The sequence below is a fragment of the Enterocloster sp. genome (assembly GCF_057861365.1).
Genome location: NZ_DBMACH010000011.1, coordinates 1 through 57671 on the forward strand (window position 1 = coordinate 1; position 57671 = coordinate 57671).

Sequence of the window (57671 nt, forward strand, 5' to 3'; positions counted from 1 at the left end):
CGCTACCAGCATGATCAGCTGCATTTCGCTTTCTATATTTTCCTTTAAGGATTTGTTCTGCACGGCCATCCCGGTATAGCAGCCCTTTTCCCCTAAAAGATTCCGGATCTCATCCACAGCACGGGAAGTTCTCTTGGCCGTATCTCCTTCATCAAAAGTAATATCCATTACTGCGCAGCGATCCTTATAGTAATCCTCTATGTCATCCATGGAGATAAAGTCCTCTCCTGCATAAATATTAACGGCAGCATCACACCAGAGTACCTGATCCACTCCGTCCACAGCCTCTATCTGATCCTTATACTGCTTCGCCTCATAAAGACTTACATCCTTTACCATCACCCGTGCGGTTCCCGGATATCCGAACGTCTCCTCCATACGGTCCAATCCAATACGGGATGCCGCCTCCCTTGGCAGATATTCAGTCAGATCGTAATTCACATTTACAAACAGCATTGCAATAAAGGAAAAAACACATCCTGCCACAAATATGCTTTCAATCCATTTCTGCCTTCTTAAAATAAAGCGGGCAAGGCGAACAGACAACCGTTCCGTCAAGCCATTCTCTGTCTGCTTCTCTTTCTTTTTATGTACGAATTTCAATTTCTCCTTCATTTGATCCTGCTCCTAACATCCCGGGGTTCATTTCATTCAGCGCTTCAGTACCACCATAAACCAGTGACGTCCGTCCGCCTCATAATGGGCCATACCCAAATACCGATAATAATCCAGCGTATCCTGATAAGCTTCTCCTCTGCTGTACTGTTTTTCCAGCACATCCATGATTTTATCAAAAGCAGCTTCCCCATCCTCACAATTTCGTATATAAAGCTCCTTATAAGTGCTGTTTTTCCCATCTGCATACCCATTTTCCATGGCCTCCTTAAGGCGGGCAGCCGCAATCCGGTTCAGCTTTACATCCATTTTTAAGCCCGCATACCGGTCATAGGACGTATGCATATCCCCGTCATACTCATGTTCCCGATCCGGTCTGGCGTCAAAATACTGATCCCGCTTTTCATCGCATAAATACTCAAACAAAATCTGCTCCTGCGTATCATAGCAGCCTGCAAAATAGGCTCCTCCTCCCGTATTTTCCTTCCATGAGGCTCCGGTAAGAGCACCTTCTGCCGAAAAGGTATATACCGCATTATCAAGCTCCAGATCTCCCAGATTCATTCCACCGTCCTCATGGAAATAATACCACTCATTTCCTACCTTTTGAAATCCGGTCGCCATGACCCCGTCCTCCCTCAGATAGTAAGTTCTTCCTCCAGCTGAAAGCCAGCCTGTGGCTGCTGTCATATCCGCTTTCTGCCAATACCACTTTCCATCCAGACAGATCCATCCCGGATCAGAACCTCCCGGCTCTGCCGCCAGCGCATCCATATTTTCCATTTGAAGCAGAACCGCCCCGATCAGGCACATCAACCTGATACTCTTCCATTTTTTCATACAACCGATCTCCTGATTCTTTGCTGGTCATGTTTATTTTCTCAACTCTGTGAACGATAATTGACATATGTTCATTACTTAACTATAATAGATTATACTAATGAATGTTTAAAATAACAATGATTGATTTCACATTCAATGTACGTTAATCAACATATTTGATTTTTATGTTCATTATTATACAAAATCCCATACATAAGGAGGTTATGAAAATGGGAACAGAACTGATCGACCGAAGAATCCGCAAAACGCGGAAACAATTAAAAGACTGTCTTATTTCTCTGTTAAAAACAAAGCGTATACAGGATATCACCGTCCGGGAGCTGACGGAAATGGCAGACTTAAACCGCGGAACCTTTTATCTTCATTATAAAGATGTGTTTGATCTTCTGGAACAGACAGAAACTGAGCTCCTTGGAAAATTAAACTCTGTGATCCAAAAGCACCGGGCTGAAGAGCTTTTAGACCGCCCCTTTAATATTTTCCATGAGGTGTATACGCTGGTATATGAAAATGCGTCTCTGGTAGAAATTCTCCTGGGAGAAAATGGAGATTTGAACTTTCTCAACCGGATGAAACAGATCATGCGTGATAAATGTCTTCACGACTGGATGGAAGTGGTTCGTACCGAAAGTACCGCAGTATTTGACGCCTACTTCGCCTTCATCGTTTCCGGCTGCCTGGGGCTGGTGCAGCACTGGCTGAAGACCGGTCTTAAGGAAACGCCGGTTCAGATGGCGCGGCTGACCGAAAAAATCATTACTGACCAGCTTCATGTGCTTTCCCAGAATCCTCTGGAATAAAGCATCCCCATTAAAATCCGCAGTTTCAGTCAAAATCTCTGTAGCGCCTCTGAGTAATCTGTGGTATAAAAGAAGATATTCCTATGGAAGAAAGCTAAAGGAGAGTCCTATATGACAAAAGATGAATTATACAGAGAAACCGCCTGCGTACGGATCAAAAAGGGAGCCGGGCGTTCCTTAAAGGCTGGCGGAGCATGGATCTATGACAATGAGATCGACACCATTTCCGGTGAATATAAGGACGGAGATCTGGTAACAGCCGAGGACTTTGACGGCTATCCTCTGGGCCATGGCTTTATCAACACACATTCCAAACTGACCGTTCGGATGTTATCCAGAAAAAGGGATGCTGTCATTAATGATGAATTTATCGAAATGCGGGTAAGAAATGCCTGGGAATACAGGAAGGCCACCGTAGATACCTCCAGCTGCCGTGTCATCTTTGGAGAAGCCGATTTCCTGCCGGGTATTGTGATCGATAAATTTTCCGATGTTCTGGTAGTAGAATCCCTGGCTCTGGGAATTGACCGTTTAAAGCCGGTAATCCTGGAAAAGCTGCTTAAGGTACTCAAAGAGGAGGATATCCATATTCGGGGTATCTACGAGCGCAGCGACGCCAAGGTACGTCTGCAGGAGGGGATGGATCGCTATAAGGGCTTTATCGGCGAAGCCTTTGATACCAAGGTGGAAATTCTGGAAAACGGGGTCCGCTATCTGGTGGATGTAGAGGATGGACAGAAAACCGGCTTTTTCCTGGATCAGAAATACAACCGGCTGGCTGTACAGAATCTGTGTAAAAAAACGCAGCCGGAACGGGTGCTGGACTGCTTTACCCATACCGGCTCCTTTGCCTTAAATGCGGGAATCGCCGGTTCCGGCCATGTTCTGGGAGTAGACGCCTCGGAGCTTGCAGTGGAACAGGCCCGTGAGAATGCCCGCCTTAACGGCTTAGAGGATCGGGTTCATTTCCAGTGCGCCGATGTATTTGACCTTCTCCCGCAGTTAGAGCAAAGAGGAGAACGCTTTGATGTGGTAGTTCTGGATCCTCCCGCCTTTACCAAATCCAGAAGTTCCATCAAAAATGCAGTAAAAGGCTATCGTGAAATCAATATCCGAGGCATGAAGCTGGTAAAAGACGGAGGATACCTTGCCACCTGCTCCTGCTCCCATTTTATGGATCCGGAGCTTTTCACAAAAACCATCCGTGAAGCAGCTGCCAATGTCCACAAACGGCTGCGCCAGATCGAATACAGAACCCAGGCCGCCGATCATCCGATCTTGTGGGCGGCAGACGAATCCTATTATCTCAAATTCATCATCTTCCAGGTCTGTGATGAAAAATAATTTTGGAAACTATTGTAATTTCTGATTTTTTATTCTATAATACAGCCATAGAAAAAATTCATTTGATAGGAACAAGTAATCCTCAGAGGATTTTTCAGAGAGACAGCGGCTGGTGTGAGCTGTCATTGAACCTGACGGATGAAATCATCCTGGAGAAGCAAACTGAAGTTTAGTAGGAGCGCCGGAGCAGAGCCACGTTACAGGTGATACGCATTAGAGGATGCGGAGATGAGCTGGATTTCATTCAGGAATTAAGGTGGTACCACGGTTTTTAATCGTCCTTTTTATAAGGGCGATTTTTTTATTTTAAAGGAGGCTTTTTATTATGAAACTACACAAGAAACAAATCCTGCTGGTGAGCTTTATGCTCTTTTCCCTGTTTTTCGGGGCAGGCAACCTGATATTCCCGCCATTTTTAGGACAGAATGCAGGCAGCCAGACCCCATTTGCCATTGCAGCCTTTCTGATCACAGCTGTAGCCCTTCCCGTTTTGGGCGTGATCGTTGTGGCGAAGTTTGACGGCCTGGAAAAGCTTGCTAGAAGGGTTAATCCGAAATTTGCCATCGTATTTACCATTCTTATCTACCTTTCCATCGGCCCCGGACTTGGTATCCCCAGAGCAGCCTCCCTTCCCTTTGAAATGGCAGTGGCTCCCTATCTTCCTGAGGAAGCGAATTTGTCCTTATTCATGCTTGGATTTTCCCTTGTGTTTTTCCTCATTGCAGGATGGCTGGCTCTTACCCCAAACAAGCTGGTAGAGAGGATCGGAAAATTTTTAACACCAAGCCTGTTATTTTTACTGCTTTTTGTATTTTTTAACTTTCTTTTAAAGGGAAATGTCCATGTGGCAGAGCCGCAGGAAAGCTATGCTTCCAATCCTCTTGTGAAGGGATTTCTGGAAGGCTATCTGACTATGGACACGATTGCAGCCTTAAATTTCGGCCTTGTAATTGCTACCACCATCACAGGACTGGGGATCAGCCGTAAATCGGACGTGATGAAATATACGGTTATGACCGGTATTTTCGCGGGGCTTATCCTAGCCGGCGTTTATCTGATCCTGGCTTATATGGGCATGAGTTCTTCCGGTGTATTCCCGATTCAGGAAAACGGCGCGTGGACTCTGCGCTGCATCGTGCATCAGCTCTTCGGAGATACGGGCGCCGTCCTTCTGGCAGCTATCTTTACGCTGGCCTGCCTGACAACCTGCGTGGGACTGATCACCTCTATTTCCCAGTATTTTTCAACCCTTACCTCCCGGCTGTCCTACCGCCAGCTGGTTCTTCTGATCGCAGGTTTTTCCTTTGTGGTCTGCAATCAGGGGCTCAATGTGATCTTAAGCATTTCCGTACCTGTACTGGATGCGATTTATCCCATTTCCATCATGCTGATCGTGCTCGGACTGTGTGATGCAAAGCTGGGACACATTCCCTTTATCTATCCCTGCACCATCGGCTCTGTAGGATTCATAAGCGTTATCTATGCAGCTGAAAACATCGGCCTGGATCTTGGAGTTTTAAGCCCTATCTTCCACTCCCTTCCGCTGTATTCCGCCGGCCTGGGATGGACCGTCATCGCTGTCCTTGTCATGGTTGTGTGTATTCTCACCTTCCGCTTTTTGCCGGCCCGCTCTGAAATCCAGTCATAATAAAACGAAGCTCCCTGTATACTGAACTAACCGTATACAGGGAGCTGTTTGTTATTATGAAAAATGATGGATCCTGGGATTTTTCATTCTGGGGAATCATACTCACAGGAGTATTGTTTTTGATGGCCTACGGAGCCGGCCAGTGGACTGCCAGACAGGCAGAAGCGGGATTTTTCGGCCCTTCGGATCATCTGGAAGCGTCTGCAGACGGAAACTGGGGTCTGGGTTTTCCTGAAAAAGGAAAAACACCCGTTGGGAATGCCTCTGCCGAATATTTAAAACAGTATCATGCCTGGTATGCCGGAAATCCGGATGAAAAGGTAATCTATCTCACCTTTGATGCAGGCTATGAAAACGGAAACACCGAACCAATCCTGGATGCACTGAAAAAGCATCATGCACCGGCGGCCTTCTTTTTAGTAGGAAACTATCTGGAAACAAGCCCCGAACTGGTAAAACGGATGGTATCGGAAGGCCACATTGTAGGGAATCACACCTATCACCATCCCGATATGTCAAAAATTTCCAGCAAAGAAGCCTTCCAGAAGGAGCTGTCCGATCTGGAAACCCTCTATGAACAGACCACTGGACAGAAAATGAAGCGATACTACCGCCCCCCTCAGGGAAAATACAGTGAAAGCAATCTGCAGATGGCAAAGGATATGGGATATCAGACCTTTTTCTGGAGCCTGGCCTATGTGGACTGGTATGAAAACAAACAGCCCTCGAAGGAAGAGGCCTTTGAAAAGCTTTTAGGCCGCATCCATCCGGGGGCTGTGGTTCTCCTTCACAGTACATCAAAAACCAATGGACAGATTCTGGATGAACTGCTGACAAAATGGGAAGAAATGGGATATCGTTTTGAATCCCTGGATCATCTTACAGCTCAGTCTGCCAGATGATCCTCCCACTCCTTTTCCCGAAAACCCGGGAAGGCCCACTGGTCTGTAACTGCCAGAGGGCGTTTTACAAGCATACCATCAGATGCAAGAAGCTCCAGCTGCTCCTCCTCTGTCATCTGGGGCAGCTTGTCCTTAAGGCCCAGCTCCTTATACAGATTCCCGCTGGTATTGAAAAAGCGCTTTAAGGGAAGGCCGCTTTTCTTATGCCAGACGGCCAGTTCCTCCTTTGAGGGATTCTGTTCCTTAATGGGTCTTTTTTCATAGGAAATCCCCTTTTCATCCAGCCAGTTTAAGGCTTTTTTACAGGTACTGCATTTGTCATAGCACAATATCGTCAGCTTCATTCTTCTGATTCCTCCATTTCCAAACTTCCTGAAAAGTGACGGTCGTCCAATGTATGGGCCCTGATCCCTGTTCCCTTTCCATTCAGACACTGAATCTGTATCTCCCCGCCTGCAAGCTCTACGGTATCCTCATAAAGAGCCGTTTCCTCTCCGGTAAATACCAGTTTCCCCCCTTCGATCCGCAGGGCAGAGGGTTCATCCTGATTAAGCGTTTCCTCCTTCCACTCCCCCTCCAGGGCCGTTTCTCCCTGAAGCCTTAAGCTTCCTTCTCCGCGTATGGTAAGAGTACCTGCCCCCTTTTTCAGGGCGGCGTCTGTACTTAAAAGTTCGCTCTCTGTCCCCTTTTTCAAAACCAGGGTAAGATCTCCCTGGATTTCAAGAGCCGGAGTCTTTCTTTCCAGGCTGCCTGCCTTTAGTCCGTCCAGAGTCAGTGTGTATTGGCCTTTGGAATTTCTCAGCACCCATCCTTTTCCCTCCGTAACCTTTCCCTGCAGGGGAATGGGTATTTCTTCTCCGTCAATCGCCACATGGCTTAAAGGAACCTGAACCCTGGAGGTGGTAAGCCCCAGCTTTGACGCTGCAAAAAGCCCCAGAAATACAACGGCCGGACAGAAGAACATCACAAGGCCGATAAACAGAAGGGTCTTCACAATTCCCCCTGTAAATTCCTTCATATTTTCTCTCATCCCTGTTTTATCCTTTCCTGCACGTACATGGTGTTTTTAAGTTCCAAATCCTTTTTTGCCTGTTCTAACCGCCTGTAAAATTCCTCATAAAACCCTTTTGTTTCTCCATACGGCTCCATGTAAAACCGGTTCAGCACATAAAGACAGATTTTTTTTGATTTCTCCTGCCCTTCTGCTCCCAAAGAACGGATCCTTTCTCCCAATTCCTTTGTCATGTAGTGCCAGTCACTGATAAACTGCTCATAGGCCGCAAAATCAAGCGTATCCAGCCATTTGCGTACCCGTACCTTTGTCCGATTTTCCTTCCTGCACTCATGGATCTGGAGAAAATACCGGAAGCTTCCGTTTTCATAAAGACGGCCCAGAGGAAAGAGACGGCAGAAGCCTGGCCGGAATGTATGAATGGAACACCGGCCTTCTGAGTTTAAAAAGGAACAGGCCTCTTTCTCCCCCGTCATCTTTAAATACGGAAGGATCAGTCCGTCTGCCATTTTAAGACCCACAGCCTCCTTCATCAGCTCCTCAAAGCTTTTTCCAAGCCCCTCTGACAGGCGGCAGATATCATAAGGATCCAGCAGAATGGAATCCCCCATGCCCTGACAGCAGGCAGAGCAGCCCTCACAGTCTCCGCAGTCCGCCTTTACCATATCCTCTGCCCCGTAAAGCTTTCCATCGGAAATTTCCGCCAGATCAATCCTTCGTTCCATATTGTTCCCTCTTTCTTTTCCTTCCGGACATGTTACGGATCCACCTTAAGCCCTGCAAGCGCCGCGGCAAACGCATTGTTTAATGGTTCCGTTTCTTCTTTTTTCTGCTGGTTTAAGTAGCGGGCCACATCCTTTTTGGATACGCCGGCTCCTTCTTTCTTTCTCCGGTCCTTAAAAGCAGACAGCTTCTCCTTGTGACCGCAGCTGCATACGAAAATCTGTCCCTCTCCCTTTCCCCGCAGCTCCATTTTTTTATGGCATACAGGGCAGCGGGCATTGGAGGTTCGGGAGACAGTCTCTCTGTGACCGCAGGCCCGGTCCTGGCAAACCAGCATCTGGCTGTTTTTTCCCTTTACAGAAAGCATCCGTTTTCCGCAGACCGGACATTTGGTATTGGTCAGGTTATCATGGCGAAACTGCCCTTCTCCTGTTTTAATCTGCCCCAGAAGTTCCTTACAGTAGTCACGGATTTCTTCCATAAATGCATCCCGCTTTAAGTCTCCCTTTGCAATGGCTGAAAGCTTCATCTCCCACTGGGCGGTAAGCTCCGGTTTTTTTAAGTCCTCCGGCACCAGCTCTAAGAGCTGTTTTGCCTTGGAGGTGAGGAAAATATCCTTTCCCCGCTTTTCAAGTAAAAAACTGGAAAAAAGCTTTTCGATGATATCTGCACGGGTCGCTACCGTGCCAAGTCCCCCTGTCTCTCCCAGCGTTTTTGCCATAGCCTTATCCTTTGACTCCATATAAGCAGCCGGATTTTCCATGGCAGACAGAAGGCTGGCCTCATTAAAGGGCGCAGGGGGCTTTGTCTTCCCCTCCGTCATGGCAAGAACTACTCCCTTCAGGACATCTCCTTCCTTCAGGCTCAAAAGTTTCTGGCTGTCTGCGCTGCTTTCTGCTGCCTCCGTGCTCTCATCTTCCTCCCATGAGCCGCTCTGTCCCTCATACGCTGTCTTCCAGCCCGTCTGGGTAACCACATTGGCCCTGGCTGTAAAGCGCTCGCTGCCGATCCGTACCGTTACCTCTGTCTGCTCATACTCGCAGGGCGGATACAGCACCGCCAGAAAGCGGCGGACAACCAGATCGTAGATCCGTCGCTCATCTACGGTCATGTGATCCAGCTGGACAAACTGTTCTGTGGGAATGATGGCATGGTGATCTGAAACCTTTGAGTTATCCACAAAAGCCATCTTCTGGGCAAGAGGACGGTTGATCATAGTCCCTGCGATCTTTCGGTATGGCCCTACAGAGCAGGCTTTTAAGCACTCCTTTATCGTTGGGACAATGTCCTGGCTCAAATATCTGGAATCCGTTCTGGGGTACGTCAGTACCTTATGATTCTCATACAGCCGCTGCATGATGTTTAATGTTTCCTTGGCTGTATAATTATACTGTTTATTGGCGTCTCTCTGAAGCTCTGTCAGATCATATAAAAGCGGCGGCTGCTTCTTTTTGGGCGTTCTTTTGATCTGCTCTGCCTGGGCAGACTCATTTTTAAGAGAGGACAAAAGTCCCTCTATCCGCGCCCGGTCAAAGGAACTGCTGCTGGATGCAGCCTTATCCTGCCAGGTAAAGGAAATCCCCTGAACCCTGGCTTTCATTCCATAATAAGGTTTCGGCACAAAGGCTCTGATCCGCTCCTCTCTGGCTGCAATCATGGCTAATGTAGGCGTCTGCACCCGTCCGCAGGATAACTGAGCATTATATTTGCAGGTCAATGCCCTGGTGCTGTTGATCCCAACCAGCCAGTCTGCCTCGGCTCTGCACAATGCGGCGTCCCGGAGGGATTCATACTCTTTTCCGTCTTTTAAGGAGGCAAATCCCTCTTTAATCGCCTTATCCGTAACGGATGAGATCCAAAGCCGCTTAATCGGCTGACGGCTTCCCGCCTTTTTAAGAATCAGCCTCGCTACCAGCTCTCCTTCCCGTCCCGCATCTGTGGCAATGATCACCTGGGAAATATCCTTCCGGTGAAGCTGGGATTTTACTGCCTGATACTGCTTTCCGGTCTGTTTGATCACTTCCAGCTTAAAAGGATCGGGAATCATGGGAAGATCCTCCATCCTCCACTCCTTATAGCGGGCGTCGTAGCTCTCCGGATCCGCCAGTTCCACCAGATGGCCCAGCCCCCAGGTTACTACGTAGCGTTCTCCCTCAATGGCTCCATTTATATTTTTTCCGCATTTCAGCACGCGGGCAATGTCACGGGCCACAGAAGGCTTTTCAGCAATTACCAGCGCTTTCATGCTTCCATTCCTCTTAAACAGGTTTCAATATTATCCAGTACCTTTTTGCTTAAAAGGCCAAAGGCCTGTCTGGTTCTTCCAGCAGAAACTCCTGCGCAGATAACGTTTGGATGATCCTTTAAAATGCCTTCTGTATCTCCAAGGGCTCCTGCGGTGTCGCAGATAAAATAACCGCCCTCATGATCCAGCCATTCTGCCAGCGCCTCCACCTCATGAGCCGGCCCAATGGATGTGTTAAAGAGAAGCTTTCCCTTTCCCAAAGCGTCAAATTCCTCTTTGTGAAGCAGGATCACATTTTTATTCAGACAGGCAAATACCACCTGGCTTTCTGCCAAAAGCTCCTTTAACGGACGGTAGGCAAAGCCTGCTGCCTCCTTTTCCGGCTTGCGGGTACGGCTGAAATAGGAAACCTCCGCTCCCATAAACTGCAGCGCCTCTGCAATCATGGTTCCGGAAACACCAAGGCCGATGATACCAGCCTTTAAACCGGTAATCTCCGTAGGGATGTCATAGAGCATGGGGCGGTCAAACCCGTGAAGGAACCGCACCAGCTCGCTTAAAACGAATTCTACCACGCCCCGGTCTCCGTAATCCCGGATGCCCAGTACACGGATTCCTCTCTCTCTGGCGCAGGCAATATCTACATTGGCGCTCTCCTCTGAATAAAGGCTGCAGCACATACCGATATAACGGATCTGTGGACATGCCTCAATCACATTCCGTCCAATCCTTGTGGTATAGCTTACTAAAACCGCATCTGAATCACCGATGCGCCGGATGATCTCCTCATCATTTTCAGGGATATCTCTGTATAATACAACTTCTTCTGCATAGGTATGAAGCTTTTCCTCCGCCCAGTCCTCCAGGCTGACCGGTTCAATGGCAGTCAGTTTACGAAACATTTCTATCTCCTTTCTTATAATCCATTTTCGGATATTATCATTTTAAATATAAAGTCGGTTAAAATACAACAGGTGACAGGATATTTCTCAGCACGGCTACGGTGCTCCATCCTGCAATGGCGCTGGTACGGGAATAGATATCTACTACTGCCTCTACCTCATCCGGACCGCCGATCTTTGCCGTAATTTTGTGGTCGTCTCCTGCCATACCGGGAACACTGGTGATATCCACTGTAGTTTCATCCGGGCCTGCTGTAGCAAGAGAGGAAGCGACCGCCACATTTACCTTGGTCGGCAGAAGACCGATAGCCTCCTTCGCGCTGCCGGAAAAAGCAGCCGCTTCTTCTGGATCTGTCATGAAATAATCTTTAAAGACCGGTGTTCCCATCAGGGATGCCGGCCCTTTTCTGGTAGAAATTCCGGCTGTAAGATAACCGTCCAGACTTCCGGCCTCAGAAGCAGACAGCCCCTCTGCCTTCATCTTCTGTGCCAGGGCCATCAAAGATGTGGTGCGAAGCACATCAAAGCCGCCTACCGCTCCGGATGCCAGATAAATCCTGGTGCCGTGCTCCATAGCACAGTTTTTTGCCTGCTCATAAAATTCCTGGTCTGCAAATGCTCCGATGGAAAGAACGACCAGGCTGGCTCCCTGACAGAGAATGGTTTTGGCATAGTCTTTAATGGATTTTACAGACGCAGCTTCTGCCACATAATCCGGCTTGTCCTCCATCAGCTCTTCAATGGTGCTGCAGGCTCTGCAGCCTGCCTTTGCAGCCAGCGCCTCTGTTTTCTCCTTTGTCCGTCCCAGGATGCCGGTAAGTTTATAGCCCTCAAGCAGTCCCATATTATACGCCTCGACTACAATCCCGGACAGATATCCATTTCCCAGTAATGCCAGTTTCTTCTTTGTTTGATCCATCTTAAATTACCCCTTTTTCTTTTATGATTCTCCGCTCACCTGGACTGTGCTTCCCACACCGCCTGTTTTGCGGTTTTTAGTTACAGTAATCCTTCGGCTGATTCTCTCTTTTAATTCAGATACATGGGAAATAATCCCCACCATCCGCTGCCCTTCTGCCAGACTGTAGAGAGCCTTCATAGCCTGGTTTAGAGCTTCCTCATCCAGAGAGCCAAAGCCCTCATCCACGAACATAGCGTCCAGGCGGATTCCTCCGGCATTTGACTGTATCTCATCTGCCAGCCCCAAAGCCAGGGACAAAGATGCCTGGAAAGTTTCTCCGCCGGAGAGTGTTTTCACACTGCGTTCACTTCCATTATAATGGTCAATGACATTTAATTCCAGTCCTGCCTTTTCTTTTTTATTTTCTCCTGCCGCCTGACGCTTTAATTCATACTGACCGCTGCTCATAGTCATCAGGCGGAGATTCGCCCTTCGCAGGATACGGTCAAAAAACGCGGTCTGGACATAGGTTTCAAATTCGATTTTCGGCTTTCCGCTTAATGTTCCTCCCGCTGTATCGGCCAGAGCCTTCATCCACACATACTCCTGTTCCGCAGCTGCCATCTTCGCTTCCTTCCCCTGAACTGCATTAAAAATACGGCGGTTATTCTCCATTTCCGCATACAGCTGGCTCCGCTGTGCGGCTTTTTTCTCTTTTTTTTCAGAAAGTACGGCTTTACAGGCCAGAATTTCCGGCTCAGAAAGCAGCTCTGCTTCCTTATTTTGCTCTCTCAGCGTGGAAACGGCAGACTGTAAGGCTGTAAACCTGGTATTACATTCCCGAAATGCTTCGGCTGCCTGCTCATAGGACTTTTCCAGTCCGGACTTTTCCCTGCGCCAGCTTTCAATCTGTACAGAGAGCGTCTCTTCTTTCCAGTCTTCCAGATGCTCGTTCTTCTCTTTTTCCTGCTCCCTCAGAGAATCCATTTTGGCTTTCAGGGAGGCTTCTTCCGCTCTCAGCCGGCTGATCCTTTCCCTGCAGGCTGAAAGCGCCTGTTCCTTCTGCAAAAGGATCTGCCTGAGAGAAATAAATTCCTGAACAAGCGCCTGATTGGAGGCTGTTTTCTCTTTCAGTCCTTTGAGTTCTGCTTCCAGGCTCTGGACAGCCTGTTTCAAAGCCGTAAGAATATAAGCCTCCTCTTCTTCCCGTCCCAGAGCTGTTTGGATATCCTGTAAGGCCTGTTCCTTCTGCGTCCGTATTACCTCCATTCGGCGCAGACGGTTCTGATACTGTTCCTGGCTTTCCTTCCACCTTCTTTGTTCCTGTTCCTGCAGCCTCCCAAGTTTTTTTCGCAGGACAATTTCCTCTGAAATCTGAGCGATCTGTCCGGAAAGCGCTGCAATACGAAGTTTCAGGATCTGCCCCGCCTGCTCCGGTCTTATATCCGTCTCCTCCGTTCCCAGACCAGACCGGATGCTCTTGCCAAGCTCTGCACATTCCCGGTTCCCATGCTCTGCCTCTGCGCAAAACGCCCGAACCCGATCCTCAGCCTGGCTCAGCCTGGCTTTTTTCTGCTCCAATTCTGTCTTTTCCGGAACCCGTTCAGGCCTTATGGCAGGCGCCGGATGATGAAGAGAGCCGCAGACCGGACATCTTTCCCCTTCTTTTAAATGATCTGCCAAAATCCCCGCCTGTGCATCCAAAAAGAGCTGCTCAAACTGGTCATACTCCTGTCTGAGACGGGATTTTTCCACACTTGCCAGACGGTACTGCTCCTGAATCTTTAAAAGCGTTTCCTCTTTTTCCTTCCAGCGGCCACAGACCTGATCTAACTGCTTTAATCCTCTTGCTTCCTCTGTTTTTTTCACTAAAAGCACATCCCGGTCCATCAGGCTGTCGATTTTTTCCTGTCCCTTTGCAAGAGCTGCTTCCTGTTCCTTTAATGCCTCCTCATCCAGACGGATTGCCTCCCGCTCCTGCTTCCCGGCCTCCAACAGCTGGAAATACCGCTTCCCGCAGCTTACCAGTTCTGTTTTTCTGGCCGTCGTTCGCTCTGTTTCGTAGGCTAACTGCTCCCGCCTTGCTTCTGCTCCCGCAAGCGCTTCCTGCCTGTTTTTCCCTTTTTGGATTTCTTCTTCCAAAAGCTCTTCCTGCTTCCTGCAAAGCCCATACTCTTCCTGGATCTTTTGCAGACTGCTTTCCTTATCCTTAAGTTCCTTCTTCAGACCAGAAAGCGCCGTAAACTGCTCTAACTGCCCCATTCCCTTCCGTATCTTTTCATCAAGCGCTTTGCAGTAAACTGTCCTTTCTTCTGCTTCCTTAAGCTGCACGGCACGTTCCTCCAGAACCGGAGCCAGTTCCCTTTCTTCTGTTTCCCTAAGCTTTAACTCCTGTACCAGCCTGCGCCTCTGTTCTGCTTTTCCCAGAAGCTGATCCTGTTCCTGGATTTCTTCCTCCAGTCCTCTGATCTCCTTATCCAGCTGAAACAGGCTGTTCTTATCCATCTCCAGAAGCCGGCTCAAAAGTTCCATGCCGCGGACGGCTTTTCCGTCAAAATGTTCTTTTTTCAGAGTCTTAAATTCTGCGTCAATTTCCGGCGCACATCCGCACTGTACTCCGTCCAGATACTGACTGATACTGCGCCGCATCTCATCATAGTCCTTCCAGCGTTCTTTTACTGCATATTTCAAACGATTTTGAAGTTCCTGACAAGGCTCTGTATGAAAAATACGCCTGAAAATCTCTGACCGCTCTGCGGTTCCGGCTAAGAGAAGCTTTTGAAAATCTCCCTGGGCGATCATGGCAATCTGAGTGAACTGGCGGTAGTCCAGCCCCAAAAATTCTGTAACAGCCTTTGTGACCTCCTTATTCTTTACGATTGGCGGACGGCCGTCAAAAAAGATCAGTTCCGCATCACTTTTCTGAACAGTAAAGCCGGTCCCTCTCCCTTTTGGACGCAGATACTCCGGATTACGTCGGACACGGTATCTCTTTTCCTGAATAGAAAAAGTCAGCTCTGCAAATGTGGGCGTCTGCTCTGATGCATATTTGCTTCGAAACATTCCCGCTTCTCTGATCTCTCCGCTGGCTTCTCCGTACAAGGCAAAGGAAATGGCATCGAAAATCGTCGTTTTCCCGGCCCCCGTATCTCCTGTGATCAAAAACAGGCCCCTGTCTCCCAGCTTTTCAAAATCAATTTCAATTTCCTCCGCATAAGGCCCAAAGGCGCTTATGATCAGCTTTTCCGGTTTCATCCTCTATTCCTTTATCTCTTCCATAATATGTTTGACAAACGCTTCCTGCTCTGGGCTCATGGGCTGATTGTTCTGCTGCTCATAAAACCGCGAAAACAACTCCAGCTCCGAAAGCTCTTCCTGCTTTTCCCATTCTCTTATCTCTGCGTCTTTTCTGGTACGGCGGTTATCGTATTCCAGGCGCATAATATTAGGGTAAATGGTACGCAGCTTCTGGAGACCATCCGGTATATCCTCCTCATCTGTAAGAGTCACCTGGATATAATCCTGCTGATCGGTTCCCTCATAAAAAGCCCGATCCGTTACCTCCATATACGTACCGCGTATCTTTCTCATATCACGCAGCGGTATGAGAGGAAGAGTTTTTATCTGCACATTTCCTTTTTCTTCCAATTCAACCACGGTAATGGATTTCTCCTGGGATACTTCAGAAAAGGAATACTTAAGAGGCGTACCGCAGTAGCGCACCTCTTTGCGCCCCACACTCTGAGGGCTGTGGATATGGCCTAAGGCCACATAGTCAAACGCATCAAAGAGGGAGGCGTCCCCATTGTCCAGCCCCCCTACAGTCACTTCTTCTGATTCACAGCTCATAGCCCCTGTGATAAACTGATGAGCTGCAAGCACATTCCGTTCTCCTTCTAGCAGCTCCATATGCTCCACTGCAGTCCTTAAAGCTGTCTGATAATCAACGATCCCTTCCGCCTCCTTGGGAAATGCATGGCGTACCGATAAAGGACGCACAAAGGGCAGAAGGTGGATCCGGATCCTTCCAAAGGAATCCTTAAAGTCAACCGTCTCCACCTTCCCCTCATAAACCGGGGACAGAAAAATGTTTCTGGCATTCATAAGCCTGGCGCCGAATGCCAGCCGCTCTGCCGAATCGTGGTTTCCGCTTACAATACACACCGGACACGCTCTGTCTGCAAGCTCTGTAAGAAACCAGTCAAACAGGCTGACCGCCTCTGCAGACGGTACTGCTTTGTCGTAGATATCACCCGCCAGGATCAGTACATCCGGCTTCTCCTTATGAACCCATTCCAGAATACGGCTCAAAATATACTGCTGATCCTCCAGCATGGAAAACTCATTTACCCGTTTTCCAAGATGAAGATCTGAAAGATGAAACAGTTTCATTCTTCTCTGCTCCTTCTGCCTTTACGTTTCTTTTTCTCTTCATACATCCGTTCATCCGAAATATGCATCAGCACATGGTAATCCGTTCCGTCCTCCGGATAAAACGCATATCCAACGGAAAATTCTACAGTTCCCAAAATATGTTTCATCTCGGGATCCATAAAAACCTCGCCGCGATGAGCCTCAAAGTCCCGGAGAACCTTCTCTGCCTCCTCCTTTGAAGCGTAACCATAAAGAAATGCCGAAAATTCATCGCCTCCCATTCTGGCGCTGATAAAACGTTTCTCTCCCGAAAATTCAATCTGACGGCCAATTTGACGTAAATAAACATCTCCCATATGATGTCCGTACATGTCATTGATCCCCTTTAGTCCATCTGCATCCAGCATGATCATCACTCCGCTTCCAATAGCTCCGGGATCGGCAAACAGAGCCTCCAGCCGTTCCGTAAAGCCCCGGCGGTTATAAAGCAGCGTCAGGCTGTCTCTGCTGCTCTGTTCTCTTAAGCGATTGATCTCATTCCACCACTGGGAAACGTCCGTAACGCACCAGGTCGTACTCTGTTCATCTGTAAATTTTTCAATTCTGGCAAAAACCGTTTCCCCGTTTCTGTCATATTCATAAAGAGATTTTCCTGCATCCACAGGATGGTTCTCCGCTTCTTCCAGCTTTTTCCTTATCCTGTTGCTCAAAGCATCATTATTTTCATCTGCATCAGAAATCCCAAGAATTTTCAGAATACGGTTGTTCATAAAGGTTTTTTTATAAAAATGGTTATATTCAAATACTCCCACCGGAACACGGCTGTTTTCAATCACATGATCCATCTTATCCCAGTTTAAACGGATACTCTTTAAAAGAGCATTGATATACTGAACCAGCTCGTCAAATTCTAAAATTCCCGTGTGGATGGTAAGATTGGTCAGATCTCCCCCTTCTATTTTTTTCAATTCACCTACAATCGCAGTCAGATTCCCTGCAAGTTTTACTTTCATGTACCACATGATAATCCACAGAACGGCCACAGACGCCCCCAGTATATAGAGAAATACAAGCAGAGTAGACTGCACCGCGCTGCGCAGCGGATAAGCTGACACAAAAGAACGCACCAGGAGATATTGACCGTAATATTTTGTATAGACACAGAATTTCCGGCCGTTATACCGATAGTGGCCGGAAGCAGGAGCTTTTATTTTATCTTCCGTTTTAAGTTCTTCATGAATATCCAGCCCATTCATTCCAGGGACAGTCGAAGCTTCGATCTTCCCTGTGTTTGTATTGATTATATGCAGATATCCCATAAGACCGGAAGGTATCTCAGAAACCACCTTTTTCAGGCTTTTTTCCTCCATCTGCTTTAAAAGGCGTTTGGGTTCCATCCCGATCTGGACAATTCCGCTTTTATCTTCCATCCATACTGCCGCATACTCCATCATCTTTCCTTCTGCAGTATTGGGAGTGATCTCCCGACACAACTCCAGAGAAGTATCTTCCAGCATGGAAAGAAAAAACTGCATCTGTTCTCCATCCCGGAATGTAAAACCATAATACCTGGGATGGGTACCCGCATAAATCTCCCCCTGAGGATCAATAAAATGGATCTCATCTACATCCAGCTTTTCAGCCAGCTCCTTCGTATGCTCCAGATCTGTAATATACCCCGGATTATGTTCCACAAAGTAGGCAGCCATTTTAGCTGACTGAATACATTTTTGAGAAAAGTCCCTTTTCTCCCGCTCCAGATCATATATATTGTTCCGTATAAGCTGTTCCAGCTGCCAGAATATCTCTTCTGAATTCTGCTTCTGGTTCTGATGCTGTATATATAACTGTAATGCCACATTCGTCGGAAGGATCAAAATAATTAAAATCAGTATCATAAACCTTGCCATTCCGGGCAAAGTCTTTTTTATACTGTTACCTGTCATACTCCTCTCTCCACTGCTCAAATTCCCCAACAGGCAGAGGCTTAGAATAGACATAACCCTGAATCAAGTCGCAGCCCATCTTCCTCAGCATTTCCACCTGTTCCTTTGCTTCAATTCCTTCAGCTACCACATCCATATCCAGGCTGTGTGCCAGCTGAATAATGCTTCCTACAATTCTTCTTGATTTGTCATTTTCGTTGACAAAAAAACTGCGATCCATCTTTAGTGTATCAACTGCAAACTCTTTTAACATGGAAAGGGATGAATAAGCAAAGCCAAAATCATCCAATGCAACACGAAGTCCGCAGGACCGGAAACCGTTTAAGACGGCTTTTACAAAAGGAATCTGATTTTCCTCCAAAAGAATAGTTTCCGTAAGTTCCATTTCTATCACGCCCTCAGGAATATCATACCGGTCAAGGATCCGTTTGTACTCCTTCCATATCTCGCTGCCAGCCTCTCTTAAGTGGAAGCGTGACACATTGACCGATATGGAAACCAGTGCCTTTTTCTCCTTGATCCAGCGATCGATCAGGCGGCAGACCTCTTCAAACATATAAAGATCCAGGGAGCAGATTTTCCCGTTTTTCTCAAAAATCGGAATAAATTCAGAGGGATAGATCACCCCTTCCTGGGGATGAAACCATCTTACAAGGGCCTCTGCCTGACAGGCTCTGGTTTCTGAAGGAGACACTTTCGGCTGAAGATAAACCTTGAAATCCCTGTTTTTTACAGAATCCTCAAAAAGAGTATTCAGCCGCTCCTCCCTTTCAAGCATATTTGCAATACCTGCATTGTAAAAGCTGCATACATTGTCTGTATCCGACAGCTTGCTGGCATAAATTGCCTTATTCATCGCTGTAGGAACTCCTCCTGCAATATCCAGACGGCAGGCGCCAACCGCAAAATCAATGCTGTACTCGCTGAATTTACAACGGATCCGCTCGTTTACTGCTTCTTTCATTTTGAGGATTCGACGGTTGACATCCCGATCGTCCTCTTCCTTTAATAACAGGAAGAAATGATCCATGCTGCTCCTGCTCACCAGCTCCTCTTCATTTATAAGTCCGGAAAGCATACGGTATATAAACTGAAGCATCAGATTCCCATCTTCTTCGCCCCAGCTTTCGTTAATATATCGGAAATCTTTAATATTCAGATACACAACGATCCATTCGTGAAGCCTGTGTCCTTCCGTATTTTGCGTACCCAGCTTTATAAAGCCTTCGCGGCTCCAGCCTCCGGTAAGAGGCTCTGTAACAGAAAGCCTCTCCCACCTCTGGTTTTCCTTCATCAGATGTCCGATCAATACGCCCAGCAAAACCATGACAGCCACTACTACCGCGGCATAAACATCCATATGACGTTCGATCTGGGCCATCAGAAAATCGGACGGGATCACGGCTGCCTGTACCCAGTCCGTATCCCTTACCTCATACAAGGAAACAAAAACCTCCTGTCCGTTCGGCATCACCGCTTCATAGACCTGCCTGTCTCCTTCCAGCTCCCTTCCTGTCTCTAGAAGAGCATAGAGCTGCTGATCTGTAACTGATAAAGCTGACTTTTCATCTGCGATCAGGATCTCTCCATCTTTTCTGTCAATGAGAAAGCTGGCTCCCTGCTCCTGATAATCTGCCCGGAAGACCAGAGCCTTGATGCTCCAGTAGTTCTGAAGTCCTACTACAACCGCTTCTGTTCCATCCCCATAATGTACAGGAGCAGTAAAGATAAGATTCTGATCTGCTACATAGGAGGTTACCTGTTTTTCCCATATGTCCGGATTTTTCTCAAACCACTGGCTCAGATAATCCGGACAGGCAGATTCGGGAAACACACTGCCGTCTTCAAAAAGAACCATAAGTCCTTCCAACTCCACGGCGGCTGTCTTTCTGGATATAAAATCCTCTGTGAGAAGAAATTGGGGCATTCGGCTCAGGGTATCGGCAAAGTCCGATACAAACTCTCTTCCCATTTTCAGACGGTATGAAATCTGGCTTGCAACCTGCTGATTGTTTTCTGACACATACCGCTCTACCACCTGGTTCATCATCCGTTCAAAGGATACGGTATTTCCAGCACCTACTGCCAGACAGAACATAGCAACCAACACCGCGCAGATGGTAAAAATACGGCTTCTCTTTCTAATGGTTTCCATGTTCCACCCCCCCCCCCAATTTTTTTCATATATTTCATCCTCTGTATGCAATCAATTACCTGCCGTTACTGCAGCTGCTTTTTATAAACAGCAATTACCTGCTTCATTGCCTCAGGCCCGGGAGCACCAATGGTCATGCGCTTCTCGACACAGGTCTTCATACTGATTGCTTCATAAATATCTTCCTCAAATACGGGACTGATCTCCTTATATTCCTCCAGGGAAAGATCATCCAGCGCAATGCCTTTTTCAATACATAAAAGCACCAGCTGTCCTACAATACCATGGGCATCTCGGAAGGGAACGCCGTGATTTACCAGATAATCGGCAGCATCTGTCGCATTTGTAAAGCCTCTCTTTGCGCTGGCTTCCATTACATCTTTTCTGAAGGTCATAGAGGAGATCATCCCTGTAAACAGGGCAAGACAGCCTTTTACCGTATCAATAGCATCAAAGGTAAGCTCCTTATCCTCCTGCATATCTTTATTATAAGCCAGAGGAATTCCCTTCATAGTTGTCAGCATGGACATCAGAGCTCCATAGACACGGCCGCTCTTTCCGCGGATCAGCTCGGCAATATCGGGGTTCTTCTTCTGGGGCATAATGCTGCTTCCGGTGCTGTAGGAATCGTCGATCTCCACAAACCGGTACTCATTTGTATTCCAGATAATAATTTCCTCACAGAAACGGCTTAAATGCATGGAAATAACAGACAGGGCGCTTAAAAGCTCAATAAGATAATCCCGGTCTGATACGGAATCCATGGAATTTAAGGTAGGCCCTGCAAATTCCAGAAGCTCTGCCGTATAAGACCGATCTAGAGGATAGGTCGTGCCTGCCAGAGCGCCGGAGCCTAAAGGACAGTAATTCATCCGTCTGCGGATATCGGCCAGACGGGAGCGGTCTCTTGAAAACATCTCAAAATAAGCTCCCATATGGTGAGCCAGCGTAATGGGCTGTGCCTTCTGCAAATGGGTAAAGCCCGGCATAAAGGTTTCTGTATTTGCCTCCATGATCACAAGGAGTTCCTCTAAGAGCTTCTTTACCAGACCGTCAAGCTCGTCAATTTCATCCCTTGTATACAGCTTCATGTCAAGGGCGACCTGATCGTTGCGGCTGCGGCCTGTATGAAGGCGCTTTCCTGCCTCTCCGATCCTCTCTGTAAGAGTTCCCTCTACAAACGAATGGATATCCTCATAACCGGAACCAGCCGGAATGATCAAAGTGCCCTCGTCCAGATCCTGCCGGATCCCTTCCAGTCCCTTTATAATATCGTCTCTGTCCTTCTCAGAAAGGATTCCCTGCTTTGCCAGCATCTTTACATGAGCAATGCTTCCTCTGATATCCTGACGGTAAAATTTCTGATCAAATGAAAGAGATTCGTTAAAATTCTGTACCAGCTGATCCGTTTCCTTAGTAAAACGTCCGCCCCAAAGCTTCATAATAGTAGTCTCCTTTATATATGATTTATTTTAGAAATTTCTTTTTATTTTTCATCCAGCCACAGACAGCCAGTGCTGCCACAGCGGCCGCACTTACGCCTGTAATAACGGCACCTGTCTTTAGCCCCTGAGGCTCATAGGACAGCCGGATCTTATGCTCGCCGGGTTCCAGATCCACGCCCAGAAATGCATCAAACACCGGACGCCCTGAAACAGCCGTCCCGTCTACCCAGATTTTCCATCCCTTATCATAGGGAATGCTGGTAAACATGGTTCCTCCCTCCGGCGTATTTATGCTTCCTGCAAGGCCGGTATCCGTCCAGCTGGAAAGTTCAAGAGGCGATTGGCTCAGACACTGATAAATCTCCTCCATGGCCTCCGGATCAAAACGCCAGATTTCCGCCTGCATGGCAGGATTTCCATCTGTTTTGGACTGAAAGATTACCTCCTGTCCCTTTGGCAGATAGCCCAGCTCCAGAAAATAGCCCCTGTCAACATTGTCAAAGGAAAGACTTCTCTCCCCTATTTCGGCGGAAACCTCTTCTACCTTTTTATTGGTCACATAGACATAATAATCGCCGGAGGCATCTGCTGTAAAGGTAAGCTTCTTTCCTTCCGATACTCCCTCTGCCGGCACAAGCAGATTGCTTACTCCCAGTACGGAAGAAAGATCATTCTGCACATTTGCCGGATTTCCCGAATCAAGAACCCAGTTGGTTTCCATATCCTGAGGCATCACAAACCCCACCGGAAGGGTATATTTATTTTCATAAAACCACATGGAGCCCTGACGGCCAATCTGCTCCTTTAAGCCGTCCGCAGGCTGCTGATCCGGATAGATGCCGTAACGGGTAGCGAAAAGAGCGTCAATAAAGGGCGTACTTCCTTTTACACTGTACGCATTGGTGGAGCTCTCACAGCCTACGCTTTTAAAAAAGTCCGACATAGCGGCGCTGGCTACGGAAGAAAACAGGGAGGCAGAAGGGAAATTCATCCATGCCCCATCATTTTTGGTCCGGCTTTCACCCTTTTCAATCCGGTAAAATACCGAGGAGCGGATGCTGTCTGCCAAAAGCATGGTATCTTCATTATCTTTTACATAGGCTGTACGGCTGGTTGTGGGAATACTCGTTACCGCCATATTGACTGCCGACTCACAAAATACCAGTCCCAGCACTGCTAAAAAAACCCCATCCCGACACCATTTCCGGCTGTGATACAGATAAATACAGCCCGTATACAGAGCCAGAAACAGGATAGCTGCATAAAATACGGCAAAATGGAACTGTTCCTCATTATCTACCAGCTTTTCAGCCAGGATCACAAAGGCTGCAGCTCCCCAAAAGGCCATAACGATATGCTTCCAGGGTGTATTTTTAAGCTCCAAATACGCCTTATAGCACATCACCAGCACCAGCGCGATATAGATGAAGGACTGACGGCAGGGAAGGCTGTTGGGATAATGAAAGCCATGCCAGATAAAATTCAGTACATTAACAGAAAAACTTGCGTAGAAAAAGAGCAGAAGACTGAAATATACTGCTTTTTCCTTTATTTTAATGTTCTTATTCCCAAGATACAGGAGCAGGAGCATCAAAACCGCTACCCCACAGTAAATATTGGGCCAATGATCCAGTCCGATCTCTGTCTGTACGTTCCCCATATGGCGGGCGATCATGTCAAATATGGAAAAATAGGAACTGACTGTCTTTGGAAAGTCAAAATTTCCTGAAGCGGTGGCCTGAAGGGCATAAATTTCCGGCAGCAGGACCACTGCCGCCAGTCCGCCGGCCAAAAGGGAATACAGCGTAAATCTGCCGGCTGTGGCTGCGAACTCCTTTCCCTTCTTCGGAGGATATAAAATCACCAGAACCGCTGCATAGATCACCATAAAAATACAGATCATAATGGAGATATAATAGTTTGACAGGATGGAAAGCCCCAGGGCAATACAGTAAACCATCCCCTTTTTTTCCTTTACCAGCCGTTCCAGCCCGAAAAGAATGACCGGAAATAAAAGGATACAGTCCAGCCACATGATATTCCAGCTGTAGGCTGCCATATAGCCGCTTAATGCATAAAAAATGCCGAAAAAGCAGGAACCAAACTCCCTGGTCCCCGTATGTTTTCTAAGGTACCAGGTAAAAAACAAACCGGACAGGCCTGTTTTTATGACGATCAAAACCGTCATGAACTCAATCAAAAACTGCCTGGGGCAAAGAGCCACAAGCCAGTTCATGGGACTTGCCAGATAATAGGCATACAATGCTGAGAAATTTACCCCCATACCGATATCCCAGCTGTAAAGCAGACTTCCTCCGTGAGTCAGCTTATACTGAAATTCAGAGAAAAACGGCGCATACTGATGGTACATATCCGTACGCAGAAAACATTCTTCCCCAAAAGGGAAAATACCTCTCTGTGCAAAGATAACCACCAAAACAAGCACCGGAACAAAAAAAGCAGCCAGAAGGCTATCACCCGGACGCAGGATATGAACGTCCCAGCAGCGTTTTAATTCCCGGCACGCTTCATACTGCAGCATATCTGCCGTGTCTTCCATATTAATACGGGTCAGGCTTTCTTCTACCTCTGCTTCCTGAATCCGATTTCTTTCTTTCATACGCTCCTCTTTTATGTCATCCCTTCCTGAAATCCCCTCCGACTCCTGGATCAGCTCCAATACCGCATCCAGTTCCCGTTCTGCCTGAACGATCTCTTCTCGTTTCACTGCTGTTTCCCCTTGCTCTCTGACCTTTTTTTAAAAATCCACAGCTTGCTGAAAATATAATTTGCCACCAGGTTCACCGCAGAAGAGACCATCTTGCAGAACATCTCATATAAAAAGCCTCTTCCCTCTCCAAGCGCTACCATAACAACCATCAGCAGCCAGACAGCCACGCCTGAAATTCCTCTTGTCATCAAAAAAGCGCCTGCCTCCTTCATAAGATAGGATGGCCTGAGATCATAATTTTTAAATACGATCAGCTTATTCACCACATAGGCAAACAGCACAGCTGCCCCCCAGGAAAAAGCCTGTGCCATTCCCACTCCCATATCCATACGGCGAAACATGGCATAGGACACAAAATCTACTGCCGTAGTCAGGATCCCGCAGATCAGATAACTGATCGTTTCATAATTTACACATTTTTTCCATATTGCTTCAAACATTTTATTCCTCGTATTTCTGTATGTAAACACGTTCTCATTATATGGCAGCCTGCAAAAAATGTAAAGTTAAGTTTCTATATTTATGGGCTGCTGATAAAGGCCTCTGCTCCCTTAGAATAATGAAGCGTCCCATCCTCTGTAACAAATACCGCATACACGCCCTCTAAGGACTGTGCAAGCTCCATTCCTTCTTTCAATCCCAGCGCAAAACAGGCCGTGCTCAGTCCATCACCATCTACGGACTGCTCAGACAGGATCGTGACCTGAGTAAGGCCATTTTCATAGGGCCATCCGGTAGATGGATTCAAAATATGATGGTAATTGACTCCATTTTCCTCAAAATGGCGCTCATATACCCCGGAAGAAACTACAGACATATCACGGATATCCAAAGCCGCCACTGTCTCGGACCGCTCTGCAAAGGGCTTTTGAAGACCGATTTTAAATGGCTTATTCCCGGGCCGTTCCCCCAGACAAAGGACATTGCCTCCCAGATTGATAATGGCGCTCTCTACCCCCTGCTCTTTAAGATATTCTTTCATGCGGTCTGCAATATACCCTTTGGCGATCGCTCCCAGATCCATAGATACCAGATCATCTGCAAAAACCACTGTATTGCCGTTTACCGCAACTCTTTCATATCCTACCTTTAAAAGTTCTTTCCGGATTGCTTCCTCTGACGGTACATGAGGATCTGAGCCCGAAAAATCCCACAGACGGCTTAAGGGTTCTATGGTGATATCAAAGGCCCCATCTGACAGCCGGCTGTACTCCAGTCCTTTTTCTATCAGCTCCGCCGTATCCTGTGACACAGTAAACTCCCGTTCTCCCGGCTTTCTGTGGTTCATTGCATAAATTTCACTGGTTTCTATGGTGGTGCTGAACTTCTTTTCATATTCTGAGCAAAGCTCCGTCACCCCATCCAGGATCTCTTCCTCTCTGGAATCGTAAAGCGTTACCGTAATAAATGTGTTGAGCAAAAAAGAAGACCTGCTGACAGGTTCCCTATGCTTTTGGCACCCCGTCAGACAGGCCGCTATGATCAAAATTCCTGTAATACAAACTGCTATTCTCTTCTTATCCATGGTATTTATTCTAGCATTGGGGGGCAGGAAAGTCAAGAATACACCTGAATGCTTCTTTTCACCGATCCCATCTTTTATTTCATAAATAAAACCCGAAGAAAGATATCGCGCTTTCTCCGGGCTTTCTTTTCTCCCCCTCTTACTCGTCAATCGAATAGTTGGGAGCTTCTTTTGTGATGTGAATATCGTGAGGATGGCTTTCCTTTAAGGAAGCGGCAGAGATCTTCACGAATCTTGCCGTATTCTGCAGAGTGGGGATATCCTTGGCTCCGCAGTAGCCCATACCGGCTCTTAAACCGCCTAACAGCTGGAATACGGTATCCTCTACCATACCCTTGTATGCCACACGGCCTTCTACACCCTCCGGCACCAGCTTCTTGGCGTCGGTCTGGAAATAGCGATCCTTGCTTCCGTTCTCCATGGCAGCGATGGATCCCATGCCGCGGTATACCTTGTACTTACGTCCCTGGTACAGTTCAAAGGTACCCGGACTCTCATCGCAGCCTGCAAACATGCTTCCCATCATGCACACGCTGCCGCCTGCTGCGATCGCCTTTGTAACATCACCCGAATACTTGATGCCGCCGTCAGCGATAACCGGGATGCCGTATTCCTTTGCCACATTGTAACAGTCCATAACGGCTGTGATCTGAGGTACGCCGATACCTGCCACCACACGGGTCGTACAAATGGAACCGGGGCCGATACCTACCTTTACACAGTCCGCACCTGCCTCGATCAAAGCTCTGGTCGCCTCACCGGTAGCCACATTTCCTGCCACTACCTGAAGATCCGGAAATGCATCCTTGATCATCTTCACACAGCGGATCACGTTGGCAGAATGACCATGGGCAGAGTCAAGAACAATTACATCTACCTTTGCTTCTACCAGAGCAGCTACACGCTCTAATACATTAGCAGTAATGCCTACGCCGGCTCCGCAGAGCAGACGGCCCTGCTCGTCTTTTGCAGACAGAGGGTACTTGATCTGCTTTTCAATATCCTTAATCGTGATAAGACCCTTTAAATTGAAATTGTCATCTACGATAGGAAGCTTTTCCACTCTGGCTTTAGCAAGGATCGCCTTTGCCTCCTTGAGCGTTACTCCTTCCTTTGCAGTGACAAGATTCTCGGAAGTCATACATTCCTTGATCGGACGGCTGAAATCCTCCTCAAACTTCAGGTCACGGTTGGTAATGATACCCACCAGCTTCTTTCCCTCCGTAATAGGAACACCGGAAATACGGAATTTTGCCATAAGGTCATTGGCATCCTTTAAAGTATGTTCGGGGGAAAGATAGAAGGGATCTGTGATAACACCGTTTTCGGAACGCTTTACACGGTCTACTTCTTCTGCCTGTTCCTGAATAGACATATTTTTGTGGATAATACCGATACCGCCCTGGCGCGCCATGGCAATGGCCATACGGTGCTCGGTCACGGTGTCCATGCCTGCACTCATCAGGGGAATGTTAAGTTTGATCTTCTTTGTAAGATAGGTGGTTAAATCTACCTGATTCGGAATCACTTCTGAATAAGACGGAACCAGAAGTACATCATCAAAGGTAATGCCTTCGCCGATAATTGTACCCATTAAAACTTCCTCGCTTTCTGTGTGGTATACTGCCCTCAGCATCTTATTAGTATCTAATCCTAGCAAATTTTATTAGGATTGTCAAACCCATTTTCCCGTTATGATTCATTGAATTTACTAATAGGATTCCATCAGTGCCCCTAATATTTTGTTTCTCTTACTTCACGAATTTACGCGGAAATGTATGGCGCATGGCTGCCAGCATCTTTTCATTGGGCTCAATAAGAACTTTCATGGTGTCGGCTCCCTTCTGATACATCAGCGCATAAACTTCAGCACCCTGCTTTCCGGAGGTACAGTCCATAACCTTCATCCCCTGCTTGGCATAATCCTTCAGCATATAGGAATCCACCGGAGCGATCAGCTGTACATCATCCTTTTCACAGTCAAAGGCCTTTTTCCGTCTGGCCTTTCCCAGAATCCGGTCAATCCGCAGACCGCCCTCAGCAAACAGATACTCATATTCCACACTTAAATTCAGGAAAATAAAATAGGTACCGATACCTGCTGCTGTCATGATCACAACTCCGATCACCGTCTGCAGCGCCAGCAGTACGGAAAAGGCGCAGACAAGCACCATAATGATCTTTACCGGAAGGGCATAGATAGGATCCTTGCGCTTTACCAGCCATTCAATGTAACTTTCTTCCATAGCAAAACTCTCCTGTTGTCATTTTTTCTTCTTATTATACACCACTTCACCGGTTATTTCCAGTCACATTTTCCCGCCTGAACCATACTGTAATAATAAGAACAAACACGGGCAGGTATACGGATCGTGAATCCTTTCCTTTCCTTAAATGATATACAACCAGGGCAGACCGCCCGGGTAACGGAACTTCTTGTTTCCGGAGCCATGCGCAGGAGGCTTATGGATCTGGGGCTGACTGCAGACACACAGGTAGAATGCCTGGGCGTAAGTCCTTTAGGTGACCCGGTCTCTTACCGGATCCGGGGTGCAGTCATTGCCATACGGCGTGAATACAGCCGCCAGATCCGGGTGGATGGAAACGAAAATAAGAACCAATTTTCAGTGGCTCTGGCCGGCAACCCCAATGTAGGAAAAAGCACCCTTTTCAACAGCCTTACCGGCAGCTCCCAACACACGGGCAACTGGGCCGGGGTTACAGTTTCCTGTTTTAAAGGAAGCTGCTCCTCAAAAAAATACAACTATGTTTTCGCAGACCTTCCGGGAACGTATTCTCTTATGGCTCACTCTGCTGAAGAAGCGCTTGCACGGGACGGCATCTGTTTTGGGAACTGTGATGCCGCTGTGGTTATCTGTGACTCTACCTGTCTGGAACGGAACTTAAACCTTGTCCTGCAGATTCTGGAAACCGGAATTCCCGCCATGGTCTGCGTCAATTTCATGGACGAAGCAGCGAAAAAAAACATACGCGTTGATCTGCCGGCTCTCAGTCGGGAACTTTCTGCCCCTGTCGCAGGAACAACTGCAAGAAAAAAGCGCTCTCTGGAACATTTTTTAGACCGGCTGGATGAAACGGTCGATCATCCAGACACAGAGCCATTTCATATTTCCTATGACGCAGCTGTAGAACAGGCCATTTCCATGCTTCTGCCCTTTACAGAACCGCTCAGCAGCCGCCTTTCTCCCCGCTGGCTGGCCTTAAGACTCCTTGAAAATGATCCCGGCCTGCTTCGCTCTTTAAATACCTTTTTAGGCAGAGATCTGTCCGAGGATGATGCATTATGTCAGGCTGTCCGCCAGGCCCAGTCCCACCTGGATCAGGCCGGGATCTTTGAGGATGATTTAAAGGACCGAATCGTATCCGGCATCGTAAATACTGCGGAGTCCATTGCTTCCCGCACGGTCTCCCTTCCTGAAAAACCCTACGGCAAAAGGGATGCTTTTTGGGACCGCATCCTGACCGGGCGGCTGGCCGGATATCCGGCTATGATTGGTCTTTTGGCGCTCATTTTCTGGCTGACGATCACAGGAGCCAACTACCCTTCCGCCCTGCTTTCCTCCCTCTTTTTCTCCTTTCAGGAAAAACTTACCGCTGCTTTTATGGCAGTCAATGCGCCCCAATGGCTCCACGGGATTCTGGTTCTGGGTGTATACCGGGTACTGGCCTGGGTTATCTCTGTCATGCTTCCGCCCATGGCCATTTTCTTCCCTCTCTTTACCCTTTTGGAAGATTTTGGTTATCTGCCCCGGATCGCATATAATCTGGACCGTCCCTTCCAATGCTGCAAAGCCTGCGGAAAACAGGCCCTTACCATGGCTATGGGCTTTGGCTGCAATGCAGCCGGAGTAACGGGCTGCCGGATCATCGACTCGCCCAGAGAACGGCTCATCGCCATTCTTACCAACAGCTTCGTCCCCTGCAACGGCCGTCTTCCGGCCCTCGTAACTCTGATCACGCTGTTTTTTACAGGAGCTTCGTCCGCAGGTCCTATTTCCTCTCTCCGTCCTGCCCTGATCCTTACTTTTTTTATCCTTACCGGTGTTGCCGCCACCTTTTTTGTATCCCGCCTTCTGTCTGCCACGGTCCTTAAAGGTATGCCTTCCTCTTTTACTCTGGAGCTTCCGCCCTACCGCCGACCTCAGATCGGAAGGGTAATCTGGCGCTCCATTTTGGACCGCACCCTTTTTATTCTGGGCCGTGCCGCCGCGGTAGCGGCTCCTGCCGGGCTTGTCATATGGATTTTAGCCAATGTTTCCATTGGAGATATCAGCCTTTTGGCACGCTTTAGCGGATATCTGGATCCGATCGGGCACCTGATGGGGATGGATGGGGTAATCCTTATGGCATTTATCCTGGGGCTTCCGGCCAATGAAATCGTGATCCCCATCATTATTATGGCCTATACCTCTCAGGGAACCCTGATCGAACCAGGAAATCTTTCCGACCTTCATACGCTCCTTATCTCTCAGGGCTGGACCTGGGTCACTGCCCTTTGCACCATGGTATTTTTCCTGTTTCACTGGCCCTGTTCTACTACCCTTATGACGATAAAAAAGGAAACCGGAAGCTTAAAATGGACCTGTCTGGCCGTTCTTCTTCCCACAGCCTGCGGCGTTATACTGTGCATGGCAATTACTGCCTTCTCCCGGCTCTTGACTTTCCTTTAAGGTACCTATATAATAATTCCCAGTATTCACATATGAATAATATGATACCGGATTGAAAATCAGCCAGGTATCAAAACTATGTATATCCGGAGTTTAGAATGACAAACCATTACGATCACAGACGAAACAAAGCCTCCCGCTCTTCCTACCGCGGCCCCAGAAAAAGCCGCCGGCCTGCATCTGAAACGGAGAAGGGAAAATTCCTTCTTCCCCTGTCTGCCGCCGGAGCGGGAATCTTTCTTTTAGCCGCTGTCTCAGCCGTCACTATTTCCCATTTTAAAGGGAAACCGGCTGCGGGCAGCCATGAAACCTCGCTTTCTGAAACAGATGCCTCGCTTACCGCGCCTGCGGTAACGGTCAACGGCATTTCTCTGAACGGCTTAAGCCCGGATGAGAGCTTTGAAGCCTTAAACCAGCTTTTTCTTTGGGACATGAAAGCAGAATATGGAGAAGAACAGCTGGCTGTGGAAAATCCTTTATCGTCCCGGCTGAAGGAATGGATTGGAACACTCTGCCGTTCCTCCCAGTCCGGAGATCTGACCCTTACCCCTGCAAACCTGATAAACGAAGAATTAAAAAAGGAAATTTTAATCCAGGCAGAAACCTTTGCAAAAAAGTGGGAAACTGCACCTAAAAACAGCGGTCTGGATTATTTTGATCCACAAAAAGGAAGCTTTATATTTACCGAAGGCTGCTCCGGCATTGAAATTGATGAACGCCGGCTGGCTGAGGATATTCTTTCCGCTATCCGTGAAAACCGGCTGGATGCAGTAATCCCCGTTCATTCCGCAGACGCTGCCCCGCCTCTCTCCAAGGCCATGGCAAAAGAGCAGTACAAAACCATCGCTGCCTTTACTACGGAAACCACCAGCAATCAAAAACGCAACACAAACGTACGGCTGGCAGCAGAGGCCTTAAACGGCACCATTGTACAGCCCGGCGAGGAATTTTCCTTTAATCAGGCAGTGGGCCAGCGCACGGCTGAAAAAGGCTATCAGGAAGCAGCTGCATACAGCAGCGGCGCTGTGGTACAGGAAATCGGAGGCGGTGTCTGCCAGATTTCCAGTACCCTGTACCGGGCAGCGTTTAATGCGGGAATGGAAATTACCTTCCGCCGTTCTCACACCTTTGAGCCAAACTATGTGACTCCTGGACAGGATGCGGCCATCAGCTGGGAACAGCCGGATTTCCGTTTTGTAAACACCTCCAGTGCCCCCATTGGCATCCGGGCCAGCTATGCGGACCGCAAAGCCACTGTATCCATCTATGGGCTCCCTGTTTTGGAAGAAGGCGTTTCCTGGGATCTTTATTCTGAAAAGGTGGAGGAACTGCCTCCTCCGGAACCGGAATATGCGGAGGATCCTTCACTTGAACCCGGAACAGAAAAGGTGGTAAAGGCAGCGGTTCCCGGCAGCCGCTGGGACACCTATAAGGTAATATCAAAAGACGGGGAAGAAAGGGAACGCATACTGGATCATTCCAAGACCTATAAAGGCCATGCTGCGGTTATCCACAGAAATACTGCTTCTTCAGAAACTTCAAAGGCGGAGCAAACGCCTTCGGCTGCCCCCTATGAGACCAAAACAGGCCCTGAGCATCCGGCTTCTTCCGATCCTGCTCCAGCCGAAACGCTTCCCTCCGATGCTCCGTTCGTAGACGGAATGCCGGACAGCTATACTCCAAAAACAAACCCTATCATCCCTTTTCAGCCAACGGCTTCCTCTTAAAAGAAGGCAGGTGACTCATGAATCTTTCCTATTTAAAATACGCAGTAGAGGTAGAAAAAACCGGCTCTATCACCAAAGCCGCCCAGAACTTTTATATGAATCAGCCCCACTTAAGCAAAATCATACGGGAACTGGAGCGGGAGCTGGGAGAAGATATTTTTGACCGGACCAGCAGAGGCATGATTCCCACTAAAAAGGGCGAAGAATTTCTCCGGTACGCCAAAACCATCATGGCTCAGGAGGAACAGATCGAAGCCCTCTGCGCCCGAAACCGCAAACAGGCTCTGGAGCTTAAGTTCTGCGGCCCCAGAGCCACATATATCACCTGTGCATTTACGGATTTTCTCTGTGAAGCCAACACCAAATCCCCGGTAAATATCCACTATATGGAAACGAACTCCAGACAGGTCATTGAGCTGGTATCTTCCAAGGAATTTGATCTGGGGATCGCACGCTGTCCTGCTTTATATGAACCTTACTATAAAAAGCTGCTCCAGGATGAAAATCTGGACTCCTGCCTTTTATGGGAATTTTCATCCCTGGTTTTAATGGCTCCGGATCATCCTCTGGCAGGCAGATCCGGCCTGACCTATCTGGATCTGGGAAGCTCTCTTGAAATCATCCAGGGCGATTCCTCCAATCCCTCTTTTTCCTTTGAAATCCAGGAAACTTCAGCCACAGGAGGCGATTCCAGCCGTTCTGTGTCCGTTTATGACCGCGGAAGCCAGTTTGCCCTGCTGCGCCGTCTGCCCGGAGCCTATATGTGGACCTCTCCCATTCCCTACAGCGAACTGTCTGCCGAAGGCCTGATCCAGCGTCCCTGCGCTTATCCCGGAAATCTGCACAGGGATCTTCTGATCTTTCGAAAGGGCAGCCGCCGCTCTTCGGCGGAAACCGAACTGATCCATAGTCTGAACCGCATCGTAAGCCGGCTTTCGGACTGATTTAAGCGCTCCCTTCTCCCTCACAGTCTCCGTTCTGATAAGGACAAGCTGATAAAGGATATCCATTCCGGCATACCTGTATTCCATTTTCATATCTACCCGAACCTCTTTTCCTGTGATATTCTATGTTTGTTAAATAAATATCATTCTTCACAGGAGGTTTTACTCATGAGGTTTACATTACCAAGAGATCTGTATCACGGAAAGGATGCTCTGGAGGCATTAAAGACATTAACAGGAAAGAAAGCGATCGTTGTAGTAGGCGGCGGCTCCATGAAGCGTTTCGGTTTTCTGGATAAGGTAGTTGCTTACTTACAGGAAGCAGGCATGGAGGTTCAGCTGTTTGAGGGAGTTGAGCCGGATCCTTCTGTAGAAACTGTTATGAAGGGCGCAAAGGCTATGGAAGAATTCCAGCCTGACTGGATCGTAGCTGTAGGCGGCGGTTCTCCAATCGATGCTGCAAAGGCTATGTGGGCCTTCTATGAATACCCTGAAACAAGCTTTGAGGATCTGATCACACCATTCAGCTTCCCAACCCTGCGCACAAAGGCAAAGTTCTGCGCTATTTCCTCTACCTCCGGCACCGCTACCGAGGTAACTGCATTCTCCGTTATCACGGATTATGCAAAGGGGATCAAATATCCTCTGGCTGACTTTAACATCACACCGGATGTAGCAATCGTAGATCCCGCTCTGGCAGCTACCATGCCAAAGAAATTGACTGCTCATACAGGTATGGACGCTATGACTCATGCAATCGAAGCGTACGTTTCTACCCTTCACTGCGAATATACCGATCCGCTGGCACTTCATGCCATTGAGATGATCAACGAGTATCTGGTTCCATCTTACAACGGAGATATGGATGCCCGTGCCAAGATGCATGACGCACAGTGTCTGGCCGGAATGGCATTTTCCAATGCTCTTTTGGGAATCGTTCACTCCATGGCTCATAAGACAGGCGCCGCATACTCCGGCGGCCACATCGTTCATGGCTGTGCAAACGCAATGTATCTGCCAAAGGTAATCAAATTCAATTCCAAAAATCCTGAGGCTGCCGAAAGATATGCAAAAATTGCAAAATTCATCGGACTGGCCGGCAGCACCGATCTGGAGCTTACAGACGCTCTGATCGCCCGCCTGCGCGAAATGAATGAGCAGTTAGACATTCCAGCCTGCATTAAGGATTACGAAGGCGGAATCATCGACGAAGCTGAATTTATGGAAAAACTTCCAAAAGTAGCTGAACTGGCAGTAGGCGATGCCTGCACCGGCTCCAACCCAAGATCCATCGATCCGGAGCAGATGGCAAAACTGTTAAAGTGCTGCTTCTATGATGAGGAAGTAACCTTCTAATCTCCCCTGTTTTCAGGGAATGATCTTTGGTTATGCACCAGGATCCGCTCAACCAAACCCAGATATCCACAAAAGGCAGTGGTTACATACACTTCCAAAAGGCCTGTGATAAAGCCGGAGGCATACCACAGTACAAGAGCCGCTGCCGCAAGCTCTGCAAACAGCCAGAGCATCGGAAGAAACGGGTTGGGATCTGAGCGGATCTTTTCTTTTAAAAAGGAAAGCAGGGACAGGGATAAAAGAACAGGAAAAGAAAAGGAAAAAATCACATGGAGTAAAGAGGCCTTTGGAAAATGCTCCGGATCATAGGGGATCCATACGGATATAGCCAGAAGGATACAGGCCGTATACAAAAATCCCCTTCCTTTAATGCCCTCATATCCGCCCAGAGAAAACAGATATCTTATATAGAAAAAACTGTAGCTGCTGACAAACATCCCCCAGGCATACAGCCAGAGTTCCATACCGGGACTATTCCCGATGACCGAGATATTACTGTCCAGCCAATCCTCCCGGCAAGCCAGCCACAATGTAGCTCCCGGAACCACAAAAAAGGTAACAAAATCCCATTTTCCAGTATAAACTCCCGCTTCTTCCATCAATCGGCTCCTTTCTGAGTCATTCCTGCAGCTTTTCTCTGCCCGGAAAACCATCCGTGAACCAGTCATTCACGCACACAGGGAGTTCCCCGCCGAAACGGTGAACTCCCTGTTAGTATCTGAAGCTGTTTTATTTTTACTCTGGCAGTTGCTGGTCTGCCTCTTTTTTCTTTACAGGCTGTGGATTCTGCTCCATTTCCTTTAAAAGCTTCTCTGCGCTGGTAAGCTTAACACACAGGGCAAAGAGCTCGGTAGCCACGATTAGATCTCCCAGAGGCGGATAAGTTGGTGCAATACGGATATTGCTGTCATGGGGATCCTTTCCATATGGATAAGTAGCACCTGCGCCTGTCATCACCACGCCTGCCTTCTTGCACCGTGCCACAATATCCTTAGCACAGCCATCCAGAGAATCAAAGGAAATGAAATATCCTCCCTTGGGCTTAGTCCATTCTCCGATCCCAAGACCGCCTAACTCTCTTTCCAGAATTTCTTCTACTGCCTCAAACTTTGGACGGATAATATCCGCATGCTTTCTCATATGCTCCACCATACCATGGATATCCTTAAAGAAACGCACATGACGCAGCTGGTTTACCTTATCATGTCCAATGGTCTGATTCTTTAACTGGGCCTTGATATCCTCAAGATTATTATGAGAGGTAGCGATTGCCGCAATACCAGAACCTGGGAAACTGATCTTGGAAGTGGAAGCAAATTTATATACCAGATCGGGATTTCCTGCCCTCTTGCACTCTGCCAGGATCTCAATCAGGTGATCCTGATCGTGGTCATATAAATGATGAACGCCATAAGCATTATCCCAGAAAATACGGAAATCAGGCGCTGCGGGCTCCAGTCTGGCAAAACGGCGCACTGTCTCATCTGAATAGGAGTATCCCTGAGGATTGGAATACTTTGGCACACACCAGATGCCCTTGATCGCCGGATCAGAAGCTACAAGATGCTCTACCATATCCATATCCGGACCCTCAGAAGTCATAGGAACATTGATCATCTCAATACCGAAATATTCTGTAATAGCAAAATGACGGTCATATCCGGGAACGGGGCAGAGGAATTTCACATTATCCTGCCTGCACCAGGGAGTATTTCCCATAATACCGTGGGTCATGGCCCGGGAAACGGTATCGTACATTACATTTAAGCTGGAGTTTCCATAAATGATAATCGTCGAAGGATTTACCTCCATCATGTCTGCCAGGAGTTCCTTGGCCTCATCAATACCTGTCAGAACACCATAGTTGCGGCAGTCCGTTCCATCCTCACAGGTCAGATCATCGTCGCTGCTGAGCACATCCATCATACCCATGGAAAGATCCAGCTGGTCAACGCTTGGCTTTCCTCTGGACATATCCAGCTTTAAATCCCTGGTCTGAAACTCATGGTACTTTGCTTTCAGCTCTCTGCGAAGAGCCGTCAGTTCCTCTTTGCTCATCTCTGCATATGGCTTCATAATTTCCTCCTCATATTCCTCTCAGGGCATCGCAGATTCAGCTGAGCCGAACAAACTCTCATCTGAAACCGGCAGATACGCCTTGGAGTGTATTTATTAGACACACATCTGTCAGCCACTCTCTTACATTTTGCTGCATTGTAATAAAATATACACCAAAGGCTTCATTCCGTCAATACAAAATTTTCAGATATTTAATAGCGGAATAACCGCTCATTTCAGGACAACGAAAAGACCGGTCGGGGAACCGGTCTTTTCAGGAGAAGGTATTTCGTTTCTTATGGGGTGTAGCAAAACTATATAATGTATTGGGGGGGTTACGTCTATTATAATAGCATATCCGCCCCCAAAAGTGTGCACAAACTTTAAAAAATGTCTTTTTTGTTTTTATGCACTTTCACATCGTTTTTTCGTTCGCTCGTTCTTTCTCTGATTGAAATGCAACAGCAGAAGCCACATCCCGCTTCTTGTTCTCTGCATAGCCCGATCCGCAGCATGCCTTTGCATCTTCCTGGGCCTGCTGGGTCTTCTTATAAAAATACTGGATAATGTCCTTCCGGGTAATAATGCCGATAAAACACTTCTGATCATCTAACACCGGAACAAAATTCTGATTCAGTGCCTTTCCCATCAGATCCTCCATATCAGCGCCTGCCTTTACAGGACGGTTGTCCAGACGCCGGTGGATCGCTGTGATCGGGATCTTTTCAGCCCCCTTCAAGTCCAGATGATACTGATTTTTAATTCCCCAGAGCAGATCCCCTTCTGTAAGCGTTCCTATGTAGCGGCCCGTACGACTGATAATAGGGATGGCAGAATATCTGTGGTGCTCCATCTTTTCCAGGGCCTGGCGCAGTGTGTCATCCTCATTGATATAAGCCACCTCACTCTTGGGAGTAAGGAAAAATAATATGTTCATTGTTTCACTCCTCTTTTCGTTGTTATATTTATTATACAATAATGACATGAAAGTGCTATGAACAAATTCTTAAATTTTATAAAATTCATTCCAAACTTTCCCATTTTCTCAGCTTCAAACGAAAAGAGCCCGCCCGGTTTTATGTCTCCGGACAGGCTGGGCTTCACTCCATGTGGTTTAGGGGATCTACCGTTTCCCCCTTGTGCTTTAATTCAAAGAATACATTTACTCCCTCTACGGAATAATACTTGGTAGGCTCGGCTACATATCCTAAAGTCTGGCCTGCTTCCAAATATTCTCCCTCTGCGGCAGAAATCTCCTTTAACTGTCCGCAGACAGCGGTGTACTCATTTCCCAGATCCAGGACCACATAATTTCCGATTTCATCGCTGACTCCCACTTCCGTTACCCTGGCATTGGCAGGAGCAGCTACCGGAGCGCTCACATCCGACTGTATTACAATGCCGGGATTACATTTGTACTGATCCAAAGTGGGAAAATAGATTGTCTGATCCATGCTGTAATCCAACAGCACGTTTCCCCGGACCGGCCATACCATGGGGCTGGATTCCGTAAAGTTTAAGGCCAATGCATGAGCCGCTTCCTTTCCGGCTCCTGCCTCTGCTGCCCCATCCTGTTCTTTCGCCTCTGCAAGCAGATCATTCCCTTCATTGGGATTTTCCCCTGCGTCGGCTCCAACCGTTTCTTCCCTGTCTTCTTCCTGTGTTTTTTCTCTGGCGTCACTGGCGCCCGCCATCTGCAGCGCTTCCTCTGTAGGCGTATTTTTCTCCTCTGCCATATGGAGCATGGGGTCATTGGCACTGTTTTTCCCTTTTTGTACGGTCATAATTCCTGCTGCGGCTACCATAGTCAGCAGTCCTAATACCAGCATCACGAGAAACAGCTTATCCTTGAGCATCTGATTGACTTTCTCTTTCATCTTTTTATCACCTCGGTAGTATTCTTACCGGATTTAGGTGACTTATTCAGAAGAAAATGAAATGCCTGTATAAAAATATTCCAAAATTGCCTCTGCGCTCCATCCATCCTCTGCCAGAGCCTGAGCCTCCGTCTGGCTTAAGCCCCAGCCATGCCCCCTTCCCCTGACCGTAAAACGAACATCACTGCCATGACGGTTCAGTTCAAAGCAGGCAGACGGAAGGCCCAGAGCCAGGCGGACTTCTTCCCCGTTAAAGGGAAATCCCCCGATCTGAAGCTGCAGTGCATACCCGGCTTCGTCTCTTGAAATAATCTGCACCTGTTCGGGAAATGCTTCCGGCGGTATGGTACGAAACGATCCATCCCCAGCCGGAATTGCGGACACACGCTTTGCGGCCTCTTCCGGCTGCATGATCATTTCCTGCACAAATCCCTCCTCCTCAGGATCATGGACACAGGATACGGAAGCCAGATAGGGATGTTCCTCATCTCCCGGACGGGTAAAACCGGTCGTCGTGTGCGTAAATAAAGGGTCAATAAAATGGCCCTCCCAGGTAAGCGTAACCCCTTCTGTCTCTCTGGCTGCCTTCTCAAACCGGCTGTAATATTCAGGAAAAATTTCTGTCCCCCAAAGCGGCTCCATCTGATTATTTCTATTTTTTTCCAGTCCAAGAGAAGATTCCGGTATTTCCTCCTCAAGACCCATCTGTTCCATCTGACGGCAGATATAGGTCCTTGCCAAAATGGTCTGGGCTTTTATCGCCTCCGGATGAGACTCTGCCGAAATCTGTCCTGCCACCACAATGGGAAGATACGTTTCCAGATCTACCGTTTTTTCCGGTGGATCTTCCATGTCCATGCGGATTCTGCGAAAAGACCGTTTTTCCCGGGAATCAGAAGCCCAAGCAGCCGAAAGAGCCTCCTGTTCCTTAAGCCCGCCGGGCTTTGCCAAAGAAGTGCCTAAAAGAGCCATAGAACAGCCATAGGGAACAGCCAGCGACATGATCAAAATAAACAGGATGCGCCTGTCCATAAAAAAAGAAGCTCCTTTTTTATCCTCTGGATATTATATGGAGCCTCCCTTTTTCATATTCCCTATCCCAGATATGCCTGGATCAGACGGAATGTATTGCAGACGCCGTCCTTATGGCTGCGCTCATAACCATGGGACGCGTAAACGCCGGGACCGATCAACGCATGGCGGATGTCATGACCAGAGCGGAGCGTGGTTTCCACATCGGAGCCATAATGAGGATATACATCCACAGCATAGCCGATCTCATGCTCCTTCGCCAGCTCCACCAGCCGGCAGACAACCTCATAATTGTAGGGGCCCCCGCTGTCCTTTGCACAGATCGAAACCTCATGCTCCGTACAGGTAAGTCCGTCTCCCACACAGCCCATATCCACCGACCAGGCCTCTGTAACGCCTTCAGGCACAGAAGCAGAGCCTCCGTGTCCCACTTCCTCATAAATGGTAAAATGCGCATATACATGGCGCTCAGGAACCACCTTTTCCTCCTTTAAATACCGTCCGTATGCCAGCAGGATCGCTGCAGACAGCTTATCATCCAGAAAACGGCTCTTGATATAGCCTGAAGCTGTAACCCTGGTCCTCGGCTCAAAGCATACATAATCACCTGCCATGATCCCCAGCTTCACGGTATCCTCTTTTGTTTTTACACATTCATCCACTAAAACCTCTACTGTATCCCAGCTGCGCTCCGTTGTTTCGTAGTTTCCGTTCACATGGACAGACGCATTGACAAGCTGGCAGACGCCCTCATAGACGTTCCCTCCCTTTGTAATGATGCGCACGTTTTCAGCCTCTGCATTGGCAGGCTTCATGCCGCCGATATTGGTCAGTTTAAGGCGGCCGTTTTCCTTGATCTGGGAAACCATACCTCCGAGGGTGTCGCAGTGGGCTTCCAGAAGGATGCCGTTCTCATCCTCTTTTCCTCCAAAGTCAGCAATCACTCCGCCTTTTATGGTCCGGCGGGCCGGGATCCCCAAAGCGGCAAACTCCTTTAATAAATACTCCGTCACATAATAGCCATATCCGGAAGGACTGTCGATGGCTAAAAGCTTCTTTGCCTGTTCTACGGCATATTCTGTATATTTCTCAAACTGCATCATTTTTTTCTCCTTTTTTTCTTATTTTTCTTTGGACAGGCCTGACCAGGCATAATCCAGAATTTCATGGCAGGATAACTGATCACCACCTGAGCCAGGATATTAAGCCCGTTGGCACAGGTAGGAGCAAATGCTTCAGGGACTCCCAAACCTGCAAAAAGCTTCTGGCTCCAAGCCGGCAGGGCAGCCGAAAGGATCACAAGAAACACTGCCAGCAGGATATATCGGGGCGCTGCCCTGCTAAATGCGGCATCCGACCGGAAAACCCAGTTTTTCTGAACAAAGAAATTTACCATCTGGGCCAGAGCTGTGGCTGTAAGAAAGCTTAGAAAACCGCAAATCCCCAATGCATCTTCCCCATAATCAAATATGAAAAACCGGAAGGGAATGTCTGCCAGCCCCTTAAAAACCCAGCCTGTACACAGCCACATTACCACAAAATTAGTAATGGTAGCACAGTTGGAAAGAAGATTAAACAGGATAAATTCCCACAGCTGCGGATGGGCTTTGCTCCATGGGTTTCCCACATTCGGTTCCGTCTTATCCTCCGGCGCCGTCTTACCTTTCAGCGCCTGCTCATACCGCCTCTCCAGACGCCTGTTTTTTAAAAATCCCCTTATAAAGCCAGTGATACCATAAAAATGGCGGCCGTTTGCCGCATAGGTTAACGATTCGGCCATTTCCATGGAAATCCAGCCTCCTGTCATCTTCGCCATGGCCCGGAACGGCATATTATACTGAAAAAGGGTATTTAAATCAGGAATGCCTTTCTTCTGCGCGTTCTCAAGGCGGTGCTTTAAAATCCGGCATATCAGCCTTGCCAGCGGACTTTTGGCATAATACATCTGGCAGAGAGCATCGTTAATCCCCAGTTCCCCCTTCCAGCTTCCGTCCGGAATGGGACAGCCTAACAGGCGCTCGTACTCCTCATCCGGCACAGACCGGATCCGGCCGGAAGCATAAGAGGGAAGCTCGTTCACCTCCCATGGAAGGCTGTCTGTGGTTCCCTCCTGAAAAACTTCCCCTTCCAGACGGATATCCGTAAGCCCGGAACCAATGCTGATGCGGTAAAAACCTCCTTCCCTCTCCCACTGTCCGGTTCTTCCGTTCCAATACCGGAAGGTCATAGAATCAAAGGGAAGAAACACCTCTTTTTTCTCCCCAACCTTTAAAAACACCTTGCAAAAGCCCTTTAATTCCCGTTTGGGCCGAAAAATACGTGCTCCGGGAAGGCCTGTATAGAGCTGAATGATCTCTGCGCCGTCCCTGCTGCCTGTATTTTCAAGCACAAAGGACACCCCCTCAGGTGTGATCTTTAAACCGCTGTAGTCAAATTTTGTATAGGACAGTCCAAAGCCAAAAGGAAAACGGATTGGAACGCCTGCTGTGTCATAATAGCGGTATCCCACATAAATCCCCTCCCGGTACTCAGAATTTCTCTCTTTGGAAGGATAGTACTGAAAGGACGGGGTGTCTTCGTATTTCACCGGCCAGCTTTCTGCCAGCTTTCCGCATGGGTTTAATTTTCCTGAAAGAAGGTCTAAAACGGCGCCGGCTCCCGCCTGGCCCCAGAGTCCTCCGTAAAGAAGCGCCTTTAGATGGCCTTCCCAGGGCATTTCCACCACACTTCCTGTACACAGAATCCCTACAACCGGAAGCTCCAGGCGGGAAAGCCGCTCTAAAAGGTGAATCTGATTTTCCGGTATCCTAAGATGGCTGCGATCCATTCCTTCCGTCTCCCAGGATTCATTGAGCCCAAAGAAAAACAGGATCTGATCTGCCGTTTTTGCCAGGTCAACAGCCTCTTTTTCCAGCGCTGCATCCTGCCTTCCATCCCGGAGATATCCTCTTGAAAAACCGGAAACAGTGATTCCCATTTTTTTCCATTCAAGCCCCGTCTCCCCTTCCAGACATTCCTTTACAGAATCCACCTTCCAGGCATTTACCATGGAAGAACCGGCCCCCTGATACCGGGATTCATAGGCAAAATCGCCGATTACGGCAATCCGGGTACCGGATTTAAGAGGCAGGGTATCCGTTTCATTTTTTAAAAGCACCACACTCTCTGCACAGGCTCTGCGCGCCAGATGGTGATGGGCTTCATAAAGCGTTTCCCTCTCCGGAGAATTCTCTGGCATTTTATTTTGTTTGAACATTTTCTTCTGTCCAGGGAGCAGGTTCAGGATCTCTTCCACCCGTTCATCCAGATCCTGTTCCGTAATCCTGCCTTCCTCTACTCCCTTTAAAAGCGCTGCGGCAGAGCTTAAGCCGGGAGCCGGCATTTCCAGAGAAGAACCGTTTTTCACTCCGGCACAGTGATCGTTCGAGCCGCCCCAGTCTGTAATGACGGCTCCGCAAAAGCCCCACTCTTTTCGCAGGATTTCCTTTAAAAGATGGGGATGTTCATTGGCATAGATGCCGTTTACCTGATTATAGGAAGTCATGAGCGCCCTGCATTTTCCCTCTTTTATTGCGGTCTCAAAGCCGGTGAGATAGATTTCCCGCAGAGTTCTCTCATCCACCACCGCGTTCATCGTCATCCGCCGCAGCTCCTGGCTGTTTACTGCAAAGTGCTTGGGGCAGGCAGCGATTCCCTGGCTCTCTACTCCGCGGATAAAGGCAGCCGCCATTTTTCCGGAAAAATAGGGATCCTCGGAAAAATATTCAAAATTCCGGCCGCAGAGCGGATTTCTCTTGATATTTAATCCCGGCCCCAGAAGAATATCCACACCCTGATCTGCGGCTTCTTCCCCCAGGGCAGCTCCGATCGCTTCCTCCAGCTCCTGATCCCAGCTGCAGGCCATAAGGGAAGGGCACGGAAAACAGGTGGCCGGAAGGGATGGATTCAGGCCTAAATGGTCTCCCGTTCCGGCCTGGCGGCGCAGACCGCTGGGGCCGTCGGAACACACCATAGAAGGAATCCCCAGTCTGGGAATATCCCTGGTTTCCCACTCTCCCTTGCCGCCTAAAAGCGCCGCCTTTTCCTGTAAAGTCATACGCGGGATCAACGTCTTATAGGAATTCAATGAATTTCTCCCTCCTGGGACAGAATGTCACTCAGGCTGCGATAGTATTCCCCCTTCAGCCCCCTCGTTTCCCCTGCCGCTGCCATGGAATTGAGAATCGCTTCCTCTTCTGCCTCTGCTGCTGCCAGAAATGCACGGTTGATGGTCTCCTCAGGGATGGCAGTCAGGGTACGAAGCTCTTCCTCTTCTCTTCGGAGCCCTTTCGTTGGAACACGGTTCGCTGTAGTAAAGCCGATCATCACTTCCCCGCTTCCGTGGCCTGTGTAGGCGCCTGTACGGGCAATCCCCACTCCCAGACGGCGGATGATACGGGTAAGCTGCCTGTCTGTCACCGGAAGATCCGTTGCCAGAATACTCATAATGGATCCCTTATCCTGTTCAGAAAAAGCCGTCTTTTTCACCGGATCCTCTGCTTCATTTCCATACTTTTCCAGAATTTCCCGTCCAAGGGGTCTGCCGTCAACCATCAGATCTTCCGTTGCCCCGAAATTGGACTGAACCAGCACGCCGATGGTATACTCCTTCTCTCCCACCTTTATGACTCTGGAAGATGTGCCGATCCCGCCTTTTAAGCCATAACAGATTGTTCCGGCTCCGGCTCCCACATCCCCTTCCTCCGGATCTTCCCCGGCAGCGTCAAAGGCTTTCTTTACCTGCCCTGCCCCAATGGCCCTGAGGGAAATCCGGTTAATGCGGCTGTCATTGCATTCTCCTACCACGGGATTGATGCTTAAAGCCTCTGCACCGTCATTTTCACACTGCCTAAGCACATATTCTGCCACAGCGTCCCATACTTTCCCCACATTCAGCGTATTTGTAAGGGCAATGGGAGTTTCCAGCGTACCAAGTTCCTGAATCTGTATCAGTCCGCAGCTTTTTCCAAAACCGTTGTGCACATAGGCGGCCGCTGTATAAGGATTTAAAAAGGCATTATCCGGCCCCGGAAGGATCACTGTAACGCCTGTATGAATCTCTCCTTCTTTTACCGTACAGTGTCCTACCCGCACTCCGGGAACATCCGTTATCTTATTCCTCTTTCCCGTCTTTATCCGCCCCGGCATGATACCATAATCCCGAATCCGTTTCTGTGTCATCACTCTTTCCTGCCTTTCCTTCTGCTCATAATATGCTGTCCCCAGTATACCGTTTTCCCTGTGTTTTGTAAATGTTTTGAGATATCTCCCTTGAGTTTCCGCATTTTGCAGTGCGCCCTGGAGCCTGCTGTGCCGGGTGACTTTGGAGGTCATTAGAAAACCTTAGAGGATCAATTTTTTCGTTAAAAGCCATATCAAACCTGTATGAGCGCAGCGAGTTTTTGATATGGTTTTTGCTTTTAGAAAAAATTCAGCCTCTTAGATTTTCTTATGACTGGAAACCGGAACCCGGCACAGCAGACTCCAGGGTGCGGTGCAGAATGCGGAAACTCAAATATCTCCATATTGTCACCCGGCCCCATATCTGCTATACTCAGAACTGCAACATACTATCACTGCCATCAGGAGGATACAATCTATGAGCTATGCAGACCAGCTTTTTATACAAAACTGTAAAGATATTTTAGAAAACGGCGTCTGGGACACAGACCATGAGGTACGCCCGGTATGGGAGGATGGGACTCCGGCTCACACCATCAAGCGCTTCGGCATCGTAAACCGTTACGATCTTACAAAGGAATTTCCCGTTATCACCCTGCGCAGAACCGCGTTTAAATCGGCTGTAGACGAGCTTTTATGGATCTGGCAGAAAAAGTCCAACAATATCCATGACTTAAAAAGCCACATATGGGATTCCTGGGCGGATGAAACGGGAAGCATCGGAAAGGCCTACGGCTACCAGCTGGGCGTAAAGCACCATTACAAAGAAGGGGAGTTCGATCAGGTAGACCGGATCCTCTATGACTTAAAGCACAATCCATTAAGCCGCCGGATCATGTCCAACATCTACAATCACCATGATCTCTCTGAGATGAACCTCTATCCCTGTGCCTACAGCATGACCTTTAATGTATCAGGGAATACCTTAAACGGCATCTTAAACCAGCGTTCTCAGGATATGCTCACTGCCAACAGCTGGAATGTCTGCCAGTACGCAGTGCTTCTTCATATGTTTGCACAGGTAAGCGGCTTGAAGGCCGGGGAACTGGTTCATGTGATCGCAGACGCCCATATCTATGACCGCCATATCCCCATGGTAGAAGAACTGATTAAAAAACAGCCCTTTGAAGGCCCCACGCTTTGGGTGGATCCTGAAGTGAAGGATTTCTATCAGTTTACCACGGACAGTTTCCGACTGGAAAACTACCAGTTCCATCCCTTTGAGCACAAAATCCCGGTTGCAGTCTGATGCAGCCGGGACCGTTTCGGGTTAAATCTCTATCTCTTCTCTTAATGCAAAGGAGTAGATACACCTTCGCGCTACCGTTTTCCCTGTGATCTGGCACAATGCCCGTTCGTAGCAGTCAATCTGAGTCCGGTAGCGCTCCTTTAAACGCTCTTTCCCCATTTCTTTATCCTTTCCGGATATCCTGTCTGTTTTGTAATCGATTAACAGAAGTCCCTCCGGCTCTTCGATAAAAGCGTCAATGACTCCCTGAACCAGCACCAGCTCTTCAGAGTCCTCATGGCCCATTTCGGAAGCGGGAACACCAATCATAAACTGCTGTTCCTTAAAAAGCCGCCCCTCTGCCTGCGCCTTTGCCATGGATTTCCCCAGCGGGCTTTCCACAAATTTCCAAATATCCCAGGGGTTGATCCACTCATAAGACTCCTGATCCAGATATCCCTGCTCATAGAGCGAAAACAGGGCCTTTTTTGTATCTGAAAGGCTGTGCAGTTCATGGAAGGAAAGACATTCCAGCGCCCGGTGGTATGCAGTACCTCTCTTAGAACCGCCTGACCGGCCATAAACCTTCTTCCCTTCTTTCGCTCCTGCTTCAGAGGCTTCTGCTTCTTGAACCGTCCCCCCTGCTTCTGTCTCTTTGACCGAGTCTTCTGCTTTTTCCTCGTCCAGATCCCTGATCCAGCCGTCCTCTTCCCGGCCGGTTCCCATTGCCTCCTCTTCCCGGCCGATCTGGCTCTGCTTTTTAAGCTCAGACACAGAAACCAGCGTGTAAAGCCCTGTATCGCTTTCATAAGGGTAAGCATAGGAAAATGCCTGTTCCAGCTCCTTTTTCATCTCTTCATCATAGGTATAACCTGCATCCAGTTCCAACAGATCCTCCTTTGCCATTTTCCGTTCCATCTGTCTTGTTACCTCTTCTCCCACCAGTGTTTCGGGCTGCACCTTGATCATTTCAAAATGTTCCTGCGGCACTGCACCGGCTGCCATAAGAATCCAGTCCAGATAGGAACCTGCTCCGGATAAAAGAGTGAATGGAAGCTGTCTTCCCTCCGTCCTTCCGGTTCTCCAGCGCTCCAGCTTACTTGAAAGGCTGCGATCCGTTCCTGTCATGATCAGCTCCTCTTTTGCACGGGTCATGGCTACATAGAGAATCCTGAGCTCCTCTCCCATGGTTTCCAGTTCCAGGCGCCGCTTTAAAACCTGTTTTTTGAGCGTGGGAGTCTTTGTGCGCAGCTTAAGATCCAGCCAATCGGCCGCCGCCCCCATGTCTGCATCTAAAAGAAGAGTGCCGTAAGCATCCCTCTGGTTAAACTTTTTTCCCATTCCTGCCAGAAATACCACTGGAAATTCCAGTCCCTTGCTCTTATGGATGCTCATAATGCGAACCATGTTTTTTTCCTCGCCGGCCACGGCAGCTTCTCCAAAATCCGTATCGTATTTTTTCAGCCGTTCAATATACCTTACAAAATGGAACAGGCCCTTGTAGCTGGTCGCCTCATAAGCCGCTGCCTTTTCCACCAGCATATCCAGATTGCCCCGGCGGATCTCCCCTGCGGGCATGGCAGATACATAATCATAATATCTGCTGCACCTGTATACATAATACAGCAGTTCGTGGATAGGGCGATATCTGGCCTCTGTGCGCAGCTCCTTTAAAAGCGCTCCGAAATCCTCCAGTTTTTTCCATATAAGTGCAGCCTGCTCCACTGGGACAACGGCGGCGCCTATCCGGACTGCATCCTCGGAGTCTCCGGTTTCATTCTCAAATGCTCCACCCGGATGCTCCAAAGCTTCTCTCAGACCCGGATGCTCCCGTTCTTCCTCCCACAGTTTCCATGCTCCATATACGCCCCTGTCCTGGCCTTTTTTTGTGTTTTTCTTATAGGACGCCATCATCCAGGCCATCTCATCATCACTCATTCCCACTACAGGGGAGCGCAAAACTGCTGCAAGGGGAATGTCCTGCATGGGATTGTCAATCACGGACAGCAGACTTAAAACCGTTTCAACCTCTGTGGTGGAAAAATACCCGGTGCGTGTCTGGGCTCTGGCGGGGATTCCCTCATTCATCAGCACGCTGACTAAAGTCTCGGACCAGCCGGTCATGCTCCGAAGAAGGATCACCATATCTCCCAGACAGACCCTTCTGTATTTCTCCTGCTCCTTATCCCACACAAGAAGGCCGTCCGTTTCATCAGTCAGCCGTCGTATTTCTCCTGCAATCATCTTTGCTTCCATTTCTCTTGCCGTATATCCCATGGCATCCTCATCCAGCTGTTTATAGGCATCTGATCCCGTATCCGCCATCAAAAGCCTGGATGGAACTCCGGCCATTCCCTCTGCCGATGCAAAAACAGCTCCCGGATACAGGGCGGTTTCCTCGGTGTACCGGATACCGCCCAGCCCCGGCGTCATGATCTGGTAAAAAATGTCATTGATAAAGGCTAACACCGTGTCCCGGCTTCGGAAATTCTGCCTGAGTTCAATCATCTGGTGAGGGCTTTTTTCTCTGGTATAGGATGCATACTTCTCCAAGAAAAGCTCCGGTCTCGCCAGACGGAAGCGGTAAATGCTCTGCTTTACATCTCCTACCATAAACACGTTGGGATGGCCCGTTTCTTCTCTTGAAATGCTCCCGATCAATGTTTCCTGAACCAGGTTGCTGTCCTGATATTCATCCACCAGGATCTCCTCATACTGCCTCTGAAGCTCTTTTGCCACTGCCGAAGGCTGTCTGGGAGAATCTCCCTCAAGAAGCACCTCTAAGGCCAGATGCTCCAGATCGTTAAAATCAAGTACATTCCGCTCCCGCTTTGCCTCCCGGTAAAAATCGTCAAATTTCTGTACCATATCAAGGAGCGTTTCAACCACAGGAGCAGCCCCTGCCATCGCCTCTGCCGCTTCTTTTGGACTCTGAAAGCCAAAGCTTTCCCGGCATTTTTCAACCAGCTTTTTCACCTGGATCCGGCATTCCTTTACATACTCCTTTTTATCCTCGTCAATGGCCTTGTTTCTGGCCGCTGCCAGACGGACAAACTCCATAGCCTGAAGGGCTTCATAAAGCTTCTCAAAGGTTCCTCTTTCCGCCGCCTTCTTAATTCCTAAAAGCCCTGCAAGGTCATTTTCCAGCATGGGCTCATAAACGGCAGGTCCCCCTTCCTCCCTGCACACCTCCAAGGCCGCCTGAAGCTGATGTGTAAGCTCCTCCATCTGCAGCGCCGTGTCCTTTAAAAGGAATTTCATCCACGGGCTTTCATCCAGATTTCCCTCTGCCTCCTGTTTCAGCTGCCGTCTGCATTCGTCCAGCCATTCGCCGGGCCATGGATGGCTCTGGGAAAACTGCCAGGCCTGTACGATCACATCCTCCATGGCCTTATCCGACTTTCCGGCCCCAAACTGCTCTGCAAACCGGATAAAATCTTCATTTTCCTCCTGATAACACGCCTCTAAGAGCTCCTCCATCACATCGCCCCTTAATAGGGTCAGCTCTCCCTCATCCCCGATCCGAAAAGACGGGTCAATGTCAAGGCTGTTGTAATGGTTTCGTATGAGATTCAGGCAGAAGCTGTCAATGGTCATGATCTGGGCCTGGGGAATTAAGGCAGCCTGAAGCCACAGGTGCTCATCTAGGGGATGCTCCCGCAGCTTTTTTTCTACTGCCGCGCCAATCCTCTCACGCATCTCAGCCGCCGCCGCATTGGTAAAGGTCATTACCAGAAGCTGGTCAATATTTAACGGATGATCCCCCTCGCTGATCATGGAAATGATCCTTTCTACCAGTACGGCCGTCTTTCCGCTGCCTGCTGCAGCAGAGACTAAAAGACTGCTGTTCCGGCTGTTAATGACCTGTTTTTGTTCATCAGTCCAGTTCACTGCCATTTTCTTCCTCCTCTCTCTCGATGGCCTCCCATACTGCGTTCGGGCTCATGGAACAAAGCTGCCTGAAGCCATAGCCTGCTGTCTTGGTATCAAAGCCGCAGACTGCATGATACGGACAGTAATCACAGGCAGTACGGCTTCCCTGCTTATAAGGACGAAGCGCCGTATCGCCGTTAAGGATCTGTTTTCCCGAAGCTTTCAGTTTCCGTCCCACAAAGGCGCGAAGGGTTTCAAACTGCACCGCCTTTGCCACGCTGGAACGTGATTCCTGCACGCCTCCGTCCTTTCCGAATACAACCGGGATCACATCCGAATCCTTCACCATCTCACGATCCAGATGATGGATCACATCCAGGTCGCTGTTTACCAGCCCATTCATCCGAAGCTGCTTTAAAATCTGCTTCTCAATAAACTCCGGGCTCATTTCCCCATCCTTGTCCACTACCGGATCCTTAATGTTGTAATAGAAAATCCCCGCAGGTACGGCCTCCTTTCCCGGATTCTTCCGCTCCTGCATCTCTAATGCAGCATCCATGTACACCACCAGCTGAAGCTGGAGGCCGTAATAAAGGGCCGCCAGGTCAAAGGAGGTGCTCCCTGATTTGTAGTCAATGATTTTCACATAGATATGCTCCTCATCCTCGCACAGATCCAGCCGGTCAATCCGCCCCTTCAGCTGGAGCTTTTCGTCCTCGGACAGCCGGATCCGCATGGCCTTCAGATCATCAATGGCGGAAAAGGACACCTCGAAACCTGCCGGTACAAAATCTCCCTTTTTCACCTGCTCTGCCAGAGCCCAGATGGTACGGTCTGTGATCCGTTCCACCCGGCGGGCCAGATAGGCATTGCGGGCAGAGCTTTCCATAATGGTATTCCCATACTGGCCTGTCACCTGCTCCACACATTCCCTTACCAGAGCCTTTCTCTCAGCCTCCGTAATCCCTTTCCAGTCCAGCTTCCTGCTCTGGATCGCCTGAAAGCACAGGTCAATGGACTGGTGGAACAGATTTCCCATATCCACTGCCTCCAGCCGGTATTCCTGCCGCTCCATGAGCTCCAGGCCGAATTTCAGAAAATGGGCATAGGCACAGGAAGCGAACTGCTCCAGCCGGGTAACGCTTCCCTCCAGAGTCCTTCCGTAAAGCGCTCTGGCTGCAGCCCGTCCGATCCCGCGGTCCTCATAGGTAAAAAAGGCCGCATTCACCAGCTGTTTTACCTGTTCCCTGTACGCCTCCTCACTGTAAAAATAGCGGTACAGCTCTAAAAATGCCGGCTTCTTTTCCTGACTTTCCCTGGCCTCACGCAGCATCCCTATAAGCCGTTGTCTTCCGTCCCAGATCGTCTGGATGGGATATCCCTCTTCAAAGCAGATTTCCTCCCGAAGCTCCCCAAACAGCTTTTTTACCTCTCCGATCAGGCTGGAGGGGCGCATACTCTTTCCGTCTCCCGAAGAGGCAGCCCAGGTAAGGATCAATTTGCGTGAGGGCTTGCACAGCATTAAATACAGATAAAATTTCTGAATACAGCTGTCCTCTCTGGCCGTAGGCGCCAGCTCCATATCAAAGGAACGGAAGATTTCCCGGTCTGTATCTGTCAAAAGACTTCCTCCTGATTTTCTCTGAGGTACAAGGCCTTCGTTTAATCCGGCAAAAAATAAGACCTTCACCGATTCCAGACGGCTTCGGGTCAGATCTCCGATCATCACCTGATCTGCCGTAGCAGGGATCACGCCCACCCGGATTTCCTCAAATCCAGCTTCCAGTATCTGGATATAATTTTTCCGGTCTGCCTTTTCCTCGCCCAACAGCCCCTCCAGACGCAAAAGCAGCTCCTCCACACGTTCATAGACCTGACCATACTCCTTTGCCAGATTCTCATCTCCCCGGCAATGCCTCATTTCAAAAAACTCTGCATATTCCTCCAGCTTTTCCTTAAGTTCCATCTTCTCTAAAAAGCTTCTTACGGCGGATGTCACTGTAGAAATAGAGGCTCCTTCCTGTGAAAATGCTTCCCGCAGCTCCTTAAGAGGGGCTAAAACCCACTGGCGGTACTGATTTAATTCCTTTAAATTGAGCCGTTCTCCGCCCCGAGAAGGCCTGGTCCACTCCTGATCCCATTTCTTCCATCCCCGGATTCCCAGAGCTCTTACATAATTTTCCAGTCGATCGGTAAGAACAGACACATTTTCCCTGGAAAATACAGGAGTATCTTCATTTTCCTCTGAATTCCCCGTTTCTCTGTCATATACCAGTCCTGTTTTCAGATAACGGAACACGCTCTCATAGGAGCAGTCCCGGACCGTTTCCAGTGCTGCCCGTATAAGCTCTACCATAGGATTTTCCAGAATGCTTTTCTTCTGATCCATAAAATAGGGAATCCCTGCTTCCTCAAAGGGATGTATAAGCTCTCTGCCATAGGAAACCGGATCTCCCGTAATCACAGCAATCTCCCTGTATCGAAGGCCGTCTTCCCGCACCAGCCGGTTTACCATGGTGCAGATATAAGCAGCCTCCTCTGCCGGAGTCTTTCCCTGGCACAGCCGGATATCAGGCTTTTTCCCTGCCCATACCTTTCCCGTATACCGGTACAGATTCTGTTCCAGAAAATCCAGGCTTTCGCTGTCTTTAAACCGCCAGCTCGGACACCTGTCACAGCGGATTTCCTGTTTTATTTCCACATGATGGCGGTCTGCCAGCTCCTTTAACCGGCATACGGTATGACGTCCCATGTAAAACAAATGCTGGATCCCGCATTTCTCATAGGGATTTTCCCGCAGATCCACGGTCACCGTACATACTACCTCTCTGGCATGGAGCATAAACAGCTCCGCCAGCCGGTACTGTACCGGAGTAAAGCCTGTATAGCCGTCCAGATAGATCACGCTGTTTTTCAGCTTTTCCCATCTTGGAAGTTCCCTGCAAAGGATATCCAGAATTTCCTCTGCCGTAATATAGTGATCCTCAATATAGTCCCGAAAGCTCTTATAGATCACTCCCAGATCCTTAAGCTTGTCCTTTAAAAGAGGATGATCCGTTTCTGCCTCTACCTGTTTTAAATCCTCCGGGCGGATGCCGTACTGGCCCAGCTCTGAAATCTGTGATTTCAGCTGACTGATAAAGCCTGGCTGCTCTAAATGGCTGCCGTAAAGCCCCAGATCCCGCCTTACCATTCCAGCTACCTTTCTGAGTACCATGGATTTTCCCATATCATCCAGCACAGCCGGAACCTGCACTCCCAGATCCTCAAATACCCGGTAGGCCAGACGCTTAAAGCTTAAAACGTCCATGTTCATCAGGCCCTTTCTGGGGTGAAGGCGCACCAGTTCCTTTTGTGTCTGCATGGTATACTGCTCCGGTACAACAAACAGGAACAGCCGGTCCGGCTGCTCCACGGCCTGTTTTATGGCTGTTTCATACAGATACCGTGTTTTTCCCGAACCTGCGCCTCCCATAACAAACTGCAATGACATATTTTATCCTCCCGTCTCATATGCTGTAACAAATTCTCTCAGAGGTCCTGACACTATGAGTTCCAAAACCAAAATCGTGGTGCTGCGGATGAAGGAGATCATCTACACAGCCATTTTCGCCGGACTGGCCATTCTCCTTATCACCCTCTGTTTCATCATGTTCCGCCATGGAAATGAAAATACTTCCGAAACAGATGCCGCAAAGGCACAGCAGACCGCCTATGTTCCCGGCGTCTACAGCACCTCCCTGACCCTTGGAAACGAACAGGTAAATGTAGAGGTAACGGTTGATAAGGATCAGATCCGTGCCGTGACCCTGGTGCCCCTAAGCGAAGCTGTCGCCACCATGTATCCCCTGATGCAGCCCACAATGGAAGGCCTGGCAGAGCAGATCGTGAACACCCAGTCAACGGAAAATCTTACATACCCTGACTCCTCCCGCTACACCTCCCTGGCTCTTTTACAGGCCGTAAATACGGCTCTTGGCAAAGCAAAGCCCTGACTCTTACTCATTATCACCCAAAAACCCCCGGGCCGCAAGTCTTTTCGACCGCAGTCCGGGGGACGTTTTAAACCCTGCGTATCATACGTTTTACACTTTACCGTATAATCGGTCTGGCATGCAATGTTCGCTGCCCGGCTTCAGGCTTTTACTTCTTCCGCAAATCTGCGGATATTGGACGCATTGGCAAATTTCTGCACCACGCCGTCCCGCACCAGAACAAGAGTAGGGGCCTGCATGATCCCAAACTTCTCTGCCAGCTCCGGATGCTCCTCGGCGTCAATGATCTGATAATCCACGCCCTTTAAAAATTCTTTGGCTGTGCGGCAGTTTGGACAGGTTCTGGTTGCAAACAGATACAGCTGGGGCTTCTTTTTTAAACCCTCCCCGCTCTCATTCTGAGATTCCGCTTCCACACGTTCCACCGGCCTCATGGAAACCGGCTCTTTTTTCAGGACGGATTTTCCTGTATCATATGTTATACGGTCCTTATATTCCTGAAGTTTTCCCTCATTCCAGTTCTGTACAGGACGGTAATACCCTGTGATGCGGCTGTAAACCTCTGCCTTCTGCTTACAGATCGGACAGGTAAAATGCTCTCCTGCCAGATAGCCGTGACTTTTACAGATGGAATAGGTGGGAGACAGGGTATAATATGGAAGCTTATAATTCTGCGCGATCGTACGCACCAGACTGGCCGCTGCCTTCCAGTCCGGCAGCTTTTCTCCCAGAAAGGCATGGAACACCGTACCTGAGGTATAGCGGGTCTGAAGCTCGTCCTGGATATCCAGCGCATCGAAAATATCCTCTGTATAGCCTACAGGAAGGTGAGAGCTGTTGGTATAATAGGGCGTTTCCCCTTCCTTTCCCGCGGTGATAATATCGGGATAGCGCTCCTTATCATGCTTTGCCAGACGGTAAGTGGTAGACTCTGCAGGAGTAGCCTCCAGATTGTAGAGGTCGCCATACTCCTCCTGATAGTCCGACAGCCGCTCTCTCATATGATCCAGAACCTCTCTGGTAAACCTCTGGCACTCCGGCTGGGTCATATCCTTCCGGATCCAGCGTGCATTCAGCCCTGCTTCATTCATGCCGATGAGGCCGATGGTGGAAAAATGATTTTCAAAAGTGCCAAGATATCGTTTCGTATAGGGGTACAATCCCTGCTCCAGAAGCTTTGTGATCACTTCCCGCTTGGTCTTTAAGGATCTGGCGCTGATATCCATCATCCGGTCCAGACGGCGGTAAAAATCCGCCTCATCTTCTGCCAGATACGCAATTCTCGGAATATTGATCGTCACCACACCCACAGAACCTGTGCTTTCTCCTGAGCCGAAAAATCCTCCCGTCTTGCGCCGCAGCTCCCTCAGATCCAGACGCAGACGGCAGCACATACTGCGCACATCGCTCGGCTGCATATCACTGTTAATGTAATTGGAAAAATATGGAGTTCCGTATTTGGAAGTCATCTCAAAAAGCAGGCGGTTGTTCTCCGTATCAGACCAGTCAAAATCCTTTGTAATGGAATAGGTGGGAATAGGATACTGGAAGCCCCGTCCATTGGCATCTCCCTCAATCATGGTTTCAATAAAGGCCCGGTTTACCATGTCCATCTCTGCCTTACAGTCCTTATATTTAAAATCCATCTCCCGGCCGCCTACAATGGCATTCATCTCTGCCATATCATCGGGAACAGTCCAGTCCAGAGTGATGTTGGAAAAAGGCGCCTGCGTTCCCCAGCGGCTGGGGGTATTTACTCCGTAAATAAAGGATTCAATACACTTTTTTACCTCCCCGTAGGACAGATGGTCTGCTTTTACAAAGGGAGCCAGATAGGTATCAAAGGAGGAAAACGCCTGAGCGCCTGCCCACTCGTTCTGCATGATTCCCAAAAAATTTACCATCTGGTTGCACAGAACGGACAAATGCTTTGCAGGAGCCGAGGTGATCTTTCCCGGAATCCCCCCCAGTCCCTCCATCAGAAGCTGCTTTAAAGACCAGCCGGCACAGTAGCCTGTGAGCATGGAAAGATCATGGATATGGATATCCGCATTTCTGTGGGCATCTGCAATCTCCTGATCATAGATCTCGCTGAGCCAGTAGTTTGCCGTCACCGCGCCGGAATTACTCAGGATCAGGCCGCCTACGGAATAGGTCACTGTGGAATTTTCCTTTACACGCCAGTCCTCCACCTTTACATAGCTGTTTACCACGTCCTTATAGTTCAGCAGAGCGCTGTTCATGCTGCGGATCTTCTCCCGCTGCTTCCTGTAAAGAATATAAGCCTTTGCTACATCCGTGTAGCCGGTCTGCTCCAGCACATGCTCCACGCTGTCCTGGATCTCCTCCACAGAAATGCTTCCATCCTTCATCCTGGGCTGAAAATCAGCCGTCACGCGCAGGGAAAGCAGTTCTAAAATCTCATCATTAAACTCATTCCCCGTTGCCCTAAATGCCTTTTTAATTGCCTCCGTTATCTTTTTCAGACAAAACTCAGCGGTTTCCCCATCCCTCTTTACCACCTGGATCATACCTCAAAACTCCTTTCAACATTCCAAATACAAGCTACTACACTTAAACCGAAATGTATTTTTCATTATAGCAGAGGAACACAAAAAACACAACATCTACGCCATATGTTATATATTAAACAAGATGTTGTGTTTTATTATATTTTCTAATACTGCCACTGATGGTATGTTTAATCCCGGTACAGCCCTTCAAAAAGCTCTGCGGGCACATAGGCCTTTACTGCAATGCCCTGCTCCGTATACTCCTCGGACAAAAGCTGTCCGTAGGCGCGTATGGTCTGAATCTTTCCCGCACCGCTGTAGGGATATACCTTTTCCAGATAAACCCGGCTGCTGCGAATAATGCCCCCAAGAATCTGCTCCAGATTCTTTAACCCGTCTCCTGTCTTAGCGGAAATCCTCACCTGATAGTCTGAGGAAAAATCTCTGGGAAGCAGCTCCGTCTCCTTTCCCTCCAAACGGTCAATCTTATTAAACACCGTCACCACGGTCTTATCCACAATCTCAAGTTCTCTTAAGGTTTCCTTTACCACATGCATCTGCATATCCATCTGGGGATTGGAGCAGTCCACCACATGGAGGATCACATCGCTGTAGCGGGCCTCCTCCAGGGTACTCTTAAAGGCATCGATCAGATGATGGGGCAGCTTACGGATAAATCCTACCGTATCCGTCAAAAGGATCTGCTGTCCATCTGCCATTACAAAGGCCCTTGTAGTGGGATCCAGAGTCGCAAAAAGCTTGTTTTCCGCCAGGATCCCTGCTCCTGTCAGCCGGTTTAACAGAGTGGATTTTCCCGCATTGGTATATCCCACAATGGCTGCTGTCAGGCTGTAATTTTTCTCCCTGTGCTGCCTTGTGACCTCTCTATGGCGCTTTACATCCTCCAGCTCCCGCTTTAACTGGCCAATCCGCTGGTGGATCAGACGGCGGTCTGTCTCCAGCTTTTTCTCTCCCGGTCCCCTGGTTCCGATACCGCCGCCCAGACGTGAAAGAGAATTTCTCATGCCTACCAGACGAATGGCCCG

39 protein-coding genes, 1 pseudogene and 1 other annotated feature (1 of these 41 running past the window's edge) are annotated in these 57671 nt (G+C 48.7%); of the genes and pseudogenes, 10 read left to right on the plus strand and 30 right to left on the minus strand.

Annotated features, from left to right (window positions below):
- Window positions 1–615: pseudogene (locus tag ACZM6M_RS12070) on the minus strand (efflux RND transporter permease subunit); the annotation flags it as partial.
- A 36-nt stretch (window positions 616–651) separates the two neighbouring features.
- On the minus strand, window positions 652–1455 hold the full coding sequence (locus ACZM6M_RS12075; RefSeq protein ID WP_296037256.1) for a hypothetical protein: 804 nt from the start codon (window positions 1453–1455) through the stop codon (window positions 652–654).
- 212 nt (window positions 1456–1667) lie between these two features.
- Here ACZM6M_RS12075 and ACZM6M_RS12080 point away from each other — a divergent pair, with 212 nt between their 5' ends.
- The 4 genes from ACZM6M_RS12080 (at window position 1668) to pdaA (ending at window position 6152) form a co-directional block, all read left to right on the plus strand.
- Window positions 1668–2258, plus strand: coding sequence for a TetR/AcrR family transcriptional regulator (locus ACZM6M_RS12080; RefSeq protein ID WP_066543697.1), 591 nt, complete (start codon window positions 1668–1670; stop codon window positions 2256–2258).
- 111 nt (window positions 2259–2369) lie between these two features.
- Window positions 2370–3602 carry a class I SAM-dependent rRNA methyltransferase gene (locus tag ACZM6M_RS12085; RefSeq protein ID WP_066543696.1) on the plus strand — a complete coding sequence of 411 codons (1233 nt, stop codon included), beginning with the start codon at window positions 2370–2372 and terminating at the stop codon, window positions 3600–3602.
- 52 nt (window positions 3603–3654) lie between these two features.
- Window positions 3655–3888 (plus strand) — a binding site (T-box leader).
- A 39-nt stretch (window positions 3889–3927) separates the two neighbouring features.
- Window positions 3928–5250, plus strand: a complete 1323-nt coding sequence (gene brnQ, locus ACZM6M_RS12090; protein ID WP_418762153.1) for a branched-chain amino acid transport system II carrier protein — start codon at window positions 3928–3930, stop codon at window positions 5248–5250.
- Between the two features lie 56 nt (window positions 5251–5306).
- Complete coding sequence (gene pdaA, locus ACZM6M_RS12095; protein ID WP_066543691.1) at window positions 5307–6152, plus strand: delta-lactam-biosynthetic de-N-acetylase; 846 nt, start codon at window positions 5307–5309, stop codon at window positions 6150–6152.
- Here pdaA and ACZM6M_RS12100 read toward each other — a convergent pair.
- The 16 genes from ACZM6M_RS12100 to ACZM6M_RS12175 form a co-directional block, all read right to left on the minus strand.
- Window positions 6137–6496, minus strand: a complete 360-nt coding sequence (locus tag ACZM6M_RS12100; RefSeq protein ID WP_066543689.1) for an arsenate reductase family protein — start codon at window positions 6494–6496, stop codon at window positions 6137–6139. The two genes, pdaA and ACZM6M_RS12100, sit on opposite strands and share 16 nt — an antisense overlap.
- Window positions 6493–7182 carry a carbohydrate-binding domain-containing protein gene (locus ACZM6M_RS12105; protein WP_340276731.1) on the minus strand — a complete coding sequence of 230 codons (690 nt, stop codon included), beginning with the start codon at window positions 7180–7182 and terminating at the stop codon, window positions 6493–6495. The genes ACZM6M_RS12100 and ACZM6M_RS12105 overlap by 4 nt, the downstream gene beginning before the upstream one ends.
- Window positions 7179–7889: a YkgJ family cysteine cluster protein gene (locus ACZM6M_RS12110; protein WP_418762154.1), complete on the minus strand. Its 711-nt coding sequence runs from the start codon at window positions 7887–7889 to the stop codon at window positions 7179–7181. The genes ACZM6M_RS12105 and ACZM6M_RS12110 overlap by 4 nt, the downstream gene beginning before the upstream one ends.
- Before the next feature lie 32 nt (window positions 7890–7921).
- On the minus strand, window positions 7922–10132 hold the full coding sequence (locus ACZM6M_RS12115) for a DNA topoisomerase III (RefSeq protein ID WP_489490447.1): 2211 nt from the start codon (window positions 10130–10132) through the stop codon (window positions 7922–7924).
- A complete protein-coding gene (locus tag ACZM6M_RS12120; RefSeq protein WP_337433196.1) occupies window positions 10129–11034 on the minus strand; it encodes a D-isomer specific 2-hydroxyacid dehydrogenase family protein in 906 nt (301 codons plus the stop codon). The genes ACZM6M_RS12115 and ACZM6M_RS12120 overlap by 4 nt, the downstream gene beginning before the upstream one ends.
- A gap of 58 nt (window positions 11035–11092) precedes the next feature.
- A complete protein-coding gene (locus ACZM6M_RS12125; RefSeq protein ID WP_296037280.1) occupies window positions 11093–11953 on the minus strand; it encodes an aspartate dehydrogenase domain-containing protein in 861 nt (286 codons plus the stop codon).
- Between the two features lie 21 nt (window positions 11954–11974).
- The gene (locus ACZM6M_RS12130) at window positions 11975–15190 is read right to left on the minus strand and encodes an SbcC/MukB-like Walker B domain-containing protein (RefSeq protein WP_489490448.1); all 3216 of its coding nucleotides are present in this window, start codon (window positions 15188–15190) and stop codon (window positions 11975–11977) included.
- Between the two features lie 3 nt (window positions 15191–15193).
- Entirely contained in the window at window positions 15194–16327 is a 1134-nt protein-coding gene (locus ACZM6M_RS12135) for an exonuclease SbcCD subunit D (protein ID WP_340276724.1), read from the minus strand.
- Window positions 16324–18255, minus strand: a complete 1932-nt coding sequence (locus ACZM6M_RS12140) for a sensor domain-containing diguanylate cyclase (protein ID WP_418762158.1) — start codon at window positions 18253–18255, stop codon at window positions 16324–16326. Before ACZM6M_RS12140 ends, ACZM6M_RS12135 begins: the two co-directional genes overlap by 4 nt.
- Complete coding sequence (locus ACZM6M_RS12145) at window positions 18245–20410, minus strand: EAL domain-containing protein (protein ID WP_418926284.1); 2166 nt, start codon at window positions 20408–20410, stop codon at window positions 18245–18247. The genes ACZM6M_RS12140 and ACZM6M_RS12145 overlap by 11 nt, the downstream gene beginning before the upstream one ends.
- Window positions 20411–20475: 65 nt before the next feature.
- Window positions 20476–21852 (minus strand): argininosuccinate lyase, encoded by a 1377-nt coding sequence (argH, locus tag ACZM6M_RS12150; protein WP_337932798.1) that lies wholly within the window; start codon window positions 21850–21852, stop codon window positions 20476–20478.
- Between the two features lie 25 nt (window positions 21853–21877).
- A complete protein-coding gene (locus ACZM6M_RS12155) occupies window positions 21878–24583 on the minus strand; it encodes a YfhO family protein (RefSeq protein ID WP_489490449.1) in 2706 nt (901 codons plus the stop codon).
- Window positions 24580–25026 (minus strand): GtrA family protein, encoded by a 447-nt coding sequence (locus ACZM6M_RS12160; protein WP_337433203.1) that lies wholly within the window; start codon window positions 25024–25026, stop codon window positions 24580–24582. The genes ACZM6M_RS12155 and ACZM6M_RS12160 overlap by 4 nt, the downstream gene beginning before the upstream one ends.
- An 80-nt stretch (window positions 25027–25106) precedes the next feature.
- Window positions 25107–26069, minus strand: a complete 963-nt coding sequence (locus tag ACZM6M_RS12165) for an FAD:protein FMN transferase (RefSeq protein ID WP_418493833.1) — start codon at window positions 26067–26069, stop codon at window positions 25107–25109.
- A 181-nt stretch (window positions 26070–26250) separates the two neighbouring features.
- Window positions 26251–27705, minus strand: coding sequence for an IMP dehydrogenase (guaB, locus tag ACZM6M_RS12170; protein ID WP_337433205.1), 1455 nt, complete (start codon window positions 27703–27705; stop codon window positions 26251–26253).
- 157 nt (window positions 27706–27862) lie between these two features.
- Entirely contained in the window at window positions 27863–28357 is a 495-nt protein-coding gene (locus tag ACZM6M_RS12175; protein ID WP_066543648.1) for a DUF6106 family protein, read from the minus strand.
- A 126-nt stretch (window positions 28358–28483) separates the two neighbouring features.
- On the opposite strand from ACZM6M_RS12175, the gene feoB reads away from it, so the two are divergent.
- From feoB to ACZM6M_RS12195, 4 genes are all read left to right on the plus strand, one after another.
- Window positions 28484–30802, plus strand: coding sequence for a ferrous iron transport protein B (gene feoB, locus ACZM6M_RS12180; RefSeq protein WP_418926317.1), 2319 nt, complete (start codon window positions 28484–28486; stop codon window positions 30800–30802).
- A gap of 98 nt (window positions 30803–30900) precedes the next feature.
- A complete protein-coding gene (locus ACZM6M_RS12185; RefSeq protein WP_489490450.1) occupies window positions 30901–32529 on the plus strand; it encodes a VanW family protein in 1629 nt (542 codons plus the stop codon).
- 17 nt (window positions 32530–32546) lie between these two features.
- A complete protein-coding gene (locus ACZM6M_RS12190; RefSeq protein WP_066543643.1) occupies window positions 32547–33473 on the plus strand; it encodes a LysR family transcriptional regulator in 927 nt (308 codons plus the stop codon).
- A 168-nt stretch (window positions 33474–33641) separates the two neighbouring features.
- A complete protein-coding gene (locus ACZM6M_RS12195; RefSeq protein WP_066543641.1) occupies window positions 33642–34829 on the plus strand; it encodes an iron-containing alcohol dehydrogenase in 1188 nt (395 codons plus the stop codon).
- Here ACZM6M_RS12195 and ACZM6M_RS12200 read toward each other — a convergent pair.
- The 8 genes from ACZM6M_RS12200 to ACZM6M_RS12235 form a co-directional block, all read right to left on the minus strand.
- On the minus strand, window positions 34826–35428 hold the full coding sequence (locus ACZM6M_RS12200) for a hypothetical protein (RefSeq protein ID WP_337932810.1): 603 nt from the start codon (window positions 35426–35428) through the stop codon (window positions 34826–34828). The two genes, ACZM6M_RS12195 and ACZM6M_RS12200, sit on opposite strands and share 4 nt — an antisense overlap.
- A gap of 136 nt (window positions 35429–35564) precedes the next feature.
- Window positions 35565–36905: an aspartate aminotransferase type Ic gene (locus ACZM6M_RS12205; protein WP_417046146.1), complete on the minus strand. Its 1341-nt coding sequence runs from the start codon at window positions 36903–36905 to the stop codon at window positions 35565–35567.
- A 397-nt stretch (window positions 36906–37302) separates the two neighbouring features.
- Window positions 37303–37824, minus strand: coding sequence for a CBS domain-containing protein (locus ACZM6M_RS12210; RefSeq protein WP_418926314.1), 522 nt, complete (start codon window positions 37822–37824; stop codon window positions 37303–37305).
- 163 nt (window positions 37825–37987) lie between these two features.
- Entirely contained in the window at window positions 37988–38764 is a 777-nt protein-coding gene (locus tag ACZM6M_RS12215; protein WP_418926313.1) for a murein hydrolase activator EnvC family protein, read from the minus strand.
- Between the two features lie 42 nt (window positions 38765–38806).
- Window positions 38807–39796: a SpoIID/LytB domain-containing protein gene (locus tag ACZM6M_RS12220; RefSeq protein ID WP_340276701.1), complete on the minus strand. Its 990-nt coding sequence runs from the start codon at window positions 39794–39796 to the stop codon at window positions 38807–38809.
- A 62-nt stretch (window positions 39797–39858) separates the two neighbouring features.
- Window positions 39859–40896: a M42 family metallopeptidase gene (locus ACZM6M_RS12225; protein WP_337433236.1), complete on the minus strand. Its 1038-nt coding sequence runs from the start codon at window positions 40894–40896 to the stop codon at window positions 39859–39861.
- Window positions 40896–43892, minus strand: a complete 2997-nt coding sequence (locus ACZM6M_RS12230) for a glycoside hydrolase family 3 C-terminal domain-containing protein (protein ID WP_489490455.1) — start codon at window positions 43890–43892, stop codon at window positions 40896–40898. The genes ACZM6M_RS12225 and ACZM6M_RS12230 overlap by 1 nt, the downstream gene beginning before the upstream one ends.
- A gap of 26 nt (window positions 43893–43918) precedes the next feature.
- Window positions 43919–45016 carry a P1 family peptidase gene (locus ACZM6M_RS12235; RefSeq protein ID WP_337932812.1) on the minus strand — a complete coding sequence of 366 codons (1098 nt, stop codon included), beginning with the start codon at window positions 45014–45016 and terminating at the stop codon, window positions 43919–43921.
- 418 nt (window positions 45017–45434) lie between these two features.
- Between ACZM6M_RS12235 and thyA the strand changes: the two genes are divergently transcribed.
- The gene (gene thyA / locus ACZM6M_RS12240; protein WP_337433214.1) at window positions 45435–46265 is read left to right on the plus strand and encodes a thymidylate synthase; all 831 of its coding nucleotides are present in this window, start codon (window positions 45435–45437) and stop codon (window positions 46263–46265) included.
- Window positions 46266–46286: 21 nt separating this feature from the next.
- Here thyA and addA read toward each other — a convergent pair whose 3' ends face one another.
- Complete coding sequence (addA, locus tag ACZM6M_RS12245; protein ID WP_489490451.1) at window positions 46287–50141, minus strand: helicase-exonuclease AddAB subunit AddA; 3855 nt, start codon at window positions 50139–50141, stop codon at window positions 46287–46289.
- Window positions 50122–53610: a helicase-exonuclease AddAB subunit AddB gene (gene addB / locus ACZM6M_RS12250; protein ID WP_337932817.1), complete on the minus strand. Its 3489-nt coding sequence runs from the start codon at window positions 53608–53610 to the stop codon at window positions 50122–50124. Before addB ends, addA begins: the two co-directional genes overlap by 20 nt.
- Window positions 53611–53665: 55 nt before the next feature.
- On the opposite strand from addB, the gene ACZM6M_RS12255 reads away from it, so the two are divergent.
- Entirely contained in the window at window positions 53666–54112 is a 447-nt protein-coding gene (locus ACZM6M_RS12255; RefSeq protein ID WP_337932818.1) for an FMN-binding protein, read from the plus strand.
- Window positions 54113–54252: 140 nt separating this feature from the next.
- On the opposite strand, the gene ACZM6M_RS12260 is transcribed toward ACZM6M_RS12255, so the two are convergent.
- Both ACZM6M_RS12260 and hflX read right to left on the minus strand, forming a co-directional pair.
- Window positions 54253–56643, minus strand: coding sequence for a ribonucleoside triphosphate reductase (locus ACZM6M_RS12260; RefSeq protein WP_337932820.1), 2391 nt, complete (start codon window positions 56641–56643; stop codon window positions 54253–54255).
- A gap of 170 nt (window positions 56644–56813) precedes the next feature.
- Window positions 56814–57671, minus strand: the 3' portion of a protein-coding gene (gene hflX, locus ACZM6M_RS12265; protein WP_337932822.1) for a GTPase HflX. It continues 405 nt past the right edge of the window; 858 of the gene's 1263 nt are visible here — the last part of the coding sequence; the start codon falls outside the window, past its right edge; the stop codon is at window positions 56814–56816.

Excerpts from the sequence above, each read along its gene's own strand:
- ACZM6M_RS12075 (WP_296037256.1), bottom strand. The coding sequence starts at position 1,455 with ATGAAAAAATGGAAGAGTATCAGGTTGATGTGCCTGATCGGGGCGGTT.
- ACZM6M_RS12080 (WP_066543697.1), top strand. The coding sequence starts at position 1,668 with ATGGGAACAGAACTGATCGACCGAAGAATCCGCAAAACGCGGAAACAA.
- ACZM6M_RS12085 (WP_066543696.1), top strand. The coding sequence starts at position 2,370 with ATGACAAAAGATGAATTATACAGAGAAACCGCCTGCGTACGGATCAAA.
- brnQ (WP_418762153.1), top strand. The coding sequence starts at position 3,928 with ATGAAACTACACAAGAAACAAATCCTGCTGGTGAGCTTTATGCTCTTT.
- pdaA (WP_066543691.1), top strand. The coding sequence starts at position 5,307 with ATGAAAAATGATGGATCCTGGGATTTTTCATTCTGGGGAATCATACTC.
- ACZM6M_RS12100 (WP_066543689.1), bottom strand. The coding sequence starts at position 6,496 with ATGAAGCTGACGATATTGTGCTATGACAAATGCAGTACCTGTAAAAAA.
- ACZM6M_RS12105 (WP_340276731.1), bottom strand. The coding sequence starts at position 7,182 with ATGAGAGAAAATATGAAGGAATTTACAGGGGGAATTGTGAAGACCCTT.
- ACZM6M_RS12110 (WP_418762154.1), bottom strand. The coding sequence starts at position 7,889 with ATGGAACGAAGGATTGATCTGGCGGAAATTTCCGATGGAAAGCTTTAC.
- ACZM6M_RS12115 (WP_489490447.1), bottom strand. The coding sequence starts at position 10,132 with ATGAAAGCGCTGGTAATTGCTGAAAAGCCTTCTGTGGCCCGTGACATT.
- ACZM6M_RS12120 (WP_337433196.1), bottom strand. The coding sequence starts at position 11,034 with ATGTTTCGTAAACTGACTGCCATTGAACCGGTCAGCCTGGAGGACTGG.
- ACZM6M_RS12125 (WP_296037280.1), bottom strand. The coding sequence starts at position 11,953 with ATGGATCAAACAAAGAAGAAACTGGCATTACTGGGAAATGGATATCTG.
- ACZM6M_RS12130 (WP_489490448.1), bottom strand. The coding sequence starts at position 15,190 with ATGAAACCGGAAAAGCTGATCATAAGCGCCTTTGGGCCTTATGCGGAG.
- ACZM6M_RS12135 (WP_340276724.1), bottom strand. The coding sequence starts at position 16,327 with ATGAAACTGTTTCATCTTTCAGATCTTCATCTTGGAAAACGGGTAAAT.
- ACZM6M_RS12140 (WP_418762158.1), bottom strand. The coding sequence starts at position 18,255 with ATGACAGGTAACAGTATAAAAAAGACTTTGCCCGGAATGGCAAGGTTT.
- ACZM6M_RS12145 (WP_418926284.1), bottom strand. The coding sequence starts at position 20,410 with ATGGAAACCATTAGAAAGAGAAGCCGTATTTTTACCATCTGCGCGGTG.
- argH (WP_337932798.1), bottom strand. The coding sequence starts at position 21,852 with ATGAAGCTTTGGGGCGGACGTTTTACTAAGGAAACGGATCAGCTGGTA.
- ACZM6M_RS12160 (WP_337433203.1), bottom strand. The coding sequence starts at position 25,026 with ATGTTTGAAGCAATATGGAAAAAATGTGTAAATTATGAAACGATCAGT.
- guaB (WP_337433205.1), bottom strand. The coding sequence starts at position 27,705 with ATGGGTACAATTATCGGCGAAGGCATTACCTTTGATGATGTACTTCTG.
- ACZM6M_RS12175 (WP_066543648.1), bottom strand. The coding sequence starts at position 28,357 with ATGGAAGAAAGTTACATTGAATGGCTGGTAAAGCGCAAGGATCCTATC.
- ACZM6M_RS12185 (WP_489490450.1), top strand. The coding sequence starts at position 30,901 with ATGACAAACCATTACGATCACAGACGAAACAAAGCCTCCCGCTCTTCC.
- ACZM6M_RS12190 (WP_066543643.1), top strand. The coding sequence starts at position 32,547 with ATGAATCTTTCCTATTTAAAATACGCAGTAGAGGTAGAAAAAACCGGC.
- ACZM6M_RS12195 (WP_066543641.1), top strand. The coding sequence starts at position 33,642 with ATGAGGTTTACATTACCAAGAGATCTGTATCACGGAAAGGATGCTCTG.
- ACZM6M_RS12200 (WP_337932810.1), bottom strand. The coding sequence starts at position 35,428 with ATGGAAGAAGCGGGAGTTTATACTGGAAAATGGGATTTTGTTACCTTT.
- ACZM6M_RS12205 (WP_417046146.1), bottom strand. The coding sequence starts at position 36,905 with ATGAAGCCATATGCAGAGATGAGCAAAGAGGAACTGACGGCTCTTCGC.
- ACZM6M_RS12210 (WP_418926314.1), bottom strand. The coding sequence starts at position 37,824 with ATGAACATATTATTTTTCCTTACTCCCAAGAGTGAGGTGGCTTATATC.
- ACZM6M_RS12215 (WP_418926313.1), bottom strand. The coding sequence starts at position 38,764 with ATGAAAGAGAAAGTCAATCAGATGCTCAAGGATAAGCTGTTTCTCGTG.
- ACZM6M_RS12220 (WP_340276701.1), bottom strand. The coding sequence starts at position 39,796 with ATGGACAGGCGCATCCTGTTTATTTTGATCATGTCGCTGGCTGTTCCC.
- ACZM6M_RS12225 (WP_337433236.1), bottom strand. The coding sequence starts at position 40,896 with ATGCAGTTTGAGAAATATACAGAATATGCCGTAGAACAGGCAAAGAAG.
- ACZM6M_RS12230 (WP_489490455.1), bottom strand. The coding sequence starts at position 43,892 with ATGACTTTACAGGAAAAGGCGGCGCTTTTAGGCGGCAAGGGAGAGTGG.
- ACZM6M_RS12235 (WP_337932812.1), bottom strand. The coding sequence starts at position 45,016 with ATGACACAGAAACGGATTCGGGATTATGGTATCATGCCGGGGCGGATA.
- thyA (WP_337433214.1), top strand. The coding sequence starts at position 45,435 with ATGAGCTATGCAGACCAGCTTTTTATACAAAACTGTAAAGATATTTTA.
- addA (WP_489490451.1), bottom strand. The coding sequence starts at position 50,141 with ATGGCAGTGAACTGGACTGATGAACAAAAACAGGTCATTAACAGCCGG.
- addB (WP_337932817.1), bottom strand. The coding sequence starts at position 53,610 with ATGTCATTGCAGTTTGTTATGGGAGGCGCAGGTTCGGGAAAAACACGG.
- ACZM6M_RS12255 (WP_337932818.1), top strand. The coding sequence starts at position 53,666 with ATGAGTTCCAAAACCAAAATCGTGGTGCTGCGGATGAAGGAGATCATC.
- ACZM6M_RS12260 (WP_337932820.1), bottom strand. The coding sequence starts at position 56,643 with ATGATCCAGGTGGTAAAGAGGGATGGGGAAACCGCTGAGTTTTGTCTG.